The organism is Variovorax sp. YR266, assembly GCF_900107295.1.
GTDB lineage: Bacteria > Pseudomonadota > Gammaproteobacteria > Burkholderiales > Burkholderiaceae_C > Variovorax.
The window spans coordinates 169,095-217,976 of sequence record NZ_FNPM01000010.1 but is presented as its reverse complement, the minus strand read 5'-3'; the positions used below and the strand labels follow the sequence as shown (position 1 = coordinate 217,976).

Genomic DNA, 48,882 nt, shown 5'->3' with positions numbered 1-48,882 from the left:
CTGATCGCGGAGGTGGGCAGCGGGGGCACGAACAGTGCGGGGCAGAGCCAGTACATCTACCTGCCGACGGGCAATGGGCCGATGCCGGTTGCGGCTGTCGTCAATGGCAGCACCTATGCGGTGCACAGCGATCACCTGAACACGCCACGCAGGCTGACCAACGCAGATGGGCAAGCGGTTTGGCAATGGGGCTACAGCGCCTTCGGTGAAGACAAGCCCACGACAGCAAAGAACCGCTTCGCCAATCTTGAGACAACAACCAACCCGGGCACCACGAGCATCTCGGAGGTGAAGTTCAACCTGAGGTATCCGGGGCAGTATGCGGATGAGGAGTCGGGCCTCAACTACAACTACTTCAGAAGCTACGACACGAGGACGGGACGGTATAGCCAGCCGGATCCGATTGGGCTGGATGGTGGGTGGAATCGGTTTGGGTATGTATATGCGAATCCGCTGAGCTTCACGGATCCGCTTGGCCTAGATCCAAAGTATGAGAAGCCGCCAAATCCGAACAAGAGGCCCCCCCCGGATCATCGTATTCCGGGTTCTGAGCGCGAGCGGAACGTGGGCCATCCAGACGGAGAAGAGCATAGTAAAAACTCGAAGAAGCAGCGTGCCTCTGGGTTGAAGGGCGCCCGCGGTGCAAGAGGCGTCGGTGGCTTGCTGCTATGGGACATCATCAACGAAATCTGCGATGAGACTCCAGGGGTCGGAGGTTGTGAGGTCATCAAGCCACCCCCACCGCCACCGAATGAACAGTTATGTTTGAAGGAAGGCAATGGTGACGACACCGAAAGAAAAATCTTTTGACTTGGTCCACGGCCTCTTGAAGACGGGAAAGGCTAGACAAGTGCGCAGATGCCTTGTTGATGCACGAACGGGACGCCTGCGACAGGCCTACGCTTGGGATGCCAATCACGCTTGGTATTGCGTGGGCAATGCGGAGTTCGACCTTGAGAACTATGGGGAAGCGGTGGCAGCATATCGGCGAGCCTACAAAGCGGATCCGCACGACGCACAAAGTCTTTGGGCGATCGGGAATTGCTACGATGCAATGAAGAGGCCCAAGCTCGCTGAGCGGGTTCTTCGCAAGGCGTTGCAGTTGGAAGGTGTTCGAAGCAAAGACGAGGCTGCACTCTTGGTCAATCTGGGAAACGCATTGTTTGACCAGAAGCGCTTTCTGGAAGCTGCTGCTGCGTACTTTCCAGTCAGTGGGCGTCGAGATCAGTTGGGGCGTAAGGCTCGCCTGAACTTCAAAACGGCAAGTGAAATGGCAAGTCGGTGAGCACGCGGCGGCTGCTCAACTCCTTCCTTCTCAGACGAGACGGAAATGATTGGCTTTTCTCTCTACTGGACTACCATCAAGTGGGGTATCAACTTCCTCCAAGGGGTTGACTTGGTTTGGTGGCACTGGCGTGGTAGGCGCGGGCCAAATCAGCATCAACGATTCGGGGCAGCTTCAAGGCACAAGAGGAGGCGCACGCGGGCAATTAGGTGCAGGTGCCGGAGCCGGCTTTACCCAATGCACGCAAAGAACTTGGTGCGTCAGGAGATGAACATGAAACACGGAGTTGGATTTCTCGCTGTACTCGCGCTCTTTGGAGTGCTCATCCTGTTGTTTATTTTGTTGTACCGAAGGCTCTATGCAGGAAAGCCGCAAGCGGGGCTTCATCTTCAGGCGCTTGGCGTTAGCTTGGCTTGGCTTGGCGGCGTACTTGCCTTTACGATGGACCTTGTCGAACTCGCTTCTGGTTTGGCCTTTCTCGGTTTTGTGATAGGCATCTTTGGCTTGTTCTTGCACACACGCCCGGCGCGCGAGAGCGAGCCCTAATGGTTGGATCTGCCAGTGAGGCAAGGAGCAGCATCCCACTCCTGCTTCTTTGCTGTACTCGGGCGAAACAGATTGGGTAGATGGTCATGGTCGGATTGATTTCTGTCTTATTGCTTCTCCCTTCAGCTATCTCTCTCGGATTTCTCGCCTATTTTTGCGTCCGATGGATGATCCTCAAGAGAAAGAAAAAATACACAGCCGTCGATCATGCGAAGGACTTCCTTGGAGTATTCGCTACGGTCGTTCCAAAGCTGCTGAACGAAGAGGAAAGGCGCCTGATGCGTGGGATTGTGCTCAGCATGGCGTCTCTCATTGTTTGCTCCAGCTTTGTGATTCTGGGCGTAAGGCAATTCCAATAACCTGCAGCCGACGCTAAGTCACCCAGCCCAGCACCGCACTGCGCCCTTCCAGGTTATGCAATCAATTCCACGTCAGCCGGTCGATCGCAACGGAGCAGTTGTGCGCGTGGGGTCGCGGGTCCGGGTTCTTGGCCTCTCAGGTGAATGACTCGACCAACTGCCTCAAGAGGAGAGCGAGCGAGTTGTTCGGCCTCTTGTAGCCGAGCATCGACAACCTTGAAGGAGTTCATCTGGCACCTCCGCCACTCAGGGCAACACGTAGCGACTGCATCGCGGAATCGGCCGTTTCAATCCGCCGCTGCAGTTCCTCATTGACCACCAGCACCAGCGCGCTGAGTTCGGTGCGGGTCGGATACACCTCTTCCGTATCGTTCACACCCTGCGGAACGATGAGCTTTTCGAGACACGCGTAGGCACGATGCACAGCGTGAAGGCTGTCGATGTCATCGCATGCCTGCAGCGCAAGCGATTCAACGCTGGCGGCTTCAGAAGATTCGGGAAATGAGTGAACGCGCGCGGACGCGCGAGCGGATGCAGCCATGAATGGCCTCCAAGGGTTTCGGTTTGCTGAAACCGACGCACTCAACGCCAATTGAGGGCGGCAGCTCGACGGGTTGGCGTACCGGGAAACCACTTGCGTGAAACCGGCCGGGCTCGCGCCCGCCCATCGAGCCGCCAAAACTGGAGGCACGAACGACAAAGCCGCAGACCCTGCGGGGTGACTGCGGCTTTCGTCGCAGTGATTTCAGCGGGACGCCAATCCCGATCACGCCTGTTTTTGACATGACGGGCGCAGTATAGCCACGCAGACATCTGCGATCGAAACGAGCGCGATGCCCCTATGGCCCGCAGTTCCAACCCAAATGCCGGGTGGAACCTCCTCATTTCAGCCCGTTGAGTGAAACCCTTCGTCCCACAGCGCAGGCCATGGAAAGGCTTCCTCATACTGCATGGCCAATGCCAGCAGTTCGGTATCGTGGCCGGCCGATGCGACCAGCTGGATGCCGGTCGGCAGGCCCTCTGCATGCGCGCTTGGCAATGCAATGGCCGGCAAGCCCGCGGCATTGGCGAAGGCGGTGAAGACGGCATGTCCGCGCGGGCCGACTTCCGTGTCCGCTATCCGCTCGGGGTGGCTCTGCTCGCAGGGCCAGGGCAGGGCGGCCGTCGCCGGGGTGAGGATGAAGTCGTAGCGGGCGAAGACGACTTCCATCTGTCGCTCGAGCTCGCGCACTTCCGCCAGCACGTCGAACAGGCCGGACGCATCGAGCTTCAGGGCGGCGTCGAAATTCGCCTGCGCGACCGCGCCGCAGCGTGAGAGATCCGGGTGAACGCCCTCGGGCAATCCGAACTCGGGCCATTGCCATGCGCGCTGGAGCATCCAGGCGAGCCCTGCATTGGAAAGCGTCGGCCACAGCGCGTTGATCGCCTCCGACCAGTTCACCTGCTGCTGTGCTTCGTCCACCGCATGCCCCAACGCGGCAAAACCCTCGGCCGCGCGACGCACCGACGCGGCGATGCGAGGGTCGACGGCATGGGTGCCGAAGCGGGGCACGAAAAGAATGCGAGACGGCGAGGGCTGGCCGGCCTCCAGGCGCGACCCTGCGATCGCCTCCGTCAGATGCTGTACGTCTTTCACGCAGCGACCGATTCCGCCGGCCACTTCGTAGTCGAGGAATATCTCTGGCAAGCCGCGTTCCCTGCGCACGAGGCCACGCGAAGGCTTGAACCCCACGAGACCGCAATGCGATGCAGGCCGTCGGATGGAGCCGCCGCCATCGGTAGCCAGGGCCAGTGGTCCCAAGCCCGCCGCGACCGCCGCCGCAGCACCGCCCGACGATCCGCCCGGCGTCAGCGCGGTGTCCCAGGGGTTGCGGGTCGTGCCGTGCAGGGCGTTGGAGGTGTAGCCCTGCATCGCGAATTCAGGCAGGTTCGATTTGCCGAACAGCACGGCGCCCGCCGCACGCAGGCGCGCCACGGGCAGCTCGTCGTGCGATGCGACAAAGCCCTGCAGCAGCCTGCTTCCCCACGACGTGGGAAGACCCGCGACGTGCATGTTGTCCTTGACGCTCATTGGCACGCCGTCGAGCGGGCCCAGCGGCTGGCCGGTGGCCCAGCGTGCCGCGCTGGACGCCGCCGCGCGCCGTGCGCCTTCCCGGTCGAGTGCCACGAAGGCGTTGAGCGAGGGCTCGCAAACCTCGGTGCGTGCCAGGCACGCCTGCAGCGCGTCGAGGGGTGTGAACAACTGCTTTGCGTACCCGGCAGTCAACAGCGCCGCACTGAGGCGCCATGGCTCGTTCATGTCGTGGGCGCGCCTTACTGCGGCAAATCGCCGGCGGGGCGGCCCAGCCACTTGACGGCCAGCTTGTCGAGTTCGCCGCTCTTCTTCGCATCGAGCAAGATCTCGTTGACCTTGAGCCGCAGCGCGTCCTCTCCCTTGGCCACACCGACGAAGTTCGGGGAATCCTTCAGCACGAACTTGAGCTCGCTTCCAAGTTGCGGGTTCTTCGCCATCATGGTGCTCGCCACCTGGGCGCTGGTTGCCACCAGCTGCGTCTGTCCGGCGACAAAGGCCGAGATGGTCGCGTTGTTGTCCTCGAAGCGGCGCAACTCCACGGAGGCCGGCGCCACCTTGGTGAGTTCCGCGTCGTCCACGGAGCCGCGCGTGACGGAGATGGATTTGCCCGCGAGCTCAGCCGGCGCTTTCACGGACAGCGTCTTCGGGCCGAACACGGCGATGAAGAAGGGCGAGTAGGCCACCGTGAAGTCGATGACTTTCTCGCGCTCCGGGTTCTTGCCCAGCGTCGAGATCACGAGGTCGGCCTTCTTGGTCTGCAGATAAGGGATGCGGTTCGCCGTCGAGACCGGAATCAATTCGACCTTGGCGCCGAGCTTGCCGGCGATCAGCCGCGCGACTTCGATGTCCAGCCCCTGGGGCGCCATGTCCGGGCCGACCGAGCCGTAGGGCGGAAAGTCGGTGGGAATCGCGATCCGGACCGTCTTGCTCTTCGTGATCGTGTCCAGCGCGTTCTGTGCGTGCGAGGCGCCGGCTGCGAGAAAGGTGAGGGCGGCTGCGAGGCCGAGGGAAAGGTGGCGTTTGCTGAACATGATGGCGTGCTCCGAGGTTGGGATGGGCGTTGAGAAGAAGTCGGCAGGGAAATCGGGGGGCGCGTGGCAGGGGATGCTTCACCGGGGCGCAGACAGCGGCGTGAGCGCGAGCCGCAGCTCGGCCAACGGGTCGGGCGTCTGGTCAGCGGGCACCCGCAGCTTGAGTTGCCAGGTCGACAGGTGGGCGAAGACGCGTTGTTCGGCCAGGGCCATGTCGCCGGCTTCCAGCGCCTCGACGATGGCGCTGTGCTCGCTGAAGGAGTGCGCAGCCTCGTCTTCCGACTGGTAGCGCAAGGCGATCAGCATCGTGCGTGCGGTGAGGTCGCGAACCGTGGCCGCGAGCACGCTGTTCCCCAGGCATTCGGCCAGGCAGACGTGAAAGTCTCCCAGCAGGAAGCTGCGCGCTCCCACATCGGTGCCTTCGACCGCTTCGCGCTGACGCTTCAGGTGCGTGCGCAGCCGCTGCAGCGCCTTGGAGGCCGGAGGCTTGCTGCACCGGATGAGGCCGGTCTCGATCACGAGGCGCGCGTCGAAAGCGGCCTGGGCTTCCTCCAGCGACAGCTCGACCAGGTACCACCCGCGACGCGCGCTGGCCTTCACCATGCCGCGAACCGACAAGGTGGTGAGCGCCTCGCGCACCACCGCGCGCGGTGCATCGAAGAGGTCGCACAGTTGCTGTTCGCCGAGGCGGGCACCCGGTGCGAGCTTCTTGGCGAGGACGGCCTCGACGATGCGCTCGCTGATGTCGGTGGAAGATGGCATGCGTCTGATCAAGCAGATCTCGTGCCATCTGATTAATCAGTTTGATGCACCAGTTTGGATCTTCATGCGATCCGGGTCCTTTGCATCACCTTCGAATCAGGGCCGCAACCCCTGCGTGACCCGCAACATATTCCCCACAGCCTCCCCAAACCGAGGCTCCAGAAACGCCCCCAGATTCGGCATCAACAGCTGCATCATGAAAATCCCCGCCAGCAGCGTCAGCGGAAAGCCCACTGCGAAGATGCTGAACTGCGGCGATGCCCGGTTCAGGATGCCCATGGCCAGGTTCAGCGTAAGCAGCGCGGTAATCAGCGGCAGCGCCAGCATCAGCCCGCTGGCAAAGATGTCGCCTCCGGCCAGCACCAGGAACATCCACCCACCAGACGCAAGCGGCGCATCTGCAATAGGCAGTGTGTGAAAGCTCTCAGCCAGTGCATTCACCATCAGCAGATGCCCGTCGAGCGCCAGGAAGATCAGCATCGCCAGCATGTTCAGCAGGCGCGACACCACCATGGTGCTGCCGTGGCTCATCGGGTCGAAGAACGATGCGAACGACAAGCCCATCTGCAGGCCGATGTATTCGCCCGCGGCCAGCACGGCGGTGAACACGAGCCGCACCGTGAAGCCCATGGCCACGCCGATCAGCACCTGCTGCACGATGATCCACACGCCGCCGGCGGACACCACCGGCACCGTGGGCAACGCCCCGATGGTGGGCGAGATCACGAAGGCCAGCATGGCGGCAATGGCCACTTTCACGGGCCGTGGCACCCACGCTTCGCCGAAGATCGGCGCGGTGCTCACCAGTGCGAGCATGCGCACAAAGGGCCAGAGGAAAGCCACCATCCAGCCCTCGAGCTGGGCCGAGGTGACCGAGATGATCGACGGGGTCACGTCACCTCAAATCACGTCACGCCAGCATTTGCGGAATGCCGGCGAACAGCGCGCGGATGTAGTCGAGCATGCGGTCGAGCATCCATGGACCTGCGATCACCAGCGTGGCGAACACGGCCAGCAGCTTGGGAATGAAGGACAGCGTGGCTTCGTTGATCTGCGTGGCGGCCTGGAAGATGCTCACGATCAGGCCGATGACCAGCGCCACCAGCAGCAGCGGCGCGCCGATGAGCAGCGAGATCTCCATGGCCCGGTAGCCCATGGTCATGACGGATTCGGGATTCATCTCTGCGTACCTAGAGGTAGAAGCTTTGCGCGAGCGCGCCTATCAGCAGTTGCCAGCCGTCGGCCAGAACGAAGAGCATCAGCTTGAAGGGCAGCGCAATGGAAGCAGGCGGCACCATCATCATGCCCATGGACATCAGCACGCTGGCCACCACGAGGTCGATGATGAGAAACGGTATGAAGATGGTGAAGCCGATCTGGAACGCGGTCTTCAGCTCGCTGATGACGAAGGAGGGCAGCAGTATGCGCAGCGGCACGTCTTCGGGGCCTTGCATCTCAGGCACCTTGGCGAGCCGGGCGAACAGGGCCAGGTCGTTCTCGCGGGTCTGCTTGAGCATGAAGGTCTTGAAGGGCGCAATGCCGCGCTCCAGCGCGGTGTCGACGCTGATCTTGTTCTCGGAGAAGGGCTTGTAGGCCTCGTTGTAGGCCTTGTCGAGCACCGGTGACATCACGAAGAAGGTGAGGAAGAGCGACAGCCCCACCAGAATCTGGTTGGGCGGCGAGGTCTGCGTGCCGATGGCGGTGCGCAGCAGGCCCAGCACGATGAGGATGCGCGTGAAGCTGGTCATCGACAGCAGCAGCGCGGGCAGGAAGGTGAGCGAGGTCAGCAGCACCATGGTCTGCACGCTCAGCGACCAGGTCTGGCTGCCGCCGGGGCCGGGCGTGCTGGTGATGCCGGGCAGGCCCTGCGTCCATGCAACGGCGGGCAGCAGCGTGGCGGCGAGCAACAGCAGCGCGGCGCGCATGCCGCGGCGCAATGCGGGGTTCTTCATGGGGCAGGACGATGCGGCTTGCCCGAGAGGGCTTCACGCAGCTTGCGGGCAAAGAGTTCGACAGGTGTGGGTGCGACCGATGGCGACGCGGAGGCTGCAGCAGCCGCATGGGCCTGTGCCGGCAGCGTGTGCAGCGTGTTGACCTGGCTCGGCGTGACGCCCAGCACCAGCCAGGTGTCGCCCACTTCCACCACGACCACGCGCTCGCGCTGGCCGACTGCGGCGCTCGACACCACCTTCACCAGTTGGCCGCTGCCCAGGCGCTGGAGGCCGAAGCGCCGCGCCAGCCAGGCGCACAGAAAAATCAGGCCGACCACCGCCGCCATGCCGAAGCCGGCCTGCAGCAGGCCCGATGCGCCAACGGCAGCCGGAGCCACGTCGTGAACGGGCGTGGGCACGGTGGGAAGGCTCATGCGCGCGCGAGCTTCTGCATGCGCTCGGAGGGCGTGACGATGTCGGTCAGGCGAATGCCGTACTTCTCGTTCACCACAACCACTTCGCCTTGCGCAATGAGGTAGCCGTTGATCAGCACGTCCAGCGGTTGGCCGGCCAGGCCGTCGAGCTCCACCACCGAGCCCTGCGACAGCTGCAGCAGGTTCTTGATGGTGATGCGCGTGCGGCCGATCTCGGCGGTGAGCTGCACCGGCACGTCGAGCACGCGCGCAATGTCGACCGGCGTGGAGGACGAGTGCGCGGGAGCCGGCGCGTCCTGGATCTGCTGGAAGACCTGCGCGGTGGCTGGCGCGAATGTGGGTGCGGGGGCGGGTTCGGATGCGGCAGGGGCCGAGGCGGCCGTCTGCTCGGCCAGGGCGCTGGCCCAATCGTCCGCGTCGCTGCTGCCGGAAGAGGTGTTGTCAGTCATGGTCGTTCTTCAAATCGCTGTCTTGGTGGGAGATCATGTGTTGCACGCGCAGCGCATAGCGCTCGTTGGAGGTGCCGTAGCCGCACTCCATCACCGGCACGCCGCCGACCTTGGCGACGACCGTCTCGGGCAGCTCGATGGGAATCACGTCGCCGATCTGCAGCTTCATCACTTCGCCCAGCGTCGATGGCATGGTCACGAAGTCGGCCACCAGCTCGACGTCGGCGGCCTGCATCTGGCGCGACATCTGCTTGACCCAGCGCTTGTCGACCTCGACCTCGTCCTGGATCGGGTTGGACAGCAGGTCGCGGATCGGCTCGATCATCGAGTAGGGAATGCACACGTGCAGGAAGCCGCCGACGGGGCCGAACTCGATCTGCAGCGTGGTGTTGATCACCACCTCGTTGGGCGCGACGATGTTGGCGAGCTTGCCGTGCATCTCGGCGCGCACGTAGTCGAAGTCCAGCGGAAACACCGGCTGCCATGCGTCGCCATAGCACTGTAGCGACAGGTCGAGCAGGCGCTTGATGATGCGCTGCTCGGTGCGCGTGAAGTCGCGGCCTTCCACGCGCACGTGGTAGCGGCCGTCGCTGCCGAACAGGTTGTCCACCACGAGAAACACCAGCTTCGGGTCGAACACGAAGAGGGCGGTGCCGCGCAGCGGCTTCATGTGGATCATGTTGATGTTCGCGGGCACCGGCAGGTGCCGCACGAACTCGCCGTACTGCTGGATCTGCACCGGCCCCACCGAGATGTCGGGGCTGCGGCGCATGAAGTTCAGCAGCGCGCCGCGCAGGCCGCGCGCAAAGCGGTCGTTGATGACCTCCAGCGTGTGCATGCGGTTGCGCACCACGCGGTCGGGCGCGCCGAGGTCGTAGGCCGGCAGGCCGTCCTTCGGCGGTGCGGGGGAGGCCGCCTGGTCGAGGTCTCCGCCGGTGACGCCTTGCAGAAGCGCATCGACCTCGTCCTGGGAGAGCACCTGTTCATACGCCATGGATCGCTTGTCCGAAGGAAGAGGTGGTCACTGCACGACGAACGTGTTGAAGGAGACGCTGGAGATGCCCAGTTCGGGCGTGTCCGGGGCCAGCGGGGTGCTCAGCGCCTTGCGGATCTCCTCGGCCAGCTTGGCCTTGTCTTCTGGCGCCACCACCGATTCGGGCGCGCGGTTCGACAGCAGGAGCAGCAGGCGGCTGCGCACCTCGGGCATGAACTCGACGAGCTGCGCCTTGGTCTGCTCGTCGCGCACGCGCAGTGCCATGCCGATCTGCAGGAAGCGGCCGCGGCCTTCCGACTGCAGGTTGACGGTCAGCGGCTCGAGCGTCAGGAAGATGGGCTTCTCGGGCGTCGGCGCCTTGGCCGTTTCGGTGGAGGCGGCGCCCATGAAGCGGGGCAGGAAGACATACGCGGCCGCGCCGCCGGCAGCGATCAGGCCGACGGCGATCACGATTCCGATCAGCAGCTTCGAGGAGCGGCGGGGGGCCAGCGTTGCGGAGATGGCCGGTGCGACAGTTGCGGCGGGTGATGAGGTAGCCATGGTTAAGCGGTTTTTCTTGTCCGATCTATTCTTTGCGAAGTCCCTCGTGGACGAACGGCCGAACAAGCGCACAAAGGCGTTTCATATCCGTTCATTGCGGGGCGCCGCATAGGGCGCCGTCGCGGGCGGGGGGCGAATGTGTTGCCAGGGCTCAGGCGAAGGTGTCCACCCCGGCTGCGTTGTTGGAAGCACCCGCGCGCACGGCGGCGAGGGGCGCAATTGCCGGAGCGCTTGCCGTGGTGCGGCCTGTGCCGGGGTAAGGGGAGGCCGCCTGCTGCCGCGCGGCGTTCTGCTGCTGTTGCTGGCTTTGCTGCTGTGCGAAGGCGGCGTCGTTGCCGAAGGGCTGGCGGGTTTCCGCGCCGACCGAGGTCTGGCCCAGCGTGATGCCCTGCTCCGACAGCGAAGTGCGCAGCTGCGGCAGCGCGGCCTCGATGGCCTTGCGCACGCTCTCATGGGCCGACACGAACATGGCCTGCGCCTGGTTGTCGCCCATCGACAGCGTCACCTTGAGTGGGCCGAGACCGGCTGGGTTCAGGTTGAGTTCGGCCGTGTGATTGCCGCTGGTGCTCATGCGCGCCAGCTGCTGGCCGAGGGCCGGCGCCCATTTGTCGCTGCCGACTTCGGGGGCGATGGTGTGCACGGGGGCGCGTGTGGCGGCCGTGTCGTTCGCGCTGTCTGATGAAGCGGTTGCTATTGCGGCGGGCTGCTGGAGCGCGATGGGTGCCACGGGTGGCTGGGCGTCCGTGTCGCTGGCGGTCGCGGCTGCCACTGCTGCAATGGGCGCGGCCTTGGCTTGCGTATCGTCGGCCGCTTCGGGTTGCTGCGCGGCGCTGGCCAGTTGCTCGGCGGTGGTGGCGCTCACGGGGGCGCGCGATGCGGCGCTGCGGCCGGTCGCGGCGGTGCCGATCGGCGAACCGGCGGGAGCGGATGCGGGCTTCGCGATGCCGACGGACATGGTCTGTGCCGCGATGGCGGCGCGGGCGAGTTCGTGCAGCGAGGCGGCTGGCGCGGTGTCGGCCTGGAGTTGCGCAGCCTGGGTGGCGGGCAGTGCGGCCGTCGCGGGTTTCGTAGCGGCATCTTTCGAGACCACAGCGGCTTCGGGTGCGGCCGATGCATCGGGGACGGCTGCATCAGCGCCAAGCGTCTTCGCGGCAGCGGCCTGCAGGGCCGGGTCCAGCGGAATGTCTGCCGCCGCACCGGCGGGCGCTGTTGCGGCGGTGGCGTCGGCCGCGCCTTCACCCTGTTGCTGTTGAGCAGAGCGCCCCGCGAGCGTCAGCGCATGCAGCGGCGTGTGCGCCGTCCCGAGAAAGGCGAGGTTCGGATCGGCGGGCAGCGCGTCTTCTTTCTTCGTGTCTTCATCCGCGCCGCGCTTGCGCACGGGCTTGCGGTCGATGGCGGCGACATCCTGTGCGCCGTCTTTCGGCGCCGCGTCGCCGTGGCTGCCGTTGTTCGCGCGCGAACGCTCCAGCGCCGCGCCAAAGCTGCGGCCCTGGTCTTCGTCCGCGCCGCGGTTGCGCACGCCGGTCTGCGCGGCAGGCTGGCTGGTGGCGTTCGTCATGACGGGGGGCGTGATCATGGGAGTCATGTCGGTTCCTGCGTGAAGATCAAAGAGTCGGGTGCGAGGCGCGGTCGAAGAACTTGCGCGCCGCGCGCTCGTCGCTGTCGCGCTGCTCGCGCTTGGCCTCGGCCATCATTTCCTGCATGCGCACGCGCTCGGCCAGCGTGTCGAAGGAGCTCAGGCGGCGCTTTTGCTGCTGCCAGTCGGTGCGGCCGGTGTCGAGCCGGGTCTCGGTCTGCGCCGCGATGGCGCGCTGCTGCTCGATGGCACCGTCCAGCGTGCCCAGAAAGTTGCGGTAGTTGCGCCACTGAGAAGAAGGCAGGCCGTCGCGCATCAACGCGTCGAGCTGGTCGTGATAGTCCTGCCGGTACTGCAGCAGCAGTTCGAGCTTCTGGCTGGCGTTGAGGTGCGCGTTCTGCAGCGCACCCAGGCGCCGCGCGGCGTCGTCGGTCTGCGTGTGCGCCAGGTCGATCAGCATGCCGAGAGGGAGCTTGCGTGTCATTTCGTGAATCTCTGCGGTGTTGTTGTCGTGGATGCGCGCTGCTCGGTCGCGAACAGGCTCTCGAGGTGCCCGATCGATTCGGCGTAGCCCGCGCGTTCGTCCATCGACTGCTGCAGGAAGCCTTCGATGCGCGGGTACATCGCGATCGCCTGGTCGAGCTGCAGGTCGTGCCCGGGCGCATAGGCGCCCACGCTGATCAGGTCGCGGTTGCGCTGGTAGCGCGAGAGCATCTGCTTGAAGCGGCGCACCGAGTCGTACTGCGAAGACGGAATCAGCGCGGTCATGGCGCGGCTGATGGAAGCCTCGATGTCGATGGCGGGGTAGTGCCCGGCCTCGGCCAGCGTGCGCGAGAGCACCACGTGGCCGTCGAGAATCGCGCGCGCCGAATCGGCAATCGGGTCCTGCTGGTCGTCGCCCTCGGACAGCACCGTGTAGAAGGCGGTGATCGAGCCGCCGCGCCCCTGCGCATCGCGCGCGCCGTTGCCCGCGCGCTCCACCAGCGCCGGCAGCTTGGCGAACACCGACGGCGGATAGCCCTTGGTGGCAGGCGGCTCGCCCACGGCCAGCGCAATCTCGCGCTGCGCCATCGCGTAGCGGGTGAGCGAGTCCATGATGAGCAGCACGTCCTTGCCGCGGTCGCGGAAGTATTCGGCCAGGCAGGTTGCATACGCCGCGCCCTGCAGGCGCAGCAGCGGCGAGTTGTCGGCGGGCGCGGCCACCACCACCGCGCGGGCCAGGCCCTCTTCGCCCAGCGTGTTCTCGATGAAGTCTTTCACCTCGCGGCCGCGTTCGCCGATCAGGCCGACGACGATGACCTCGGCGCTGGTGTAGCGCGCCATCATGCCCAGCAGCACGCTCTTGCCCACGCCGGAGCCGGCGAACAGGCCCATGCGCTGGCCGCGGCCGACGGTGAGCATCGCGTTGATGGCGCGCACGCCCACGTCGAGCACCGAATCGATGGGCGCACGCGACAGCGGGTTGACGGGCGGCGTGCTCAGCGGCACCTTGCGCGCGATGTCGAGCGGACCGAGCCCGTCGAGCGGCCGACCGGCCGCATCGACCACGCGGCCGAGCATGCCTTCGCCCACGGGCAGGCGCTTGGTGTGGGCGTTGCCGATCATGCCGGCTGCATCGGGCTCCGGCGAGCCGGGCCGCGCGAACACGCGCGCTCCGGGCACGAGGCCCGCCACTTCGGTCTGCGACATCAGGAACAGACGGTCGCCGGCGAAGCCAACGACCTCGGCTTCGGCATGGCGCTGCGGATGGCCAGGCGGCAGTTCGATCAGGCAGTCGCTGCCCACGGGCAGTTGCAGGCCCACGGCTTCGAGCACCAGCCCGACGGCGCGGGTGAGGCGGCCCGAGGCGATGGTGGTCTCGCAATGCGCGACGTTGGCGCGCGCTTTCTCCAGCGCGGCGCGCACCGATTGCAGATGGGCGTTGGGGGCGGCGGTGGTCTGCATGGGCGTCAGAGCGAGTCGGCCTGCCCGTCGGCGTCGCCGTGCAGCGAGGCGGTCACGCGCTTCCAGCGCGTGCCGAGCGTGCCGTCGAGTTCGCCGGTGGCGGACTGCACGCGGCAGCCGCCGCGCGCGATGGTGTCGTCAGCGCGCACTTGCCAGCCGGCGGCTTCGATCTCGTTGCCCAGGCTGTTCTTCACCAGTGCCACGTCGTCGGGGTTCAGCAGCAGGCGCGGCTCACCGCGCAGCGCGGGCTCGGTGTTGAGCAGGTCGCGCACCACGGGCAGCACCCATTCGGGCTCGGCCTTCAGCGTGCGGTGCACCACCTGGCGCGCCACGTCGAGCGCGAGCGCGAGCATGGCCTGCGAAAGTTCTTCCTCTGCGCGGCGCAATGCGTCGGGCAGCGACTGGGCCAGCGCGCGCAGGCGTTCGGCATGCACGCTGGCGGCCGCGAGGCCGGTGGCCAGCCCTTCGGTGTGCCCGACCTTGCGGCCTTCGGCAAGCCCGGCGGCGCGGCCCTCGGCCTCGCCGTCGATGCGGGCTTCCCTGCGGATGCGCGCGATGTCGGCAAGGTCGACCCTGGGGGCGGGCGGTGCAGGCGGCGGGCCGTTGCGTTCGGCACCCTTGCGGCTGGCGGGCGCCTTGCCGTCGATGGTGCCCATCTCCCAGCGCTCCCAGGCCGAAAGCGTGGGCGTGGGTGCAGGCTTCGGTCCGGCCGCTGCATGGCGCGCGGCGGCGTGGATGGCGGCAAGCCGTTCGCGCGACTCGCCGAAGGCGCCGTTGGTGTCAGACGAAGTCATCGGTGCCAGGCGCCGCGATCACGATTTCGCCAGCCTCCGCCAGACGGCGGGCGACTTGCAGGATGGCCTTCTGCTCGGTCTCGACCTGCGACACGCGCACGGGGCCGCGCAGCTCCATGTCTTCGCGCAGCGTCTCGGCGGCGCGCTGCGACATGTTGTTGAGGAACTTGTCGCGCAGCTCCATCGGCGCGCCCTTGAGCGCGATGATGAGCGAGTCGGACTCGATGTCCTTGAGCAGGCGCTGGATGCTGCGGTCTTCGAGGCCCAGCAGGTTCTCGAACACGAACATCTCGTCGACGATGCGCTGGGCCAGCGCCTCGTCCTGTTCGCGCACATGGGCGATGGCTTCTTCTTCCACACCGGTGCTCATCAGGTTGACGATCTCGGCCGCGGTGCGCACGCCGCCCAGGCGGCTGCGGCGCACGCCCTGGCCCGCGAGCATTTCGGTGAGCACGTCGGTCAGCTCGTTCAGCGCCGAGGGCTGCACGCCGCCGAAGGTGGCCACGCGCATGATCACGTCGTGGCGCAGCCGCGCCGGCAGCTTCTCCAGCACTTCCGATGCCTTCATGCGGTCCAGGTGCACGAGCAGCGTTGCCAGGATCTGCGGATGCTCGTCGCGGATGAGCTCGGCCACTTCGCCGGCCTCGAGCTCGTTGAGCCGCTCGATGCCGCCGTGCGGCTCGTCGGGCTGCAGGATGTCTTCGAGCAGGTTGCTGGCGCGGTCGTCGCCCAGCGCCTTCTTCAGCACGGCGCGGATGTAGCTGGTCGAGCCCAGGTGCAGGGCCGACAGCTGCTCGGTCTCGTGGCGGAATTCGGAGAGCACGGCGGCCAGCTCGTCCTTGGAGACGGAGCTGAGCTTCGACATCGCAAGGCCCAGCGCCTGCACCTCGGAGGTGGGCAGCTGGTGCAGCGCGGCTGCGGCGCGGTCTTCGCCCAGCGCCATCAGAAGAATGGCGCTCTTGCGGGTTCCCATTTCGCTATTCATCGTTGTGCATCCAGTGCTGGATCAGGGTGGCCACCAGCTTCGGGTCCTTGTCGGCGGCCTGGTGGGCGTATTCCATGTCGGCCTTGCGGCGGTTGGCCTCGCGCTCGCGCAGGCTTTCGTCGGGGGAGGGCGCGTTCGGGTCCGGCTCCGCGGCCGGCGCGAAGGCGGGGCCGGAGGACGCCGCGGGTGCAGGCGCGGGAGCCAGGTGCCGGCGCATCAGCGGACGCAGCACGGCGAACCAGGCGAAGAGCGCGAGCAGCCCGTACAGCAGGTACTGGCCCAGCATCTTGCCGAGCTCGATGTTCTCGCGGTCGCGCCAGAACGGCACCTCGGGCGCGGGGGCGCTGTCGGCGTCGCGGGCGAAGGCACTGTTGACCACGTTGAGCGAGTCGCCGCGATCCTGGCTGAAGCCCATGGCTTCCTTCGCGAGGTTGCGGATCTGCTCCAGCTCGGCCGGAGTCAGCGCGCGGCTGCTGCTCTTGCCGCTCGCGTCCACCGCATCGCGGTTGTTCACCACCACGGCGACCGACAGGCGCTTCACGCCACCGGCGGCCTGCTGCACGTGGCGGATGGTGCGGTCGAGCTCGTAGTTGGTGGTGGTGTCCTTGCGCGTGCTGCTCGGGCCGGTGGGGGCGGTGCTGGCCGTGGAGCCTGCCACGCCCGGTGCACCCGGAGCGCCGGGTGTTCCCGGTGCGGGCGGCGTGCCCGGTGCGTTCGGTGCACGCGGGCCGGTGATGGGCGCGGTCGGGTTCACCGGCGGCTGGTTCGACAGCGCGCCCGGCACGCCGCCGGGTTGCCCGCCGCCGTGCTGCGCCGATTCGCTGCTCTGCTGGCTGCGGATGGCGACCTGCGTCGGGTCCTGGTTGGGCTTGTATTTCTCGTCGGTGTGCTCGACCACCGAGAAGTCGATGTCGGCCGCCACCTGCGCGCGCACATTGTTCGCGCCCACGATGGGCTGCAGGATCGCCTCGATGCGGCGGATGTAGCCCTGCTCGATCTCCTGCGCGTACTTGAGCTGGCTCACGTCCAGCCCGCGGTCGCCGCCGCGCGCCGAAGACAGCAGGTTGCCGCGCTGGTCGACCACGGTCACGCTCTTGGCGTCGAGGTCGGGCACGCTGCTGGACACCATGTGCACGATGGCGCTGACCTGGCCTTCGTCGATGCTGCGCCCGCGTGCGAGCGCGAGCACCACCGAGGCCGATGGCTTCTTCTGGTCGCGCACGAAGAGCGAGGGCTTGGGCAGTGCCAGGTGCACGCGGGCCGACTCGATGGCGCCGATGGATTCGATGGAGCGCGCCAGCTCGCCTTCGAGCCCGCGCTGGTAGTTGACCTGCTCGGCGAACTGGCTGGTGCCGAACTTCTGGTTGTCCATCAGTTCGAAGCCGACGCCGCCGGCCTTGGGCAGGCCCTGCGCCGCGAGCTTCAGGCGCGTCTCGGCCACCTTGTCGCCCGCGATCAGGATCGCGCCGCCGCCGTCGGCGAACTTGTAGGGCACGTTCATCTGCTGCAGCGACGCGATGATCGCGCCGCCGTCGCGGTCCGACACGTTGGTGTAGAGCACCTTGTAGTCGGGCCCGCGGCTCCAGAGCATGAACGCGGCCGCGGCGGCCACCAGGGCCGCGCCTCCAATGATCCGCGGCAGCCGGGGCTGCGCGCGCATGCGGTCCAGTAGCGCAGGCTGGCCGTTGCCGGCCGCAGGCACAGCACCCGCGGGCGCCGCCGTGCTCATGGGTGCACCTTCGTCGTGGCGGTTGCCGTTGCCATGGTGGGAGTGGAGATTCGGTGTAGAGATTTCATTCCGGATGGCCCGTGATGTCGTCCGCGGCCTGTTCGTTTCGCCGACGATTGTCAACAGTCACCCGGAATTCGAATGCCCGAACAGCCGGGGTTTTTGCCCTCAGTTGCGCGCTTGAATCGGGGTCTTCCCTTGATACGCTGCAAGCAGGCAGGAGGGCTTTTGCCCCTCCATGTCAAGTCACGCAGAAGTGTTCAAACAAAGGAAGAGGGATCTCCCATGTCGATCAGTGCCATCGAATCCGTACTGCAGCAGATGCGCGCCACCGCGCTGCACACGGGCATTGCGCCCGCGGCCGCTGCCGGTACGCCGGTCGAAGCCGGCGGTTTCGCAGCCGAGCTCCAGCGCTCGCTTTCCAACATCAGCGGCGCGCAGCAACAGGCCTATGCGCAGGCCGAGTCGTTCGAACTGGGCAAGCCCGGTGTCGCGCTCAATGACGTGATGGTCGACCTGCAGAAGGCCAACGTCGCCTTCCAGACCGGGCTGCAGGTGCGCAACCGCCTGGTGACCGCCTATCAGGAAGTGATGAACCTGCAGGCCTGAGGGTGCGGGTTGGTGGCATGGGCAGCCTGTGCAACTTTTTTGTACGTTGCCCTAAAGGTTCGTGAGACCCCGCCGATAACCAAGTCAACGATGGCTTGAGTCTCACAGTGGAAGCGGGTCCAGCGTTACGGCCGAAGGCCGGAGTCCACAACCTTTTTTCATCAATCAGGAGTCGAACATGGCGCAAGTCATCAACACGAACAGCCTCTCTCTCATCACGCAGAACAATCTCAACAAGTCGCAGTCGGCGTTGAACAGCGCCATCGAGCGCCTGTCTTCGGGCATGCGCATCAACAGCGCCAAGGATGACGCTGCCGGCCAAGCCATTGCCAACCGCTTCACGGCCAACATCAAGGGCCTGACGCAAGCAACGCGCAACGCCAACGACGGCATCTCGATCGCCCAGACGACCGAAGGCGCGCTGACCGAAGTCAACAACAACCTGCAACGCATCCGCGAACTGTCGGTGCAAGCCGCCACGGGCACGAACTCGGCAAGCGACCTGGACTCGATCCAGTCGGAAATCGGCCAGCGCCTGGACGAAATCAACCGCGTCTCGGAACAGACCCAGTTCAACGGCGTGAAGGTCCTGTCGGCAGACGCCGGCAAGCTGACCGTTCAAGTCGGCGCGAACGATGGCGAAACCATCGACATCGACCTGCAAGAAATCAGCGCCAAGACCCTCGGTCTGGACGGCTTCAACGTCAACAACACCGGTTCGAAGAACAAGACCGCCACGGCTTCCGACCTGCTGGTCGCCGGCTTCACCGCGGGTGCCACCACGAACGGCATCACGGCTTACAGCCGCACGCTGACCACGGCCGCCAACGGCGCCACGGCCAACGACGTGCTGGCCAAGATGCAGGACGGCGGCACGGTCACCATGACCGGCGGCGCAACCTACACCTACAGCGCAGCGACCAAGAGCTACACCGCCACGGAAGCTACCCGCAGCCAGGCCAACACGCTCGCTTCGCTGACCCCGCCGGCCGGCACCAGCGTGACCGCCACGGTCAAGCTCGGCAACCGTTCGATGGACGTCAAGATCGACAGCAACGGTGCAATGACCGACGCTGCCGACGGCTCGGCCCTGTACCTCGACGCGTCGAAGAACCTGACCAAGACGGGCGCTGGCGCGACTTCCGCCGCCACGCTGTCGGCAGTGCTCGAGCAAGCCACTGGCATGTCCGCCACTGGCGACTCGATCACCATCGGCGCAACCGGCGCTTCGTACACGGTGGTGACGGCAGCTGCCGGTGCCAGCACCTTCGCGGTTGCCGGCGAGCGCGCCACGGCCGACCAGGTCGCAGCCAAGATCAACGCTGGCGCAGGTTCCATCGACATCGACGGCGCTGGCGCTACCGCGGCCTACGCAGTGGCAGCAGCCGGCGGTGCTGTGACTGGTGCCTACATGGGCGTGAGCGGCCTGACGACGACCGCCGCCGAATCGATCAACCTGAACGCCAACGGCGTGGCGACCGATTCGCAAGGCAGCACCGTGTATGCCGATTCCACCAAGCCCGGCAAGGTGACGACCAACGCAGTGAGCGATGCCAAGTCGACGGTCGACCCGCTGAAGGCACTGGACGCTGCCCTGTCGAAGGTTGACAAGCTGCGCAGCTCGCTGGGTGCGGTGCAGAACCGTTTCGACTCGGTGATCGCCAACCTCGGCACCACGGTGACCAACCTGTCCTCGTCGCGTTCGCGCATCGAAGACGCTGACTACGCAGTTGAAGTGTCGAACATGACGCGCGCCCAGATCCTGCAACAGGCAGGTACCTCGGTGCTGTCGCAAGCCAACCAGACCACGCAAGGCGTGCTGTCGCTCCTGCGTTGATCGACAAGGTCTAGTTAGTCAGAAGCAAAGGAATGCCGGGCCCCTCCCGCAAGGGTGGAGTCCGGCTGGCGCAGGTCCCCGGAGCAAGCCGGGACCACTTGCGCTGCCCTCTGCGGCCATGCCCCAAGGGTGAGGCCCCAGAGGACAGCGAACCAGCAAGACAAGGTGGAAATGATGTTGAACCCCGTGCCGGCTACCCCCGTGATGGAGAACCAGTGGACGCAGCTGCTCGTCGGCGGCGCCGCGGCCGTGCGGGGCCTGGTGGCCGGTGCGAAGGGCGACGCTGCGGCCGACGCGAAGGACGACGCCACGCCGGTGCAGGTCGAGCAGGCGGTGCACCAGGTGAACGAAGCCTTCGCGCTGCGCGAGGTCGGCCTGCAGTTCGAGGTCGACAAGGACACAGACAAAGTCATCGTCAAGGTGGTGGACCGCGCCAGCGGCGAGGTCATCCGCCAGATTCCCAATGAAGACGTCGTGCGCATCGCGAAGCTGATGAGCGACGGCAACGGCTTGCTGGTGGACCACGCGGCCTGAGGCCGCACCAGATTCTTCATTCGTAGCAGAACACCCAATTCAGGAAAGCTTTCACATGGCAACCATCAGCAGCCTCGGCGTCGGCGCCAATCTCGACCTTGCCAGCTTGCTCACGCAACTCCAGACCGCCGAGAGCCAGCCCCTGGTGGCACTGCAGGCGAAGGCCAAGAGCTACACGAGCAAGCTGTCCGCCTACGGCACGATCCAGAGCGCGCTCAGCACGCTGCAGACGGCTGCCAAGAAGCTGGGCGACCCGACGCTGTTCCAGAGCGTGACCGGCACGCCGACCGTCAGCGGCATCCTGTCGGCATCCGCCACGGACGTGAGCGCCGCGGGCAACTACACCATCGACGTGTCGCAGCTCGCGCAGGCGCAGACCGTCATCACCGCGGGCCAGGTCGACACCAAGACCGCGATCGGCAACGGCAAGATCACCATCGACTTCGGCGCCATCACGGGCGGCACGCTCAACGCCACGACCGGCCAGTACACCGGCGCCACGTTCACCGCGGATGCGAGCCAGACCGCGAAGTCGATCACCATCGACCCGACCAACAACACGCTGGAAGGCATCCGCAACGCGATCAACGGCGCCAATGCGGGCGTGACGGCCACCATCGTGAACGACGGCAGCGGCTCGCCCAACCGGCTGGTGCTGACCTCTACGCAGACCGGTGAGAAATCGAGCATGCGCATCTCTGTGGACGGCGATGCGACGCTGCAGAACCTGCTGAACAACGACCCGGCCGGCACGCAGAACCTGAAGCAGACGGCAGCGGCGCAGAACGCCAAGCTCAACGTCAACGGCATCGACGTCACCAGCGCGAGTAACACCGTGAAGGAAGCCATCCAGGGCGCAACGCTGACGCTGGTGAACACCGGCAAGACCGGCCTGTCGATGAAGGAAAACACGGCCGGCGTGAAGACGGCGATCAACGATTTCGTGAAGGCCTACAACAGCCTCCAGAGCACCGCCGCGTCGCTGACCACGTACGACGCCGACACCAACACCGCCGCCGCGCTGGTGGGCGACAGCACGCTGCGCAACCTTCAGACGCGCATCCGCCAGGCGCTCACCACGCCGCAGGCCGGCGGCACCAACGACATGAAGGTGCTCACCGAGATCGGCGTGGCCTTCCAGAAGGACGGCACGCTGGCCGTGGATTCCGACAAGCTCGACAAGGCCCTCGCCAACAACCTGAAGGGCGTGGCGAACCTCTTCTCGAGCGCCACCGGCAGCACGGCCGGCTACGGCAAGCAGATCGATGCGCTGGTGACCGACCTCAACACCGGCGCCCTGAAGGTGGCCAGCGACGGCGTGACCTCCACCATCAAGCAGCTCGACGACCAGTACGACGCGATGCAACTGCGCGTGGACGCCACGGTCGACCGCTACCGCAAGCAGTTCAACCAGCTCGACGTGCTGATCAACAGCATGAACAACACGAAGTCCTATCTCACGCAGCAGTTCGAAGCGATGTCGAACAGCAGCAAGTAAGCAAGCGGGGCACCAGCCGATGTACACCTCCCACAACATGCGCACCGGCGCCGGCGCTTATGCGCGCGTCGGTGTGGAAACGAGCGCGATGAGCGCGTCGCCGCACCAGCTCATCGTGATGCTCTTCGATGGCGCGAAGACCGCCATCGGCATGGCCCGCCACCACATGGCGGCCGGCGATATCGAAGCCAAGGGCAATGCGATCTCCAAGGCCATCGGCATCGTCGACAACGGCCTGAAGGCCGCGCTCGACGCCCAGGCCGCCGGCGATGCCGGTGCCGAACTCGTGCGCAACCTGTCGGCGCTGTACGACTACATCGTGCAGCGGCTGTTTCGCGCCAACCTGCACAACGACGTGCAGGCCCTGGACGAGGCTGACCGGCTGCTCGAGAACGTCGCTTCCGCCTGGCGGGAGATCGACGACCGGGTCCGCAGCTGAAATGCAACCGCAAAAATGAGACAGGACAACATGGCATTCCGGAGTGAGGTCGTTCATTGCTACGAGGAGCTGGCAACCAGCATTGCATCGATGCTGGTGTTGGCACGCGCCAAGGAATGGGGCCGGCTCCCCGCGCTCGAAGAGCGTTGCGCGGCCATGGTCGAGCGATTGCGCGCCATCGAACCGTTCGAGACGCTGGATTCGATGCAGGTCGAGCACGTGCTCGATTTGCTCGAACGCATCCGCTCGGACCAGGCCGAGGTGTCGGGCCTCATCAAGCCGCAGATCGAGGACCTGATCGGCCGGATGGGGTATCTCACCCAGCAGAAGAACCTCGGCAGAGCCTACGGGCCGCCGCACTGAGCGCGGCCCGAAGAAACGCCGAAGAAGCCGCACCATGACTGCACTCGCCGGACTACTCGATGCGCTGCTGGCCGCAAGGCTGGCGCCGCGGCTCGACGTGCTGGGCATCAAGGCCGAGGCCGTCATCGGCGCGCCGGGGCCGGCCATGCCTGTCGGCAAGGTCGACAACGACGTGCGGCTGCCTTCCAATGCCGCGCTCGACCGGCAACTGCCGGGCGCGATGGCCGGCGGCACGGCGCATGCAGGCGCGGGTGCGACGCCGTCGGTGGCCATGCGGCTGTCGGTCGCGGCGCGCGTCATCGGCGCGGTGCTGGCCGACCTGCAGGCGCAGCCGGGGCCGGTGCGCGGCGCGGCGCCGCTGCTGTCGTCGCGCGGGCAGCCTGCGAGCGCTGCGGCGTTGGCCGGCGCGCTGGCGCAGACGGTGTCGGACAGCGGTCTCTTCTATGAATCGCACCTGGCGGAGTTCGCGGCCGGCAGCCGCACGCTCGCGCAGATGGCGCAGGAGCCGCAGGCGCGCTGGTCGGCGCCGGTGGCTGCGAGGCCCGATGTGGCGGCATTGGCTGCAGCCGTGGCTGTGGTTGCGCAGGCGCCTGCCTCCGCGACCTCCGTGGGGGTGTCCGGTGTGTCGCCGGCGCTCTTGGTGCAAGCCATGGTGGTATCGGTACCACAGGGCGATGCATTCCGCACTGTTGAGAATGCGCCTGTGCCGCAGGTGCCCGCCACAGATGCGCAGCCACAGGAAGCCGCTCGTTCCGCACAAGACCCCGCCCATGTTTCCGGGCAAGCCGTATCGAACGATGCCGCGCGCGTGCAGGCGGCCTATCGCCAACCCGAGAGCGCGCAGGTCGGCGGCATGCTCGATTCGATGCCCGCGCATCGTGCCGGCGATTCCGCACGCCAGGCCGACGGCGCTGCTGCCGTATCGGCATCGCGCGGCGCCGAAGTGATTCATCCGCAGGCCGTCACGATCGTGCACCAGCAGCTCGACCTGCTGGCCAGCGCAGTCTTCCGCTGGAGCGGGCAGGCCTGGCCCGACGTGCCGATGAGCTGGTCCATCGAGGAAGAGCAGGCGCAGCAGCGAGATGGCGCCGCGGCGGAAGAAGAGGGCACGCGCCGCTGGTCGACCACGGTGTCGCTGGCGCTGCCGCGGCTCGGCGAAGTCGATCTGCGCCTGAGTCTCGACGGCTCTGCCGTGCAAGCGCATCTCTTTGCGCGCGAGACCGCCACCATGGCGCGCCTGCGCGGCGACACGGGCCGGCTCGCGAAGCGCTTCGACGCAGCGGGCCTGCGGCTGCAGCAAGTGCAGGTCATGGCGAAGGCGGCGGCATGAACGAAGTGCTCGACAACCGCAACAGCGCCGTCGCGCTTTCGTATGCGGACAAGACACGGGCCCCGGTTGTCGTGGCCAAGGGCTATGGCGTGGTGGCCGAATCGATCATGCGCGAGGCGCGCGAGAACGGGCTTTACGTGCACTCGTCGGCCGACCTCGTGAAGCTGCTGATGCAGGTCGACCTCGATCAGCAGATACCGCCGCAGCTGTACCTCGCGGTGGCCGAGGTCATGGCGTGGATCTACGGCCTCGAAGGTCGCGCAGGCGACTAATTGAACAACGAATCAATGGCAAATAATGAATACGGATATTCATGCAAGAGATTTATCAGTGAATCAAAACAAGGCCATAGTATTTATTAATTCGATGCCTCTGATGAATAAATTACTGCCCAAAAACTCGCGATTGGAACAACTTGTTACGTGATTGTGTAACGCTTATGACCCTCACTCTCCGTGGGGACAAGTGGCGTTTCTGTCAGACGACTCCTACCTTTTTTGGTCTCCTGTCATACAAAACACTTCAACATGTAAAACTTTGTGTATATAATGTATACACGATTGATAGGAGCACGAAGTGAGCTTTGAATCGGAAATGGGATCAGACGTGGAAAATTGCAACATCACCGCAAACGGCGTGATTTCGAGAGAAATCGGCGAGATAAATCTGGCCTATATGCTGCTGGCGCAGAAGCTGGTCAAGCAGGATCGGGCCGAGGCCATGTTCCGCCTGGGAGTGGGGCGCGAGCTTGCCGATCTGCTGGCGAACATGTCGCTCAGCCAGATCGTGAAGCTGGCTGCTTCCAACTTCCTGCTGTGCAGCTTCCGCCTGGACGACCGACCGATGTTCGCGGTGGTCGGCGAGGGCAAGGAGCCGGCGCTGCAGCAGGCGCATATGTCGATCCTGATGGCTGCGCGACAGGCCCAGGCTCAAGCCCAGGCGCCGATGCGCGGAGCGAGCGCGGCGTGAGCAGCAAGAGCGTTCTGGGCGAGGTCCGGCAGGTCCAGCTCGCGATCGAGCTGATCGGTCTCGGCGCCCGGCTGCAGTTCCTGGAGGCGGCAGTCAAGCTGAGCCGGGAGCGCCTGATACGCCTCTACAAGGAACTCAAGGGCGTTTCTCCGCCCAAGGGCCTGCTGCCGTTCTCTACCGACTGGTACATGACGTGGCTGGCCAACATCCACTCGTCGATGTTCTACAACATCTACCGCTTCATGCTCGACGAAGCCGACGAGAACGAATTGCCTGCGCTCATCAAGGCCTATCGCCTCTACACCGAGCAGGTCGAGTCGCAAGGCGGCGAGGTGGTGCTCGACTTCACCCGCGCCGAGACCATGGTGCGCTTCTTCGACAGCGACATGCTGCAGCTGAGCACCTGCAGCCGCTGCGGCGGCCACTTCGTGGCCCACGCACATGACAACAAGAACGGCTACGTGTGCGTGCTGTGCCGTCCGCCTTCGCGCGCAGGCAAGGCGCGCAAGCCCAAGCTGTCCGAGGTGCGCCGGGGTGGGCTCGTCGCCGTGGCGCCGGTGCTCGACATCGGCGGCGCCGTCTAGGAAAAAAGTGCCCCCGCCTCCGGTGTCCGGAGGCCTGGGGTTTGTTGATTCGACGCCGCAGGGCGATAGGGGAAGCGCGTGCTGGTTCTGGCTGGATATCTCGTGGTGATAGGTGCCGTGTTCGGTGGCTACGGCCTCATGGGCGGGCACTTCGGCGTCCTGTTCCAGCCGGTGGAGTTGCTCATGATCGGCGGCTCCGCGCTGGGCGCGTTCATTGCCGGCAACAACGGCAAGACCATCAAGGCCACCATCAAGGAGCTGCCGCTGCTGCTGCGCACCTCCAAGCACAACCGCCAGCTCTACATGGACCTGATGGCGCTGCTGTACGAGCTGCTCGCCAAGGCCCGCAAGGAAGGGATGATGAAGCTGGAGTCCGACGTCGAAGACCCGACCCAGAGCGAGATCTTCATGCGCTACCCGAGCATCATGGCGCACGAGGGCATCACCGTCTTCCTGTGCGACTACCTGCGCCTGGTCATCAGCGGCAACACCGATGCGCACGAGATCGAGGCGCTGATGGACCACGAGATCGAAACCATCCGCCACGAAGCCGCGGTGCCCGGCCACAGCCTCTCGCGCGTGGGCGACGCACTGCCCGCGCTGGGCATCGTCGCGGCCGTGATGGGCGTTGTGCACGCGCTCGGCTCGGCCAACCTGCCGCCTTCGGAGATGGGCGCGCTCATTGCCCACGCGATGGTGGGCACCTTCCTCGGCGTGCTGCTGGCCTACGGCTTCGTGTCGCCGCTGGCCTCGCTGATCGAGCAGAAGGTGGAAGAGGGCATGAAGATCTACCAGTGCGCCAAGGTCACGCTGCTGGCCAACCTCAACGGCTACGCGCCGCAGCTTGCGGTGGAGTTCGGCCGCAAGGTGCTGTTCTCTACCGAGCGCCCGTCTTTCACCGAGCTGGACAACCACGTCCGCGAAGTCAAGGCGCGCTGACGCATACACGGCCATGAGCGACTCGAAGCCCCAGATCATCGTCAAGCGCGTGCACGCGGGCGCGCGCGGCGGCGGCCATGCGGGCGGCGGCTGGAAGATCGCCTATGCCGACTTCATGACCGCCATGATGGCCTTCTTCCTCGTGATGTGGCTGCTCTCCATCTCGAGCCCGAAGCAGCGCGAAGGCATTGCCGAGCACTTCCGCATGCCGCTGCGCGTGGCGCTGGCCGGCGGCGAGAAGTCCAGCCTCAGCACCAGCATGATTCCCGGCGGCGGCGCCGATCCGATGCACGTCGAGGGCGAGGTCAAGCTCACCGAAACGGCCAGCGAGGACGAGGCCGACGCCGCCCGCCTGGCCGAGATGAAGAGGAAGCTCGACCAGCTGATCGAGAAGAGCCCGGTGTTCCAGCAGTTCCGCTCGCAGATCCTGATCGACATCACCACCGAGGGCCTGCGCCTGCAGATCGTCGACACCGAGAACCGCCCGATGTTCGAGCTGGCCAGCGCCCGCGTGGTGCCGCACATGCGCGCCATCCTGCGCGAGCTGGCACCTGCGCTCAACGGCCTGCCCAACAAGATCACGCTGTCGGGCCACACCGACGCCATCGTCTACACCAACGACCGTTCGTACGGCAACTGGGAGCTCTCGTCCGACCGCGCCAACGCCTCGCGGCGCGAGCTCGTGGCCGGCGGCATGACCGAGGACAAGGTGCTGCGCGTGATCGGCCTGGCCGACAGCATGCACCTGGACAAGGCCGATCCGCGCAACCCGATCAACCGGCGCATCAGCATCATCCTGCTCAACCATCGCACGCAGGAGCGCATCGAGCGCGAGAACAGCAGCGAGCCTGCCGGCACGCGCATCGGCAAGGCGGCCGCGAAGGCGTCGTAACAACAAAACAACAAGAGCTCAAGAGATGGACCTCAGTCAATTCACCCAGGCCTTTTTTGTCGAAGCCGTCGAACTGCTCGCGGAGATGGAGCAGCTGCTGCTGGAGCTCGACGTCGAGGCACCCGACAGCGAACAGCTCAACGCCATCTTCCGCGCGGCGCACTCGATCAAGGGCGGCGCCGCGACTTTCGGTTTCGTCGCCCTGACCAACACCACGCACGTTCTCGAGTCGCTTCTGGACCGCGCCCGCCACGGGCAGCTGCGCCTGAACGGCCGAATGATCGATGCATTCCTGGAAACGAAGGACGCCTTGCAAGAACAACTCACTGCCTACCAGGCCGGCAAGGAGCCGGACCCGGACATGGTCGCGCACATCTGTGGCGTGCTTCAGCAACTCGCGCTGGAAAGCGGCGACGACAGCGCGGTGGCGCAGGTGTCCGCACCGGCGCCTGCTCCCGCTCCAGCGCCGGTGGCTGCGCCTGCAGCGTCGGTCGCATCGTCCGCGTCGAGCAGCGGCGCGCTGCGCATCCGCTTCGCGCGCCTGTCCGACAGCGAATGCGACCTGCTCGCGGGCGAGCTGGCCAACCTCGGAAAGGTGTTGTCGCGCACGCGCAGCAACGACCAGCTGACCGTGCTGCTGGAAACCACCTGCGCGCCCGACGACATCGTCGCGGTCTGCTGCTTCGTCATCGACGAGTCGCAGATCGACATCACGCATGAAGCCGCTGCTGCTGCCGTAGAGGCTCCGGCCGTGGCCGAAGCCCCGGCACCCGTGGCTGCGCCAGTGCCCGAGCCTGCTGTAGTCGCCGAGGCATCGAAGCCGCAGGCAGCGGCATCGGTCGCCGCACCCGCCGCCAAGGAATCGAGCTCCATTCGCGTCGATGTCGAAAAAGTCGACCAGCTCATCAACCTCGTGGGCGAGCTCGTCATCACGCAGTCGATGCTCACGCAGGCCGCGACCATGCTCGACCCGGTGGCCTACGAGCGCTTCCTGAGCGGCCTCGGCCACCTGGAGCGCAATGCGCGCGACCTGCAGGAATCGGTCATGTCCATCCGCATGATGCCGATGGACTATGTGTTCAGCCGCTTCCCGCGCGTGATCCGCGACGTCAGCGCCAAGCTGGGCAAGCAGGTTCGCCTGGACACCTACGGCAAGGAAACCGAGCTCGACAAGGGCCTCATCGAACGCATCGTCGACCCGCTCACGCACCTGGTGCGCAACAGCCTCGACCACGGCATCGAAACGCCAGAGGTGCGCCTGGCCAAGGGCAAGGACGCCACCGGACAGCTGCTGCTGTCGGCGCAGCACCACGGCGGCAACATCGTGATCGAGGTGAGCGACGACGGCGGCGGCCTCAACCGAGAGCGCATCCTGGCCAAGGCCATGCAGCAGGGCATGCCGGTCAGCGAGTCGATGCCCGACGAAGAGGTGTGGCAGCTCATCTTCGCGCCCGGCTTCTCCACAGCCGAACAGGTCACCGACATCTCGGGCCGTGGCGTGGGCATGGACGTGGTCAAGCGCAACATCCAGGAGATGGGCGGCCACGTGGAGATCCACTCACGCGGCGGGCAGGGCACCACCACCCGCATCGTGCTGCCGCTCACGCTGGCCATCCTCAACGGCATGTCGGTCAAGGTGGGCAGCGAGGCCTACATCCTTCCGCTGAGCTACGTCATCGAGTCGCTGCAGCCGCTGCCGGAGCACCTGCATTCCATTACCGCCGACGGCCACGTGATCCGCGTGCGCGGCGAATACCTGCCGTTGATCGAACTGCACCGCGTGTTCGACGTGTCGGGTGCGCAGACGCATCCCACGCAGGGCATCCTGGTGATCGTGCAGGCCGACGACAGCCGATTCGCGCTGCTGGTGGACGAACTGCTCGGACAGCACCAGGTGGTGGTGAAGAACCTGGAAACCAACTACCGCAAGGTGCCCGGAATTTCCGCCGCGACCATCCTCGGCGACGGCAGCGTGGCTTTCATCATCGACGTGGGCGCCATGCCGCGCATCCAGCGCGCGCAGGCCGCGAGCACGGCCGCGCTGGCGGGCGCCGCCCGGAGGATTGCCACCGACGCCATCGCGCTTTGATCGCTCTGACACCCCACGGAGACAGCTGAATGCGGTTTGATTTCTTCCGGCGTTCCTCCGGCGACACAGGGGCCAACCCCGATCTTGGCGCCGGCACCGACGGGTCGGCACAGCCTGACGCGGGGCCCGACGGCCACGTGGCCTATGCCATGCTGCTCGACGCGCAGCGGCGCGTCATGGGCTATCGCATGGCCTGGCGCGCGGCGGGCGGCGAGGGCTCCGGCGTGTCCGGCGCTGCTGGCGTCAAGGCGCTGATGGACACGCTCGCCATGCACCTCAACCCCACGCCCGCGGGCTGGCTGCTGGGGCCGCAGCTGGTGTTCGTCGACGTGACGGTAGATGCGCTGTTCCAGAGCGAGCTGCAATCGCTGCCGCCACAGCACATGGTGCTGTGCATGGGCGTGGACGAATTGCTGGACGCGGACATGCGCTCCATCCTGCTGTTCCTGCGCGAGCAGGGCTTCGGCTTCATGCTGTGCGGCGCCACTGCGCTGCCCGAAGACCCCGAGCTGCGCGCCATCGTCACTCACTTCGAGGTGGATGCGCGCGACGCCGAGGCCGTGGCTCGGCTGCGCCGGGACGCGGAGCTGGGCCATCCGCCGGTCGAGCCGATCGCCTCGCGCGTGGAAAACTGGGACGAATTCGACGCCTGCGCCGGGCGCCGCGTGAATGTGTTCATCGAAGGCGCGTTCCGCAATCCGCCGGTGCGCGAGACCGAAGACGCGCTGCAGCCCGAGTCGCTGCTGATCGTGCAGCTGATGCAGATGCTCCAGCGCAACGAAGACGTGCGCGTCATCGAGGCCGCGCTCAAGCACGACGCTGCGCTCACCTACCGGCTGCTGCGCTACATCAACTCGCCCTCGGTCGGCATGGCGGTGGAAATCCATTCGCTGCGCCATGCGGTGGCCATGCTCGGCTACTCGCCGCTGTACCGCTGGCTGTCGCTGCTGCTGGCCACCAGCAACAAGGGCGGCTCGCCCTTCATGATGAAGAAGGCGATCCTGCGCGGACGCTTCGTCGAACTGATGGGGCAGGGCATGCTGCCGGCCAGCGAGGCCGACAACCTGTTCGTGGCCGGCATGTTCTCTCTGCTCGACCAGTTGTTGGGCGTGTCGATGGAGGGCGTGCTGCGCAAGGTGCAGCTCACCGAGTCGGTGCAGCAGGCCATTCTTTCGCGCGGCGGCCTGTACGGCCCCTTCGTGGCGCTGGCCGAAAGCTGCGAGCTCGACGACGGACAGGCTTCGCGCCTGTCGGAAGCGCTGTTCCTGAGCGCGGACCAGGTCAATGCGGCGCAGCTGTCCGCGCTGGTGTGGGCGCAGGACGCGAGCCCGGCCGCGGCCGGGCCCTGAACGCGCGCGAGGCCGGAAGTGCGGGGCATTTGTTCGTTTGATCGGTCCATTGGAAACGGCTGACGCTATGTACATTGAAAGCCAAGCTTCCAGGATGGCCGTGACTACCGAGTTCCTTTTTACCGACAGCGACTTTTCCCGGATCCGCACCCTCATCCACCGCCGCGCCGGCATCGCCCTGGGCGAGCAGAAGCGGCAGATGGTGTACAGCCGGCTCTCGCGCCGGCTGAGAGAGCTCCAGGTACCCGACTTCGCCACCTACCTCGACTGGCTCGAAGGGCGGCAGGATGGCGAGGAGTGGCAGTTGTTCATCAACTCGCTCACCACCAACCTGACCTCGTTCTTCCGCGAGGCCCATCACTTCCCGACGCTGGCCGAGCACGTGCGCAAGGCGAAGCAGCCCGTCACCGTGTGGTGCGCGGCGGCCTCGACGGGCGAGGAACCCTATTCGATTGCCATCACGCTGATGGAGGCGCTGGGTGACAAGGCGGGCTCGTCGCGTGTGATCGCCACCGACATCGACACCTCGGTGCTGGCCAAGGCGGCTACCGGCGTGTTCACCGCCGAGCAGGTGCGCAGGCTCGCGCCCGAGCGGCTGCGGCGCTTCTTCAACAAGGGCACCGGCGCGAATGCGGGCAAGGCGCGAGTACGCCCCGAGGTGGCGGCGCTGGTGAAGTTCTCGCGGCTCAACCTGCTCGACAGCGCGTGGGCGGTGAAGGAGCCGGTGGACGCGATCTTCTGCCGCAACGTGATGATCTATTTCGACAAGCCGACGCAGAAGAAGGTGCTCGACCGCTTTGCACCGCTTCTCAAGCCGAATGGCCTGCTGTTCGCGGGGCATTCGGAGAACGCGTCGCTCGTCAACCAGGCCTTCCGGCCGTTGGGCCAGACCGTGTACGAGCTGGCGCGCGCGCGTGCCACGGGCGTTCCATGATGGCTTCGAATCCTGCCGCACCGGACTCGGTGGCCAGCCACCACTACTTCGACCGCGACGTCGGCCTCATGGCCGTGAAGCTGTTGCCCTCCGAGTACTACGTGACTTCCAGCAACACCGTGCTGAGCACAGTGCTCGGTTCGTGCGTGGCCGCCTGCCTGCACGACAGGGAAGCTGGCGTGGCCGGCATGAACCATTTCATGCTGCCCGACGACGGCGAAGCCGCCGGCACCGGCACGCGGGATGCCTCCGAGTCGATGCGTTACGGCGCCTACGCCATGGACACCCTGATCCGCGAGCTGGTGCGCGCGGGCGCGCGCCGCGACCGGCTGCGCGCCAAGGTGTTCGGCGGCGGCGCGGTGCTGGCCAACATGACCACGCTCAACATCGGCGACCGCAACGCCGACTTCGTGCTGCGCTACCTGCGCAACGAACGCATCGAAGTCGCCGCGCAAGACCTGCGCGGGCCGCATGCGCGCCGCGTGTGCTTCGTGCCGGCGACCGGCAAGGCCATCGTGCGCAAGCTGCGTGCGCAGACAGAAGTGGCGCAGGTGCAGAACGAAGAGGGCGAGTTGCTGCGCAGGCTGTCCGGCCTTCGCGCGGCGCCGGCTGCCTCAACCAAGGGAAACCCGTGAGCAATAAAAAAATCAAGGTGCTGTGCGTCGACGACTCGGCACTGATCCGCAGCGTGATGACGGAGATCATCAACAGCCAGAGCGACATGACCGTGGTGGGCACGGCGGCCGATCCGCTGGTGGCGCGCGACCTCATCAAGGTCACGAACCCCGACGTGCTGACGCTCGACGTCGAGATGCCGCGCATGGACGGGCTGGAGTTTCTCGAAAAGCTCATGCGGTTGCGGCCCATGCCTGTGGTCATGGTGTCGTCGCTGACTGAGCGCGGCTCGGAGATCGCGCTGCGCGCGCTCGAGCTGGGCGCCATCGACTTCGTGACCAAGCCGCGCCTGGGCGTACGCGACGGCCTGCTCAACTACACCGAACTGATCGCCGGCAAGATCCGCACGGCCGCGAGCGCGCGGCTGCTGCCCGGCCGGCATGCCACGGCCCCGCGCCCTGGCGGCGACGCGCCACACGAATCGCTGCTGCGCAGCCCGTTGCTGAGCACCGAAAAACTCATCATCATCGGCGCCTCCACCGGCGGCACCGAGGCCATCCGCGAAGTGCTGCAGCCGCTGCCGCCCGATTCGCCCGCGGTGATGATCGCGCAGCACATGCCGGCCGGCTTCACCCGCTCGTTCGCGCAGCGGCTCGACGGCCTGTGCCGCATCAACGTGAAAGAGGCCGAGCACGGCGAGCGCGTGCTGCCCGGCTATGCCTACATCGCGCCCGGCGGCTTTCACCTGTCGCTCGCGCGCAGCGGCGCCAACTACGTGGCCCACCTCGACCAGGAGCCACCGGTGAACCGCCACCGGCCGTCGATCGACGTGCTGTTCGATTCGGCGGCCAAGCACGCGGGCAAGAACGCCATCGGAATCATCCTGACCGGCATGGGCAGGGACGGCGCCGAAGGCCTGCTGCGCATGAAGCGCGCGGGTGCGCACACGCTGGCGCAGGACGAGGCCAGCTGCGTTGTCTTCGGCATGCCGCGCGAAGCCATCGCACTGGGCGCGGTGGACGACGTGTCCCCATTGAGCGAAGTGAGCCGCCGGGTGATGGCGCACCTTCGCACGTTCGGCGAACGTGCGAACCGAGTTTGAAAAACGACCTGTTGGAGTTGGAAATATCGTGATCGACAAGAGCATCAAAATCCTGGTTGTGGACGACTTCCCGACCATGCGCCGCATCGTGCGCAACCTGCTGAAGGAACTGGAGTTCCTCAACGTCGACGAGGCGGAAGACGGCGCGGCCGGCATCGAGAAACTGCGCGGCGGCAATTTCGGTTTCGTGGTGTCCGACTGGAACATGCCGAACATGGACGGCCTGACCATGCTGCAGACCATTCGCGCCGACCCCGAGCTGAAGAAGCTGCCGGTGCTGATGGTCACCGCAGAGGCGAAGAAAGAGAACATCGTGGCGGCCGCTCAAGCCGGCGCCAACGGCTACGTGGTGAAGCCATTCACCGCCGCCACGCTCGAAGAGAAGATCACCAAGATCTTCGAGAAGCTTGCGAAGGAAGCGGCCTGACATGAGCCAGAACGCTGCCGGGGCCGCGGACCCCACCAACACCGCCGAAGAACTGCTGGGCCGCATCGGCCAGCTCACGCGCCAACTGCGCGAAGGCCTGCGCGAGCTGGGCCTAGACAAGCAGGTGGCCAAGGCCGCGCAAGCCATTCCGGATGCGCGCGACCGCCTGAGCTACGTGGCTGCCACCACCGAGCGTGCCGCGCACCGCGCGCTCAACGCCATCGACGTGGCACAGCCGTTGCAGGAAGCACTGGCCAGCGATGCCAAGGGCCTCAGCAAGCGCTGGGACCTGTGGTTCGAAAACCCCATCGAGCTCGACCATGCGCGCGAACTCGTGCTCGACACGCGCAGCTACCTCAACGAGGTGCCGGAGCGCGCCGGCGCGATCAACTCGCAGCTCATGGAAATCCTGATGGCGCAAGACTTCCAGGATCTGACCGGTCAGGTCATCAAGAAGATGATGGAAGTGGTCAACGACGTGGAGACGCAGCTGCTGCAAGTGCTGATCGACAACTCCGCGCCCGAGAAGCGCCAGGAGGCCGCGCACAGCCTGCAGAACGGCCCGCAGGTCAAGCCCGGCAATCCCGATGCGGTGACCGACCAGGCGCAGGTCGACGACTTGCTGGAGAGCCTCGGCTTCTGAGCCCGGGCCGGGCTTCCAGGCCCTGCCTATTGTCCGAATAGCAGGGCGATAAGGGCCCTTATCGGCAGATTGTTCCGGACGACCGAATTCAATAATTTGGTCATGAGCAAGGCGTACTTCGCCACTGCTGGTTCGGAGCATGAATGGCTGAGGAAAGCGATCTCGAAAAAACGGAACCCGCCTCCGAGCGACGCCTGGAGAAGGCGCGCGAGGAAGGCAACGTAGCCCGTTCGCGCGAGCTCACCACCTTCGTCATGCTGGGCACCGCATGCGCGGGGCTGTGGTTCGCAGGGGAGTCGCTGGGCACGAGCATGAGCGGTGCGCTGCACCGCGGCCTGCAGTTCGACCGCGCCAGCGCTTTCGATCCTTCGCACATGCTGGCCCAGACCGGGCTGATGGCGATGCACACGCTCACGGCCATCGGCCCGCTGTTCGCGATGATGATCGTCGCTGCCGTGGTCGCGCCGCTGATGCTCGGCGGCTGGCTGTTCTCCACCAAATCGGTGGGACCGAACTTCAGCAAGCTCAATCCGCTGGCCGGCATCGGCCGCATGTTTTCCGCGCAGTCGCTGGCCGAGCTTTTCAAGGCGCTGGCCAAGTCGGCGTTGATCGGCGGCGTGGCGTGGTGGGTCGTGTCGCGCGACATTGGCGCGCTGATGGACCTGATGGCGCAGCCCGCGCACTACGCGCTGCCGCACGCAATGGTGCTGGTGGCCAAGCATTGCGCGCTGATTGCGGCCACGCTGTTTCTCGTGGCGCTGATCGACGTGCCCTTCCAGCTCTGGAGCTACTACCGCAAGCTGCGCATGTCGCGCGAAGACCTGCGCCAGGAGCACAAGGAAAGCGAAGGCGATCCGCACATCAAGGCCGCGATCCGCCGCCAGCAACAGCAGATGGCGCGCCGCCGGATGATGGCCGAGGTGCCCAAGGCAGACATCGTGCTGACCAACCCCACGCACTTTGCGGTGGCGCTGAAGTACACCGACAGCGGCATGCGCGCACCGCGCGTGGTGGCCAAGGGCACCGAGCTTGTGGCCGCGCGCATCCGCGAGATGGCGCTGGAGCACAAGGTCGCGATTCTCGAAGCGCCGCCGCTCGCGCGCGCTCTCTACAAGCACACGAAGCTGGGCGATGAGATTCCGGCAGGCCTGTACACCGCGGTGGCCGAGGTGCTGGCCTGGGTGTACCAGCTCAGGCGCTGGAAGACCGAGGGCGGCGACGCCCCGCGCACGCCGACTGACCTGCCGGTGCCCGCAGACCTTCAATACACAGTGGAAGCCGCATGAACGCGATGACAAACCTGATGCGTCTGCCGACGCGTCTGTTCTCCGGCTCGCAGTTCAAGGGACTGGCCGGGCCGATTCTCATCATCCTCATCCTGAGCATGATGGTGCTGCCGCTGCCGCCCTTCCTGCTCGACCTGCTGTTCACCTTCAATATCGCCATGTCGGTGATGGTGCTGCTGGTGAGCATGTACACGATGAAGGCGCTGGACTTCGCGGCCTTCCCGGCCGTGCTGCTGTTCTCGACGCTGCTGCGCCTGTCGCTGAACGTGGCGTCCACGCGCGTGGTGCTGATGCACGGCCACACCGGGCCCGACGCGGCGGGCAAGGTGATCGAGGCCTTCGGGCACTTTCTCGTGGGCGGCAACTTCGCGGTGGGTGTGATGGTCTTCATCATTCTCGTGCTCATCAACTTCATGGTGATCACCAAGGGTGCGGGGCGCATTGCCGAGGTGGGCGCGCGCTTCATGCTCGACGCGATGCCGGGCAAGCAGATGGCCATCGACGCCGACCTCAACGCCGGCCTGATCGGCGAAGACGTGGCCCGCAAGCGCCGCACCGAGGTTGCGCAAGAGGCCGACTTCTACGGCTCGATGGACGGCGCCAGCAAGTTCGTTCGCGGCGACGCGATCGCGGGCCTGCTCATCATGGTGATCAACATCATCGGCGGGCTGGTGGTCGGCATGCTGCAACACGGGCTCGACTTTTCCACTGCCGGCAAGACCTACACGCTGCTGGCCATCGGCGACGGCCTGGTGGCGCAGATTCCGGCGCTCGTTATCTCCACCGCCGCCGGCGTGATCGTGTCGCGCGTGACCACCGACGAAGACGTGGGCAGCCAGCTCACGGGCCAGCTCTTTTCCAACCCGCAGGTGCTGTTTCTCACGGCCGGCATCGTCGGCCTGCTGGGCATGATCCCGGGTATGCCGAACCTGGCGTTCCTGCTGATCGCGGGCGGCCTGGTGTGGCTGGGTCGACGGCTTGTGATGCGCAAGCCGCAGGAAGCCGCGCAGAAGGCAGCCGCCGCCGCGCAGGCCGCGAACCCCGCGCCTTCGGCCGAGATGGAAGAAGCGACGTGGGACGACGTTGCAATGGTCGACCCGCTGGGCATGCAGGTCGGCTACCGGCTCATTCCGCTGGTGGACCAGTCGCAGCAGGGCGAGCTGCTGGGCCGCATCAAGAGCATCCGCAAGAAGATCGCGCAGGAGATCGGCTTCCTGGTGCCGGTGGTGCACATCCGCGACAACCTGGAGATCAAGCCCAACACCTACGTCATCAGCCTGAAGGACGTGGAGATCGGGCGCGGCGAGGCCTTCCCCAACCAGTGGATGGCCATCAACCCCGGGCAGGTGACGGGCACGCTGCCCGGCACGCCCACGCGCGACCCGGCCTTCGGCCTGGCGGCGGTGTGGATCGACGCCAGCCTGCGGCAACAGGCGCAGGTGCAGGGCTACACGGTGGTCGATGCCTGCACGGTGATGGCCACGCACCTGAACCACCTGATCCAGACGCATGCCGCAGAACTGCTGGGCCGCCAGGAAGTGCAGCAGCTGCTCGACCAGATCGCCAAGACCGCGCCCAAGCTCACGGAAGACCTGGTGCCGAAGGTGCTGTCGCTCAGCACGCTGCACAAGGTGCTGCAGAACCTGCTCGACGAAGAGGTGCCCATCCGCGACATGCGCACCATCCTCGACGTGATGGCCGAGCATGCGCCGACCATCAAGGACCCGACCGAACTCACCACGCTCACGCGCCTGGCGCTGGGCCGCGCCATCACGCAGCAGCTGTTCCCGGGCGACACCGAGATGCAGGTGATCGGCCTCGACGGCTCGCTCGACGGCGTGCTGCAGCAGGCCTTGACCAACAGCAGCGGCATCGAGCCCGGCATTGCCGACAACCTGCTCAGGCAGGCGCAGGCCGCGATCCTGCGCCAGGAGCAGATGGGCCTGGCGCCGGTGCTCGTGGTGCAGCACGCGCTGCGCGTGCTGCTGTCCAGATTCCTGCGGCGCAGCCTGCCGCAGCTGAAAGTGCTTTCGCATGCGGAGATTCCTGACTCCCGCACCATCAAGATCACCACCGCCATCGGAGGACGAGGTTGAATTCCAAGCAGACCGACGTGCGCACCACCGCGCGCAAATTCGTCGCGGCCACCAGCCGCGAAGCCCTGAGGATGGTGAGGGAGGCGCTGGGCGCCGACGCCATCGTGCTGACGCATCGCGCAATGGCCGAGGGCGTCGAGATCGTCGCAATGGTCGAGGGCGAAGTGCAGGGGGTGTTGAAAGACACCGCGCCTGTGCCTGCGAAGCCCGTGGTGATCGCGGGGCCCGTGGCATCGGTCCCCGTGCCTGTGGCGGCCCCTGTGCCCGCTCCTGCACCCGCACCCGCTGACACCGTGCTCACCGAACTGCATTCCATGCGCGGCATGATCGAAGAGCAGCTCGCCAGCGTCGTGTGGAACGACAAGCAGCGCCGCGACCCGGTGCGCGGCCGCCTGCTGCGCACGCTGCTTGGCGCCGGCTTCAGCGCGGGCCTGTCGAAGGCCATGCTGGAGAAGATGCCCACCGGCCAGACGTACGCCGAAGGCATGGCCTACGTGCGCTCGGAGCTGATCCGCGCCGTGCCCGTGCATGAAGACGAAGACGCGCTGTTCGCGCAGGGCGGCGTCTACGCCCTGATGGGCCCGACCGGTGTCGGCAAGACCACCACCACCGCCAAGCTGGCCGCGCGCTGCGTGATGCGCTTCGGCGCTGACAAGCTCGCGCTGGTGACCACCGACAGCTACCGTATCGGCGCCTACGAGCAGCTGCGCATCTACGGCCAGATCCTTAATGTGCCGGTGTACGCCGTGAAGGATGCGGCCGACCTGCACCTGGTGCTGCAGGACCTGCGCGACAAGCACATGGTGCTGATCGACACCGTCGGCATGAGCCAGCGCGACCGCGCCGTGTCCGAGCAGATCGCGATGCTCGGCCAGAGCCAGCGGCCCGTGAAGCGGCTGCTGCTGCTCAACGCCACCAGCCACGGCGACACGCTCAACGAGGTGGTGCACGCCTACCGCCATGGCAACGAGCTCACCGGCTGCATCTTCACAAAGGTCGACGAGGCCACGCATCCGGGCGCACTGATCGACACCGTGATCCGCCACCGCCTGCCGGTGCACTACATCTCCAGCGGCCAGAAGGTGCCTGAGAACCTGATGCAGGCCGACCGCGCGCAGCTGGTGGACAGCGTGTTCCAGCCGCGCCAGCACAGCCCGCTGTTCGTGCCCGCGGAAAGCGATCTGCACGAGGAGCCGGCGGGCGCGGGCCCCTCGGCGCAGGTGGTGCAGGCGCAGGGCGAGACCGACCGCCTGCGGCTGAAGTACCAGAACCTGATTCGCGCCATGGCGCACGACGCGCAAGAGCTCGCCACCACCGCGAGCGCGCTGGCGGGCGCACAGATCGGCTTCGAGCGTTCGCGCGCACTGTGGCGCCAGGCCGGCGACGAAGGCTCCGGCCAGAAAGCCGTGCTGCACGACCTGATGGTGCATGCGCGCAGCGAAGTGGCCGCTGGCTGCGAGACCCATGTGCTCGCGCTGTGCGGGCAGGTCGGGCTGCGCTCGAATGAAGGCGGCGACGCCTATGAATGCCACGGCAGCCTGCTGCTGTCGGACCGCACGGGCCTGCCGCTGGCAGCGCCGAACCAGTGGCTGTCGACCGCCGCCACCCGCGGCATGAAAGACGCCGCGCGCAAGCCCGGTGCACGCCAGGTGCCGTGGCTGCGCCAGCAGGACTTCGGCCACAAGCCGCTGGTGCATCTGTTGACGAGACTGCCCGGCATCGAGGCCATGGTGCAGTGGCAGGCCGCGGGCCAGCGCTGGCTTGCGCGCGCGCCGGGCTCCACCGCGGTGATCGACGTGCGCACCGGCGCACCCGACACGCTCGCTCGCATGGACTTCGAATTCGGCGAGGGGCGGCCCGTGCGCTTTCGCGGCAAGGCGGCGTTGCGCAGCGAGGCGCATGCCGACGTGGTGCTGCGCTTCAACGCGGCCGCCATGGCGGCGGGCATCGGGCGCGATGCGATGCCCGCGCTGCGCTGCGTCGCCACGCGGGTGGTCGATGCGCGCACCGGCAACGTGCTGGCGCAGGGCCATGCATTGACCAATATCGGCGCGGACGTTTCCACGCAGCAGCTCGCGCAATGGCAGGGCTGGGCCAGCGACGCCGAGCCCTGCTTCCGACTGCTGCGCGACGGTGTGCAGATGGTCGGCGGCATCGGCGAACTGGGCGACCCCGACATCATGAAGCGGCTGCTGATCGCCGGCCAGATGACCACCACCGTGTGGCGCCTGCTGCAAGCCGAAGGCGATTGGGCCGACCGCACGCGCGCGCTGCTGGGCCAGCTCACGGGGCGCCCGGCGCGCAACGGACGGGCCATGAGCGGCAGTGCTCTGTATGCGGGCGTGGGCAAGCTCTTTCTGCTGCTGGAGGCGCTGGGCACCGAGTCGACCGCTCCCACGCAGGCGCCGCGTGCGCTGGAGAAGTTGGGTTGAGGAATCAGGAATGAACAAGCTGGTTGCGGATCAGGCCGACGGACTGCGGCGCATGCTCGCACCGACGCATGCGCGCGTGGTGGCCGTCGCAGGCCTGGGGCAGGGCGCGGGGAGTACCACGGCCGCGATGAATCTCGGTGTGGCACTGACCCTGCAGGGTCGCAACGTGCTGCTGCTGGACGAGCACTGCCCGACTGTGGGCTCCGCCTGTGAGGTGTGGGACATCGATCCGCTGGGGAACCTGGCCGATGTAGCAAGCCAGCGCCTGACGCTGGATGGTGCAGAGGTCAAGGCAGCCTGCGGCGTGCACGTGCTACCCGCGCCGCACGGCGCGGTGAATGGTGCGGATGGAGAAATCGACCCGCGCAAGTTCTGGCACGACGGCGTCGTCATCGTCGATGCGGCTTTCGACGCCGAGGGCCGGTTGTCGGCGCTCGCGCAGGGCGCGGACGACCTGCTGCTGGTGCTGCAGCCGCACCCCGCGTCGATCACCGCGGCCTATGCAGGCATCAAGCGGCTGCACCACGCGCACGGCCTCAAGCAGATGCGCTTCCTGGTCAACGGCGCGGCCGACGTCGTGGCCGCGCGCCAGATCATGAGCAACCTCGCGCATGCCGCCAGCCGCTATCTCGCACTGCTGCTGCAGCCCGCGGGCTGGGTGCGCTTCGACCCGCTCGTTGCCGACGCGTGGCGCCTGAAGAAGACCATCGTCGAGGCCTTTCCCGCGAGCCATGCCGCTGTCGACTTCCGGCGCATTGCCGGCGAGGTCGACCGCTGGCCCTGGCGCGCGGCCGAGCCGCTGCAGGCCGTGGCCTGAGCCCGCCGACCCGGACAACCCAAGAAGGACGGCCGTGTACACCGCACAGGGAACCATCGAGAAATCACATCTGCTGGCGCAGCACCAGCCGCTGGTGCGCCGCATCGCGCTGCAGATGATTGCCAAGCTGCCGGCCAGCGTGGAGCTGGACGACCTGATCCAGGCCGGCATGCTGGGCCTGCTGGACGCCTCCAGCCGTTACCAGGACAACCGCGGCGCGCAATTCGAGACCTTCGTCAGCCAGCGCATCCGCGGCGCCATGCTCGACGAACTGCGCGCCAGCGACTGGGGCTCGCGCGGCCTGCGCCAGTCGGCGCGCGGCGTCGAGAAGGCGATACAGGCGCTGGGCCACAAGCTCGGGCGCTCTCCCACCGAAGGGGAGATCGCCAAGGAGCTGAAGATGGACCTGGAGGCGTATCAGTCGCTGCTGCAGGAGATCCAGGGCTGCCAGCTGGTGTATGTCGAAGATTTCTCCAAGGACGACCCGGACAGCCCGTTCCTCGACAGCCATTCGCAGGATGCGCGCAAGGACCGGCGCGGCAGCGACGATCCGCTGGAGCAGCTGCTGGAAAGCGGCTTCCGGCATCAGCTGGTGGACGCCATCGGTGCGCTGCCGGAGCGCGACCAGCTGCTGCTGAACCTCTACTACGAGGAAGAGCTGAACCTGCGCGAGATCGGCGCGATCCTGGAGGTGAGTCAGTCGCGGGTGTGCCAGCTGCACAGCCAGGCGATCAGCAGGCTGCGGGCCAAGCTGAAGGATGTGCTGTAGCGAACTCCGGGGCCAGGGCCGCCGCCTGAATCAGAAAGTCGCATCGAGCACCTGCGAGGGGATGAGGCCGTTGAGCGTCACATTGTTCGTTAGTGGATCGAACAGTTGCGGTTGCAGAACGTACTTCCAGGCGCCGTTCCTGTAGTACAGGAAGTTGAAGGCGTTCGGCAGCGGAATATGCTGGTTGGCGTGGCCGTAGTCGTCGAAGCCGATGTACGAGATCACTTCCTGCCCTTGCGTCTGGATCATCTGATTGATGTTGGCTTGCCCGGGGTGCTGGTGGTGATACACCCTGATCAGATGCGCACCGAGCGGCGAGTTCGTCACCATCAGGGCGCAGCCATTCATGGCGGCGGTGAAGACGAACCTGTGCTGCGGGTTGTGTCGAGGTACGTCGACGAATCCGGGCATCACGTTGCCCTGGATGAAAGGACACCAATACGCCGAGATCGGCTGATCCTGATGGAGGACATTTCCCACCGGCCTCAAGGTGACCTGGAGGGCTTGCGCGGTGCCCTGCAGATCGAACGAGCCCATCTTGGCCGTGTTGAGTACCAGGACCTGCATGGCGAAAGCTGGATTCTGCTGCGCCTGCGCGTTCTGCATGAACCACGAAACGCCGTTGATCGCGCGAAGCTGCGCGTACGCAACGGGATCGGCTCGGAAGAGTTGGTTGTGTCCGTTCACGTGTGATGTCTATTTGCGTTGGAATGGGAGGGGCAAAGTAGAGCGCTGCACCATGGGGCCCAAGCGGCGACCTGTGCCGTTTCATCTTCACGAGCCGCTTGTCATTTCGTGCGCGGCTGATGGTAGGAGCGCGACGGTGCGAAGGCCATCCCCAGGAACAAGTAGATGGGTGCCTTATTTGTCATGCGCCATTAGGCGTTGTCCGTCAGCAATCCGCGCCCGCCGCTGGCGTGCCACGCCCGCACGCACGGCAAAGCTCGGCCTCTTGCCAAAGACTCCCAAGCAACCCTCCTCACGGCTTCACGCCGACCGCCCGAACCGCCCCATTGGCGACTACGCGCTCATCGGCTCGACCCACAGCGCGGCCCTGGTGCATTGCGGTGGCGATATCGAGTGGCTGTGCCTGCCGCGCTTCGATTCGGCCGCGATGTTCGCCAGCCTGCTCGGCGACGAGCACAACGGCCATTGGACGATGCGCGCCAAAGACCGCAAGGCGCGTGTCACGCGGCGCTACCTGCCCGGTACCGTGGTGCTCGAAACCACGATCCGCACGGCCAAGGGGACGGCCATCGTCACCGACTTCATGCCCCGACCCGCGCTCGACGGCACGCACGAGGTCGTGCGCATCGTGCAGGGTGTGCGCGGCACGGTCGCCATGCATACCGAGTTCCGCATCCGCTTCAACTACGGCGGGTGGTGCCCGTGGATGGAGCGGCGCGACGGCGCGGTGTTTGCCACGGCCGGACCGGACTCGGTGCGCATCAGCTCCGGCGTGCCGCTGACCAACGAGAACTTCGCGAGCTTTGCCGACTTCACCGTGTCCGCGGGGCAGGCCATCGCGTTCAGCCTCGACTGGTTTCCCTCGCACCTGAAGCCGCCGGTGACGCGCGATGCCAGCGCGCTGCTGGCGCGCACCGTCGCCGAATGGAGCGCGTGGACCGGTCGCTGCGGCTACCACGGCGAGTTTCGCGAGCCGGTGATGCGCTCGCTGCTCACGCTCAAGGCGCTCACCTACGAGCCCACCGGCGGCATCGTCGCCGCGCCGAGCACCTCGCTGCCCGAACTGCCGGGCGGCGAACGCAACTGGGACTACCGCTTCTGCTGGCTGCGCGACGCGGCGCTCACGCTCTACGCGCTGATCGGTTCGGGCTATGTCGAGGAAGCCAGCGCCTGGCGCTGGTGGCTGATGCGAGCGGTGGGCGGCTCGCCCGAAGAGCTGCAGGTGATGTACGGCCTGCACGGCGAACGCTCGCTCACCGAACTCGAGCTCGGCTGGCTGCCGGGCTACGAAGACAGCCGCCCGGTGCGCATCGGCAACGGCGCGCACGGGCAGCGCCAGCTCGATGTGTACGGCTCGGTCATCGCGGCCTTTCATGCGGCGCGCAAGGCCGGGCTGGCGGACATGGACAAGGTGTGGCCGCTGGAGCGCGCCATTGCGAAGCACCTGATGGTGCTGTGGAAGGAACCCGACTGCAGCCTGTGGGAAGTGCGCGGCGAGCCGCGCCACTTCGTGCATTCCAAGATCATGTGCTGGCTGGCCTTCGACCGGGTGATCGCGAGCGCGACGGAGTATGGGCTCGAAGGCCCTGTCGAGCGCTGGCGGGAGGTGCGCGACGAGATCCACGCCGAGGTCTGCGCCCGCGGCTACGACGCCGCGAGCAATTCATTCGTGCAGTACTACGGCGCAGACACGGTGGATGCGGCGCTGCTGTGGATGCCGCTGATCGGCTTTCTGCCGATCCATGATGCGCGCGTGCAGGGCACCATCGCGCGCATCGAGAAGGAGCTGATCTTCAACGGGCTGGTGTACCGCTATCGCACAGAGAAAGGCGTGGACGGCCTCGAAGGCGGGGAGGGCGCGTTTCTCGCGTGCAGCTTCTGGCTGTCGAACGTGTACGTGGCCATGGGCAAGCTGCGCAAGGCACGAGCCCTGTTCAAGCGCCTGCTGGCGCTGGGCAACGACCTGGGCCTGTTCGCCGAGGAATACGACCCGGTGGCGCAGCGGCAACTCGGCAATTTTCCGCAGGCGTTTTCGCATATCGGGTTGATCAACAGCGCGCATGCGCTGGTGTCGGCGGCCGGTGGCGTGTGGGAGCTGGCGGACCTCGATGGCAAGGCGGCATCGAAGAAGACGGCGCCGAAGAGAGCGGCGCCGAAGAGGACGGCAAGAAAGACGCCGCTCAGGCGGCCGGCAGCGCGAACTCCTCGGCGCTGAACACCGTGTGGAAGACCGTGCCGTCGAACATCTCGAACAGCTTCTTCGAGACCTCGCGGCTTTCATGGCGAACGGGTGAGTCGAGTGCGCGGGCGATGTCCTCGCGACTCGCATAGCGGATCGACAGCACCATCGCCAGTTCGGGGTCGCTCACATCGCTTTCGATCTGGCGCAGCACGCGCACTTCGAGCGCACCGGGGAAGCGGGTCCACAGCGGCACGAGTTTTTCGTGCACGTGGCGGTCGAAGGCTTCTTCCATGCCGGCCTTGACCCGGCCCCTGAAAAACGCGCAGCGGATGAACATGGTGTCTCTTCTTTCCTGGGTGAAAGCCGTGTGTGGCGGGAGGCGCTTCAGCCGCGCCCGTAGCCGTCGAACTGCCGCATCATGGCCGCCGTGTCTTCGGCGCCGAGCCCGGCCGCGACGAAGGCTCGGTGCAGCTCCGAGACGGCACCCGCCAGCGGCATCGGCAGGCGCTGGCCTTGCGAGAAGGCCTGCACCGCTTCGAGGTCCTTGAGCATGTTGTCGATGCGGCCGGTAGGCGTGTAGTCGCGCGCGGCCATCTTGGGGCCGAACTCGCGCAGGATCTGGCTGTCGGCGCGGCCGCCGGCCAGTGCGGCGGGCAGCTTCGATGCATCGACGCCACCGGCTTCGGCCAGCCGCACCGCCTCGGCCACGGCCTGAAAGCCGATGGCGCAGAGCAGCTGGTTGACGAGCTTGGTGGTCTGGCCCGCGCCGCTGTCGCCCATGTGGGTGTAGTTGGCGCACAGGCTGTCCATCACGGCGCGTGCGCGCTGCACGTCGTCGGCGCTGCCGCCTGCCATCACCGTGAGTTGCCCGAGCAGGGCCTTGGGCGCGCCGCCGGAAAGCGGCGCATCGACGAAGCCCATGCCCGTGCGCTCGCGCAGCGACTGTGCGAGCCGGCGCGTGGAAGGTGGGTCGATGGACGACATGTCGATCAGCAGCCGCTTCGCATCGGCAGGTGCGGCGGCGGCGATGCCGGCCTCGCCGAAGATCGCGCGTTCCACCACCGCCGCAGAGTTGAGGCTGGTGATGACGAAGTCGCTGGCTGCCGCTGCCGCTTGCGCGGTGTCGGCCGCTTGTGCGCCTTGTGCTGCCAGCGCGGCCACCTTGGCCGCATCGAGGTCGAACACGTTCACCCGGTGGCCGCATTCGAGCAGCCGGCGCGCGATGGCCGAGCCCATGATGCCCACGCCGATCACGGCCACGCGCTGGCTGGATGCTGCTGTCATGCAGAGACTTTCATGGAAGCATCCTTCGAGCGTTGAACGAGCCGTGCGCCGATGTCGGCCACGATCTGCTGCACGGGCACGGCGATGTCGGCGTGCAGCACGTCGGGTTCGCTCGCGTCGGGCCTCTCCAGCGTCTTCAGCTGGCTGTCGAGCAGCGCCGGCGGCATGTAGTGCCCGGTGCGTTGTTCCATTCGCTGCCGCACCAGCGCGGGCGACCCGTCGAGAAACACGAACTGCAACTCGGGCGACGCGGCGCGCAGCCGGTCGCGGTAGGCGCGCCGCAGGGCGGAGCAGGCCACCACCACGCCACGCGGCGCGGCCGTGCGGTCGGCGAGGCTGGCGCCCACGCGGTCGAGCCAGGGCCAGCGGTCTTCGTCGGAGAGCGGCAGGCCGGCGCGCATGCGCGCCACGGCCTCGGGCACGTGCAGGTCATCGGCATCGACCCACGGCACGCCCAGCGTCTGCGCCAACCCGGCGGCCACGCTGCTCTTGCCGGTGCCCGACACGCCCATTACCACCACGCTCAGGCGCTGCGGCTGCTCTGGATGCTGCACGGTGCTACAGGCTCGAGGTGATGCCGCCATCCACATACAGGATGTGGCCGTTGACGAAGCTCGACGCATCCGAGGCCAGGAAGATGGCCGCGCCGCCGAGCTCTTCCACGTCGCCCCAGCGGCCGGCGGGCGTGCGGCCCGAGAGCCACGCCGTGAAGGCTTCGTCGGCCACCAGTGCCTGAGTGAGTTCGGTCTTGAAGTAGCCCGGCCCGAGGCCGTTGACCTGGATGCCGTACTTGCCGAGGTCGATCGCCATGCCCTTGGTGAGCATCTTCACCGCGCCCTTGGTGGCGGCGTAGGGCGCGATGCCCGGGCGGCCCAGCTCGCTTTGCACCGAGCACACGTTGATGATCTTGCCGCGCTTGCGTTCGATCATGCGTTGCGCGACGAAGCGGCCGACCAGGAACACGCTGTCGATGTTGGTGGTGGTGATCTTGTGCCACGCGTCGATAGGGAATTCGGCGAACGCACCGCGGTGCTGCATGCCGGCGTTGTTCACGAGGATGTCGATGGCGCCGATGTCGGCTTCGATGGCGGCCACGCCGGCTTCCACCGCGGCGGCGTCGGTCACGTCGAAGGCAATGGCCTCGGCCGCGATGCCCTTGGCGCGCAAGGCGTCGCGGGCGGCGTTGAGCGATGCGGCATCGCGTGCATTGAGCACCACGCGCGCGCCGGCGTTGCCGAGCGCAGCCGCCAGCGCAAAGCCGATGCCCTTGCTGGAGCCGGTGACGAGGGCGGTGCGCCCGGAAAGATCGAAGAGTTTCAAAGGAGGCTCCGAGTACATGGCTGACGGCATAAGTTACCGGTATCTTTTGAGATCGTCAACTGGTAAAACCTCCGCTGGCATTATTTTCTTTCATCAATTAAAGTTACCGGTATCTTATTGAGTTGCAACCGCTATCCGAGGAGACACCCGCTTGACCGCTACCGCTACATCCCCGCACGTGCTGATGCCAGGCACCTACCCGGAATGGGACATGGCGCCGATGCGGGCGGCCTACACGCTGCATCGCCTCTGGGAAGCGCCGGACCGGCAGGCCTTCATTGCCGAGCACGCGCCGAACATTCGCGCGGTCGCAACGCGCGGCGAGTTGGGTGCCAACGCCGAACTGATCGCCGCGCTGCCTGCGCTGGAGCTGATCGCCTGCTACGGCGTGGGCACCGACGGCATCGACCTTGCCGCCTGCCGCGCGCGCGGCATCCGCGTGACCAACACACCCGACGTGCTCAACGGCGACGTGGCCGACCTCGCCGTGGGGCTCACGCTGGCGGTGCAGCGGCGCATTCCGGCGGGCGATGCTTTCGTGCGCAGCGGCGCGTGGGCCGGTGGCGGCATGCCGCTGACCACCCGAGTCTTCGGCCAGCGCATCGGCATCGCGGGCTTCGGCCGCATCGGCAGCACCATCGCGCGGCGGCTCTCGGGTTTCGACGTGGAGCTGGGTTACTTCAGCCGCACGCCGAAGGCCGACAGCCCGCACCGCCACTTCGCCAGCCTGAGCGCAATGGCCGACTGGTGCGACGTGCTCATCGTCATCCTGCCCGGCGGAGAGGCCACGCGCGGCATCGTCAATGCCGAGGTGCTGCAGGCGCTGGGCCCCAAGGGCTGGCTCGTGAACGTGTCGCGCGGCACCACCGTCGACGAAGGCGCGCTGCTGCAGGCGCTGGAGGCGCGCGGCATTGCCGGCGCGGCGCTCGACGTGTTCCTCAATGAGCCGCGCATCGACCCGCGCTTTGCCGCGCTCGACAACGTGGTGCTGCATCCGCACCATGGCAGCGGCACCGAACAGACGCGCCGCGCCATGGGCGAGCTGGTGCGCCGCAACCTCGAGGCCCACTTCGCGGGCCAGCCTCTCATTACCCCCGTGCCCTGACTGGCCGAAGGAAAGAATCATGCGTTTGCGTTGTATGTGCCTCGTGATCCACGCCCCCGACGACCTGCGTCTGGACGAACAGGACGCCGGCGAGATAGGCCCCGGCCAGGTGCTGGTGAAGGTCGGCATGGGCGGCATCTGCGGCTCCGACCTGCATTACTTTCACAACGGCGGCTTCGGCACCGTGCGCATCAAGGAGCCGATGGTGCTGGGCCATGAAGTGGCCGGCACCGTGGTGGCGGTGGCGCCCGGCGTCGAGAGCGTGCGCATCGGCGACAAGGTGGCCATCAACCCGAGCCGCCCCTGCGGCGCCTGCAA

General features: G+C 66.4%; 52 protein-coding genes (1 of these 52 cut by a window edge). 30 read left to right on the top strand and 22 right to left on the bottom strand.

Translation table 11 applies throughout. The features are described from left to right. From BLW48_RS25530 to BLW48_RS25520, 3 genes are all read left to right on the top strand, one after another. Window positions 1-810 (top strand): RHS repeat domain-containing protein (locus BLW48_RS25530; protein ID WP_305367591.1); only part of this gene is annotated, 810 nt, incomplete at its 5' end. After that, window positions 779-1,285, top strand: a complete 507-nt coding sequence (locus tag BLW48_RS25525) for a tetratricopeptide repeat protein (RefSeq protein WP_093178193.1) — start codon at window positions 779-781, stop codon at window positions 1,283-1,285. The genes BLW48_RS25530 and BLW48_RS25525, both read left to right, overlap by 32 nt. Before the next feature lie 273 nt (window positions 1,286-1,558). Beyond that, complete coding sequence (locus BLW48_RS25520; RefSeq protein ID WP_143047780.1) at window positions 1,559-1,831, top strand: hypothetical protein; 273 nt, start codon at window positions 1,559-1,561, stop codon at window positions 1,829-1,831. A 585-nt stretch (window positions 1,832-2,416) separates the two neighbouring features. Here BLW48_RS25520 and BLW48_RS35880 read toward each other — a convergent pair. The 17 genes from BLW48_RS35880 to fliF all read right to left on the bottom strand — a co-directional run bounded on the left by BLW48_RS35880 (window position 2,417) and on the right by fliF (window position 17,433). Then, window positions 2,417-2,731: a hypothetical protein gene (locus BLW48_RS35880; RefSeq protein ID WP_093178188.1), complete on the bottom strand. Its 315-nt coding sequence runs from the start codon at window positions 2,729-2,731 to the stop codon at window positions 2,417-2,419. Between the two features lie 345 nt (window positions 2,732-3,076). Further along, window positions 3,077-4,489 (bottom strand): amidase, encoded by a 1,413-nt coding sequence (locus BLW48_RS25505; RefSeq protein WP_093178186.1) that lies wholly within the window; start codon window positions 4,487-4,489, stop codon window positions 3,077-3,079. Window positions 4,490-4,503: 14 nt separating this feature from the next. Beyond that, window positions 4,504-5,295, bottom strand: a complete 792-nt coding sequence (locus BLW48_RS25500) for a transporter substrate-binding domain-containing protein (protein WP_093178185.1) — start codon at window positions 5,293-5,295, stop codon at window positions 4,504-4,506. A gap of 78 nt (window positions 5,296-5,373) precedes the next feature. Next, on the bottom strand, window positions 5,374-6,057 hold the full coding sequence (locus BLW48_RS25495) for a GntR family transcriptional regulator (RefSeq protein WP_093178183.1): 684 nt from the start codon (window positions 6,055-6,057) through the stop codon (window positions 5,374-5,376). 96 nt (window positions 6,058-6,153) lie between these two features. Beyond that, window positions 6,154-6,939: a flagellar biosynthetic protein FliR gene (gene fliR / locus BLW48_RS25490; RefSeq protein WP_177142406.1), complete on the bottom strand. Its 786-nt coding sequence runs from the start codon at window positions 6,937-6,939 to the stop codon at window positions 6,154-6,156. Window positions 6,940-6,967: 28 nt separating this feature from the next. Further along, window positions 6,968-7,237, bottom strand: a complete 270-nt coding sequence (fliQ, locus tag BLW48_RS25485; RefSeq protein WP_093178182.1) for a flagellar biosynthesis protein FliQ — start codon at window positions 7,235-7,237, stop codon at window positions 6,968-6,970. Between the two features lie 10 nt (window positions 7,238-7,247). Continuing rightward, window positions 7,248-8,009 (bottom strand): flagellar type III secretion system pore protein FliP, encoded by a 762-nt coding sequence (gene fliP, locus BLW48_RS25480; protein ID WP_093058548.1) that lies wholly within the window; start codon window positions 8,007-8,009, stop codon window positions 7,248-7,250. Beyond that, entirely contained in the window at window positions 8,006-8,422 is a 417-nt protein-coding gene (fliO, locus tag BLW48_RS25475) for a flagellar biosynthetic protein FliO (RefSeq protein ID WP_093077289.1), read from the bottom strand. Before fliO ends, fliP begins: the two co-directional genes overlap by 4 nt. Next, the gene (gene fliN / locus BLW48_RS25470) at window positions 8,419-8,871 is read right to left on the bottom strand and encodes a flagellar motor switch protein FliN (RefSeq protein WP_093178180.1); all 453 of its coding nucleotides are present in this window, start codon (window positions 8,869-8,871) and stop codon (window positions 8,419-8,421) included. The genes fliO and fliN overlap by 4 nt, the downstream gene beginning before the upstream one ends. After that, window positions 8,864-9,865 carry a flagellar motor switch protein FliM gene (fliM, locus tag BLW48_RS25465; protein WP_093058551.1) on the bottom strand — a complete coding sequence of 334 codons (1,002 nt, stop codon included), beginning with the start codon at window positions 9,863-9,865 and terminating at the stop codon, window positions 8,864-8,866. Before fliM ends, fliN begins: the two co-directional genes overlap by 8 nt. 27 nt (window positions 9,866-9,892) lie before the next feature. Beyond that, a complete protein-coding gene (fliL, locus tag BLW48_RS25460) occupies window positions 9,893-10,405 on the bottom strand; it encodes a flagellar basal body-associated protein FliL (protein ID WP_093178178.1) in 513 nt (170 codons plus the stop codon). Window positions 10,406-10,556: 151 nt separating this feature from the next. Next, window positions 10,557-11,981 (bottom strand): flagellar hook-length control protein FliK, encoded by a 1,425-nt coding sequence (locus BLW48_RS25455; RefSeq protein ID WP_177142403.1) that lies wholly within the window; start codon window positions 11,979-11,981, stop codon window positions 10,557-10,559. A gap of 28 nt (window positions 11,982-12,009) precedes the next feature. Continuing rightward, window positions 12,010-12,465, bottom strand: coding sequence for a flagellar export protein FliJ (gene fliJ, locus BLW48_RS25450; RefSeq protein ID WP_093058554.1), 456 nt, complete (start codon window positions 12,463-12,465; stop codon window positions 12,010-12,012). Beyond that, window positions 12,462-13,925: a flagellar protein export ATPase FliI gene (gene fliI / locus BLW48_RS25445; protein WP_093178175.1), complete on the bottom strand. Its 1,464-nt coding sequence runs from the start codon at window positions 13,923-13,925 to the stop codon at window positions 12,462-12,464. The genes fliJ and fliI overlap by 4 nt, the downstream gene beginning before the upstream one ends. 5 nt (window positions 13,926-13,930) lie before the next feature. Beyond that, on the bottom strand, window positions 13,931-14,719 hold the full coding sequence (gene fliH, locus BLW48_RS25440) for a flagellar assembly protein FliH (protein ID WP_093178174.1): 789 nt from the start codon (window positions 14,717-14,719) through the stop codon (window positions 13,931-13,933). Continuing rightward, window positions 14,706-15,704: a flagellar motor switch protein FliG gene (gene fliG / locus BLW48_RS25435; RefSeq protein WP_093058557.1), complete on the bottom strand. Its 999-nt coding sequence runs from the start codon at window positions 15,702-15,704 to the stop codon at window positions 14,706-14,708. Before fliG ends, fliH begins: the two co-directional genes overlap by 14 nt. Next, entirely contained in the window at window positions 15,697-17,433 is a 1,737-nt protein-coding gene (gene fliF, locus BLW48_RS25430) for a flagellar basal-body MS-ring/collar protein FliF (RefSeq protein WP_093178172.1), read from the bottom strand. Before fliF ends, fliG begins: the two co-directional genes overlap by 8 nt. Before the next feature lie 285 nt (window positions 17,434-17,718). On the opposite strand from fliF, the gene fliE reads away from it, so the two are divergent. The 24 genes from fliE (at window position 17,719) to BLW48_RS25310 (ending at window position 41,986) form a co-directional block, all read left to right on the top strand. After that, window positions 17,719-18,042, top strand: a complete 324-nt coding sequence (gene fliE / locus BLW48_RS25425; protein WP_093077280.1) for a flagellar hook-basal body complex protein FliE — start codon at window positions 17,719-17,721, stop codon at window positions 18,040-18,042. A gap of 178 nt (window positions 18,043-18,220) precedes the next feature. Continuing rightward, on the top strand, window positions 18,221-19,879 hold the full coding sequence (locus BLW48_RS25420) for a FliC/FljB family flagellin (protein WP_093058560.1): 1,659 nt from the start codon (window positions 18,221-18,223) through the stop codon (window positions 19,877-19,879). 171 nt (window positions 19,880-20,050) lie between these two features. Next, on the top strand, window positions 20,051-20,413 hold the full coding sequence (locus BLW48_RS25415) for a flagellar protein FlaG (protein WP_093058561.1): 363 nt from the start codon (window positions 20,051-20,053) through the stop codon (window positions 20,411-20,413). Between the two features lie 55 nt (window positions 20,414-20,468). Then, window positions 20,469-21,911, top strand: a complete 1,443-nt coding sequence (gene fliD / locus BLW48_RS25410) for a flagellar filament capping protein FliD (RefSeq protein WP_093058562.1) — start codon at window positions 20,469-20,471, stop codon at window positions 21,909-21,911. 19 nt (window positions 21,912-21,930) lie between these two features. Continuing rightward, window positions 21,931-22,350 (top strand): flagellar export chaperone FliS, encoded by a 420-nt coding sequence (gene fliS / locus BLW48_RS25405; RefSeq protein ID WP_093178170.1) that lies wholly within the window; start codon window positions 21,931-21,933, stop codon window positions 22,348-22,350. 30 nt (window positions 22,351-22,380) lie between these two features. Then, window positions 22,381-22,713, top strand: coding sequence for a flagellar protein FliT (locus BLW48_RS25400; RefSeq protein WP_256216787.1), 333 nt, complete (start codon window positions 22,381-22,383; stop codon window positions 22,711-22,713). A gap of 34 nt (window positions 22,714-22,747) precedes the next feature. After that, entirely contained in the window at window positions 22,748-24,043 is a 1,296-nt protein-coding gene (locus tag BLW48_RS25395) for a flagellar hook-length control protein FliK (RefSeq protein ID WP_093178168.1), read from the top strand. After that, entirely contained in the window at window positions 24,040-24,315 is a 276-nt protein-coding gene (locus tag BLW48_RS25390; RefSeq protein ID WP_093077277.1) for an EscU/YscU/HrcU family type III secretion system export apparatus switch protein, read from the top strand. Before BLW48_RS25395 ends, BLW48_RS25390 begins: the two co-directional genes overlap by 4 nt. A gap of 304 nt (window positions 24,316-24,619) precedes the next feature. Beyond that, a complete protein-coding gene (gene flhD / locus BLW48_RS25385; RefSeq protein ID WP_371127410.1) occupies window positions 24,620-25,012 on the top strand; it encodes a flagellar transcriptional regulator FlhD in 393 nt (130 codons plus the stop codon). After that, window positions 25,009-25,596 (top strand): flagellar transcriptional regulator FlhC, encoded by a 588-nt coding sequence (gene flhC / locus BLW48_RS25380; protein WP_093058567.1) that lies wholly within the window; start codon window positions 25,009-25,011, stop codon window positions 25,594-25,596. Before flhD ends, flhC begins: the two co-directional genes overlap by 4 nt. Before the next feature lie 78 nt (window positions 25,597-25,674). Continuing rightward, on the top strand, window positions 25,675-26,535 hold the full coding sequence (motA, locus tag BLW48_RS25375; RefSeq protein WP_093058568.1) for a flagellar motor stator protein MotA: 861 nt from the start codon (window positions 25,675-25,677) through the stop codon (window positions 26,533-26,535). Window positions 26,536-26,548: 13 nt separating this feature from the next. Next, the gene (motB, locus tag BLW48_RS25370; RefSeq protein ID WP_093077275.1) at window positions 26,549-27,427 is read left to right on the top strand and encodes a flagellar motor protein MotB; all 879 of its coding nucleotides are present in this window, start codon (window positions 26,549-26,551) and stop codon (window positions 27,425-27,427) included. Window positions 27,428-27,452: 25 nt separating this feature from the next. Continuing rightward, complete coding sequence (cheA, locus tag BLW48_RS25365) at window positions 27,453-29,516, top strand: chemotaxis protein CheA (protein ID WP_093178167.1); 2,064 nt, start codon at window positions 27,453-27,455, stop codon at window positions 29,514-29,516. 29 nt (window positions 29,517-29,545) lie between these two features. Continuing rightward, on the top strand, window positions 29,546-30,865 hold the full coding sequence (locus BLW48_RS25360; protein ID WP_093178165.1) for an EAL and HDOD domain-containing protein: 1,320 nt from the start codon (window positions 29,546-29,548) through the stop codon (window positions 30,863-30,865). Window positions 30,866-30,959: 94 nt separating this feature from the next. After that, window positions 30,960-31,799: a CheR family methyltransferase gene (locus tag BLW48_RS25355; protein WP_371127567.1), complete on the top strand. Its 840-nt coding sequence runs from the start codon at window positions 30,960-30,962 to the stop codon at window positions 31,797-31,799. Beyond that, window positions 31,796-32,434: a chemoreceptor glutamine deamidase CheD gene (gene cheD / locus BLW48_RS25350; protein WP_093178162.1), complete on the top strand. Its 639-nt coding sequence runs from the start codon at window positions 31,796-31,798 to the stop codon at window positions 32,432-32,434. Before BLW48_RS25355 ends, cheD begins: the two co-directional genes overlap by 4 nt. A gap of 56 nt (window positions 32,435-32,490) precedes the next feature. Then, entirely contained in the window at window positions 32,491-33,516 is a 1,026-nt protein-coding gene (locus BLW48_RS25345) for a protein-glutamate methylesterase/protein-glutamine glutaminase (RefSeq protein ID WP_371127568.1), read from the top strand. A gap of 31 nt (window positions 33,517-33,547) precedes the next feature. Further along, window positions 33,548-33,943, top strand: coding sequence for a chemotaxis response regulator CheY (gene cheY / locus BLW48_RS25340; RefSeq protein WP_172839779.1), 396 nt, complete (start codon window positions 33,548-33,550; stop codon window positions 33,941-33,943). 1 nt (window position 33,944) lies between these two features. Then, window positions 33,945-34,586, top strand: a complete 642-nt coding sequence (cheZ, locus tag BLW48_RS25335; protein WP_093058575.1) for a protein phosphatase CheZ — start codon at window positions 33,945-33,947, stop codon at window positions 34,584-34,586. 143 nt (window positions 34,587-34,729) lie between these two features. Beyond that, window positions 34,730-35,872 carry a flagellar biosynthesis protein FlhB gene (gene flhB / locus BLW48_RS25330; RefSeq protein ID WP_093178159.1) on the top strand — a complete coding sequence of 381 codons (1,143 nt, stop codon included), beginning with the start codon at window positions 34,730-34,732 and terminating at the stop codon, window positions 35,870-35,872. Further along, complete coding sequence (gene flhA / locus BLW48_RS25325; protein ID WP_093058577.1) at window positions 35,869-37,968, top strand: flagellar biosynthesis protein FlhA; 2,100 nt, start codon at window positions 35,869-35,871, stop codon at window positions 37,966-37,968. The genes flhB and flhA overlap by 4 nt, the downstream gene beginning before the upstream one ends. Further along, on the top strand, window positions 37,965-40,400 hold the full coding sequence (gene flhF, locus BLW48_RS25320) for a flagellar biosynthesis GTPase FlhF (protein WP_093178157.1): 2,436 nt from the start codon (window positions 37,965-37,967) through the stop codon (window positions 40,398-40,400). Before flhA ends, flhF begins: the two co-directional genes overlap by 4 nt. A gap of 10 nt (window positions 40,401-40,410) precedes the next feature. Next, the gene (locus BLW48_RS25315) at window positions 40,411-41,217 is read left to right on the top strand and encodes a MinD/ParA family ATP-binding protein (RefSeq protein ID WP_093178156.1); all 807 of its coding nucleotides are present in this window, start codon (window positions 40,411-40,413) and stop codon (window positions 41,215-41,217) included. Between the two features lie 34 nt (window positions 41,218-41,251). Next, window positions 41,252-41,986: an RNA polymerase sigma factor FliA gene (locus BLW48_RS25310; protein ID WP_093178154.1), complete on the top strand. Its 735-nt coding sequence runs from the start codon at window positions 41,252-41,254 to the stop codon at window positions 41,984-41,986. Between the two features lie 30 nt (window positions 41,987-42,016). Here BLW48_RS25310 and BLW48_RS25305 read toward each other — a convergent pair whose 3' ends face one another. After that, a complete protein-coding gene (locus BLW48_RS25305; RefSeq protein ID WP_093058581.1) occupies window positions 42,017-42,673 on the bottom strand; it encodes a hypothetical protein in 657 nt (218 codons plus the stop codon). 265 nt (window positions 42,674-42,938) lie between these two features. Here BLW48_RS25305 and BLW48_RS25300 point away from each other — a divergent pair, with 265 nt between their 5' ends. Then, the gene (locus BLW48_RS25300; protein WP_093178152.1) at window positions 42,939-44,888 is read left to right on the top strand and encodes a glycoside hydrolase family 15 protein; all 1,950 of its coding nucleotides are present in this window, start codon (window positions 42,939-42,941) and stop codon (window positions 44,886-44,888) included. Here the strand turns inward: BLW48_RS25300 and BLW48_RS25295 are convergent. From BLW48_RS25295 to BLW48_RS25280, 4 genes are read right to left on the bottom strand one after another with little or no spacing between them, the layout of a single operon-like run. Beyond that, on the bottom strand, window positions 44,854-45,192 hold the full coding sequence (locus BLW48_RS25295; RefSeq protein WP_093058583.1) for a putative antibiotic biosynthesis monooxygenase: 339 nt from the start codon (window positions 45,190-45,192) through the stop codon (window positions 44,854-44,856). The genes BLW48_RS25300 and BLW48_RS25295 overlap by 35 nt on opposite strands. A 47-nt stretch (window positions 45,193-45,239) precedes the next feature. After that, the gene (locus tag BLW48_RS25290; protein WP_093178151.1) at window positions 45,240-46,139 is read right to left on the bottom strand and encodes an NAD(P)-dependent oxidoreductase; all 900 of its coding nucleotides are present in this window, start codon (window positions 46,137-46,139) and stop codon (window positions 45,240-45,242) included. Continuing rightward, entirely contained in the window at window positions 46,136-46,693 is a 558-nt protein-coding gene (locus BLW48_RS25285; RefSeq protein WP_256216783.1) for a gluconokinase, read from the bottom strand. The genes BLW48_RS25290 and BLW48_RS25285 overlap by 4 nt, the downstream gene beginning before the upstream one ends. A gap of 4 nt (window positions 46,694-46,697) precedes the next feature. Beyond that, a complete protein-coding gene (locus BLW48_RS25280) occupies window positions 46,698-47,477 on the bottom strand; it encodes an SDR family oxidoreductase (protein ID WP_176928978.1) in 780 nt (259 codons plus the stop codon). 133 nt (window positions 47,478-47,610) lie between these two features. Here BLW48_RS25280 and BLW48_RS25275 point away from each other — a divergent pair, with 133 nt between their 5' ends. Beyond that, entirely contained in the window at window positions 47,611-48,564 is a 954-nt protein-coding gene (locus tag BLW48_RS25275) for a 2-hydroxyacid dehydrogenase (protein WP_093178149.1), read from the top strand. 19 nt (window positions 48,565-48,583) lie between these two features. Beyond that, a protein-coding gene (locus tag BLW48_RS25270; protein WP_093178147.1) for an L-idonate 5-dehydrogenase crosses the window boundary here: on the top strand, window positions 48,584-48,882 show its 5' portion. The gene runs 775 nt beyond the window's last position; only the first 299 of its 1,074 coding nucleotides appear in the window; its start codon is at window positions 48,584-48,586; its stop codon lies off the right edge, out of view.

Excerpts from the sequence above, each read along its gene's own strand:
- BLW48_RS25525 (WP_093178193.1), top strand. The coding sequence starts at position 779 with ATGGTGACGACACCGAAAGAAAAATCTTTTGACTTGGTCCACGGCCTC.
- BLW48_RS25520 (WP_143047780.1), top strand. The coding sequence starts at position 1,559 with ATGAAACACGGAGTTGGATTTCTCGCTGTACTCGCGCTCTTTGGAGTG.
- BLW48_RS35880 (WP_093178188.1), bottom strand. The coding sequence starts at position 2,731 with ATGGCTGCATCCGCTCGCGCGTCCGCGCGCGTTCACTCATTTCCCGAA.
- BLW48_RS25505 (WP_093178186.1), bottom strand. The coding sequence starts at position 4,489 with ATGAACGAGCCATGGCGCCTCAGTGCGGCGCTGTTGACTGCCGGGTAC.
- BLW48_RS25500 (WP_093178185.1), bottom strand. The coding sequence starts at position 5,295 with ATGTTCAGCAAACGCCACCTTTCCCTCGGCCTCGCAGCCGCCCTCACC.
- BLW48_RS25495 (WP_093178183.1), bottom strand. The coding sequence starts at position 6,057 with ATGCCATCTTCCACCGACATCAGCGAGCGCATCGTCGAGGCCGTCCTC.
- fliQ (WP_093178182.1), bottom strand. The coding sequence starts at position 7,237 with ATGAATCCCGAATCCGTCATGACCATGGGCTACCGGGCCATGGAGATC.
- fliP (WP_093058548.1), bottom strand. The coding sequence starts at position 8,009 with ATGAAGAACCCCGCATTGCGCCGCGGCATGCGCGCCGCGCTGCTGTTG.
- fliO (WP_093077289.1), bottom strand. The coding sequence starts at position 8,422 with ATGAGCCTTCCCACCGTGCCCACGCCCGTTCACGACGTGGCTCCGGCT.
- fliN (WP_093178180.1), bottom strand. The coding sequence starts at position 8,871 with ATGACTGACAACACCTCTTCCGGCAGCAGCGACGCGGACGATTGGGCC.
- fliM (WP_093058551.1), bottom strand. The coding sequence starts at position 9,865 with ATGGCGTATGAACAGGTGCTCTCCCAGGACGAGGTCGATGCGCTTCTG.
- fliL (WP_093178178.1), bottom strand. The coding sequence starts at position 10,405 with ATGGCTACCTCATCACCCGCCGCAACTGTCGCACCGGCCATCTCCGCA.
- BLW48_RS25455 (WP_177142403.1), bottom strand. The coding sequence starts at position 11,981 with ATGATCACGCCCCCCGTCATGACGAACGCCACCAGCCAGCCTGCCGCG.
- fliJ (WP_093058554.1), bottom strand. The coding sequence starts at position 12,465 with ATGACACGCAAGCTCCCTCTCGGCATGCTGATCGACCTGGCGCACACG.
- fliI (WP_093178175.1), bottom strand. The coding sequence starts at position 13,925 with ATGCAGACCACCGCCGCCCCCAACGCCCATCTGCAATCGGTGCGCGCC.
- fliH (WP_093178174.1), bottom strand. The coding sequence starts at position 14,719 with ATGACTTCGTCTGACACCAACGGCGCCTTCGGCGAGTCGCGCGAACGG.
- fliG (WP_093058557.1), bottom strand. The coding sequence starts at position 15,704 with ATGAATAGCGAAATGGGAACCCGCAAGAGCGCCATTCTTCTGATGGCG.
- fliF (WP_093178172.1), bottom strand. The coding sequence starts at position 17,433 with ATGAGCACGGCGGCGCCCGCGGGTGCTGTGCCTGCGGCCGGCAACGGC.
- fliE (WP_093077280.1), top strand. The coding sequence starts at position 17,719 with ATGTCGATCAGTGCCATCGAATCCGTACTGCAGCAGATGCGCGCCACC.
- BLW48_RS25420 (WP_093058560.1), top strand. The coding sequence starts at position 18,221 with ATGGCGCAAGTCATCAACACGAACAGCCTCTCTCTCATCACGCAGAAC.
- BLW48_RS25415 (WP_093058561.1), top strand. The coding sequence starts at position 20,051 with ATGATGTTGAACCCCGTGCCGGCTACCCCCGTGATGGAGAACCAGTGG.
- fliD (WP_093058562.1), top strand. The coding sequence starts at position 20,469 with ATGGCAACCATCAGCAGCCTCGGCGTCGGCGCCAATCTCGACCTTGCC.
- fliS (WP_093178170.1), top strand. The coding sequence starts at position 21,931 with ATGTACACCTCCCACAACATGCGCACCGGCGCCGGCGCTTATGCGCGC.
- BLW48_RS25400 (WP_256216787.1), top strand. The coding sequence starts at position 22,381 with ATGGCATTCCGGAGTGAGGTCGTTCATTGCTACGAGGAGCTGGCAACC.
- BLW48_RS25395 (WP_093178168.1), top strand. The coding sequence starts at position 22,748 with ATGACTGCACTCGCCGGACTACTCGATGCGCTGCTGGCCGCAAGGCTG.
- BLW48_RS25390 (WP_093077277.1), top strand. The coding sequence starts at position 24,040 with ATGAACGAAGTGCTCGACAACCGCAACAGCGCCGTCGCGCTTTCGTAT.
- motB (WP_093077275.1), top strand. The coding sequence starts at position 26,549 with ATGAGCGACTCGAAGCCCCAGATCATCGTCAAGCGCGTGCACGCGGGC.
- cheA (WP_093178167.1), top strand. The coding sequence starts at position 27,453 with ATGGACCTCAGTCAATTCACCCAGGCCTTTTTTGTCGAAGCCGTCGAA.
- BLW48_RS25360 (WP_093178165.1), top strand. The coding sequence starts at position 29,546 with ATGCGGTTTGATTTCTTCCGGCGTTCCTCCGGCGACACAGGGGCCAAC.
- BLW48_RS25355 (WP_371127567.1), top strand. The coding sequence starts at position 30,960 with ATGGCCGTGACTACCGAGTTCCTTTTTACCGACAGCGACTTTTCCCGG.
- cheD (WP_093178162.1), top strand. The coding sequence starts at position 31,796 with ATGATGGCTTCGAATCCTGCCGCACCGGACTCGGTGGCCAGCCACCAC.
- BLW48_RS25345 (WP_371127568.1), top strand. The coding sequence starts at position 32,491 with ATGACGGAGATCATCAACAGCCAGAGCGACATGACCGTGGTGGGCACG.
- cheZ (WP_093058575.1), top strand. The coding sequence starts at position 33,945 with ATGAGCCAGAACGCTGCCGGGGCCGCGGACCCCACCAACACCGCCGAA.
- flhB (WP_093178159.1), top strand. The coding sequence starts at position 34,730 with ATGGCTGAGGAAAGCGATCTCGAAAAAACGGAACCCGCCTCCGAGCGA.
- flhA (WP_093058577.1), top strand. The coding sequence starts at position 35,869 with ATGAACGCGATGACAAACCTGATGCGTCTGCCGACGCGTCTGTTCTCC.
- BLW48_RS25315 (WP_093178156.1), top strand. The coding sequence starts at position 40,411 with ATGAACAAGCTGGTTGCGGATCAGGCCGACGGACTGCGGCGCATGCTC.
- BLW48_RS25295 (WP_093058583.1), bottom strand. The coding sequence starts at position 45,192 with ATGTTCATCCGCTGCGCGTTTTTCAGGGGCCGGGTCAAGGCCGGCATG.
- BLW48_RS25290 (WP_093178151.1), bottom strand. The coding sequence starts at position 46,139 with ATGACAGCAGCATCCAGCCAGCGCGTGGCCGTGATCGGCGTGGGCATC.
- BLW48_RS25280 (WP_176928978.1), bottom strand. The coding sequence starts at position 47,477 with ATGTACTCGGAGCCTCCTTTGAAACTCTTCGATCTTTCCGGGCGCACC.